This window comes from Hafnia alvei, from assembly GCF_900095695.1.
Lineage (GTDB): Bacteria > Pseudomonadota > Gammaproteobacteria > Enterobacterales > Enterobacteriaceae > Hafnia > Hafnia alvei_B.
The window spans coordinates 1-57,671 of record NZ_FMIQ01000004.1; the positions used below are offsets into that span (position 1 = coordinate 1).

General features: G+C 48.5%; 50 protein-coding genes and 4 pseudogenes (1 of these 54 running past the window's edge). 39 read left to right on the forward strand and 15 right to left on the reverse strand.

Annotated features, from left to right (window positions below; genetic code table 11):
• The 10 genes and pseudogenes from BN1044_RS00745 to BN1044_RS00785 form a co-directional block, all read left to right on the forward strand.
• Positions 1-181: type IV toxin-antitoxin system YeeU family antitoxin (locus tag BN1044_RS00745; protein ID WP_175421577.1), on the forward strand; the 181-nt coding region annotated here is incomplete at its 5' end.
• Between the two features lie 57 nt (positions 182-238).
• Positions 239-616 (forward strand): annotated as a pseudogene (locus BN1044_RS00750) (TA system toxin CbtA family protein).
• 50 nt (positions 617-666) lie between these two features.
• Positions 667-720: pseudogene (locus BN1044_RS24285) on the forward strand (hypothetical protein); the annotation flags it as partial.
• Between the two features lie 27 nt (positions 721-747).
• Positions 748-978: a hypothetical protein gene (locus BN1044_RS23695; RefSeq protein ID WP_211095717.1), complete on the forward strand. Its 231-nt coding sequence runs from the start codon at positions 748-750 to the stop codon at positions 976-978.
• A gap of 104 nt (positions 979-1,082) precedes the next feature.
• Positions 1,083-1,337, forward strand: coding sequence for a hypothetical protein (locus BN1044_RS00760; protein WP_072307141.1), 255 nt, complete (start codon positions 1,083-1,085; stop codon positions 1,335-1,337).
• Positions 1,334-1,642, forward strand: a complete 309-nt coding sequence (locus tag BN1044_RS00765) for a hypothetical protein (RefSeq protein ID WP_072307142.1) — start codon at positions 1,334-1,336, stop codon at positions 1,640-1,642. Before BN1044_RS00760 ends, BN1044_RS00765 begins: the two co-directional genes overlap by 4 nt.
• 238 nt (positions 1,643-1,880) lie before the next feature.
• Positions 1,881-2,723: a DUF4942 domain-containing protein gene (locus tag BN1044_RS00770; RefSeq protein ID WP_072307143.1), complete on the forward strand. Its 843-nt coding sequence runs from the start codon at positions 1,881-1,883 to the stop codon at positions 2,721-2,723.
• A gap of 553 nt (positions 2,724-3,276) precedes the next feature.
• Positions 3,277-4,584, forward strand: coding sequence for a coiled-coil domain-containing protein (locus tag BN1044_RS00775; RefSeq protein ID WP_072307144.1), 1,308 nt, complete (start codon positions 3,277-3,279; stop codon positions 4,582-4,584).
• A gap of 7 nt (positions 4,585-4,591) precedes the next feature.
• On the forward strand, positions 4,592-5,272 hold the full coding sequence (locus BN1044_RS00780; RefSeq protein WP_072307145.1) for an OmpA/MotB family protein: 681 nt from the start codon (positions 4,592-4,594) through the stop codon (positions 5,270-5,272).
• Positions 5,269-6,114, forward strand: coding sequence for an HNH endonuclease (locus BN1044_RS00785; RefSeq protein WP_072307146.1), 846 nt, complete (start codon positions 5,269-5,271; stop codon positions 6,112-6,114). Before BN1044_RS00780 ends, BN1044_RS00785 begins: the two co-directional genes overlap by 4 nt.
• Before the next feature lie 162 nt (positions 6,115-6,276).
• Here BN1044_RS00785 and BN1044_RS00790 read toward each other — a convergent pair whose 3' ends face one another.
• From BN1044_RS00790 to yihU, 8 genes and pseudogenes are all read right to left on the reverse strand, one after another.
• Positions 6,277-7,698 (reverse strand): MFS transporter, encoded by a 1,422-nt coding sequence (locus BN1044_RS00790; RefSeq protein WP_072307147.1) that lies wholly within the window; start codon positions 7,696-7,698, stop codon positions 6,277-6,279.
• A 21-nt stretch (positions 7,699-7,719) separates the two neighbouring features.
• Positions 7,720-9,101: pseudogene (locus BN1044_RS00795) on the reverse strand (MFS transporter).
• A 13-nt stretch (positions 9,102-9,114) separates the two neighbouring features.
• The gene (locus BN1044_RS00800; protein ID WP_072307148.1) at positions 9,115-9,987 is read right to left on the reverse strand and encodes a sulfite exporter TauE/SafE family protein; all 873 of its coding nucleotides are present in this window, start codon (positions 9,985-9,987) and stop codon (positions 9,115-9,117) included.
• Positions 9,988-9,989: 2 nt separating this feature from the next.
• On the reverse strand, positions 9,990-12,026 hold the full coding sequence (locus BN1044_RS00805) for an alpha-glucosidase (RefSeq protein WP_072307149.1): 2,037 nt from the start codon (positions 12,024-12,026) through the stop codon (positions 9,990-9,992).
• 37 nt (positions 12,027-12,063) lie between these two features.
• The gene (locus BN1044_RS00810; protein WP_072307150.1) at positions 12,064-12,936 is read right to left on the reverse strand and encodes an aldose-1-epimerase; all 873 of its coding nucleotides are present in this window, start codon (positions 12,934-12,936) and stop codon (positions 12,064-12,066) included.
• Between the two features lie 15 nt (positions 12,937-12,951).
• Positions 12,952-14,193 (reverse strand): sulfoquinovose isomerase, encoded by a 1,242-nt coding sequence (gene yihS / locus BN1044_RS00815; protein WP_072307151.1) that lies wholly within the window; start codon positions 14,191-14,193, stop codon positions 12,952-12,954.
• 15 nt (positions 14,194-14,208) lie between these two features.
• Positions 14,209-15,084, reverse strand: coding sequence for a sulfofructosephosphate aldolase (gene yihT / locus BN1044_RS00820; protein ID WP_072307152.1), 876 nt, complete (start codon positions 15,082-15,084; stop codon positions 14,209-14,211).
• A 27-nt stretch (positions 15,085-15,111) separates the two neighbouring features.
• Positions 15,112-15,996, reverse strand: coding sequence for a sulfolactaldehyde 3-reductase (gene yihU / locus BN1044_RS00825; protein WP_072307153.1), 885 nt, complete (start codon positions 15,994-15,996; stop codon positions 15,112-15,114).
• A gap of 164 nt (positions 15,997-16,160) precedes the next feature.
• Here yihU and BN1044_RS00830 point away from each other — a divergent pair, with 164 nt between their 5' ends.
• The 11 genes from BN1044_RS00830 (at position 16,161) to BN1044_RS00880 (ending at position 25,717) form a co-directional block, all read left to right on the forward strand.
• Positions 16,161-17,057 (forward strand): sugar kinase, encoded by an 897-nt coding sequence (locus BN1044_RS00830; protein WP_072307154.1) that lies wholly within the window; start codon positions 16,161-16,163, stop codon positions 17,055-17,057.
• 34 nt (positions 17,058-17,091) lie between these two features.
• Positions 17,092-17,895 (forward strand): DeoR/GlpR family DNA-binding transcription regulator, encoded by an 804-nt coding sequence (locus tag BN1044_RS00835; protein WP_072307155.1) that lies wholly within the window; start codon positions 17,092-17,094, stop codon positions 17,893-17,895.
• Positions 17,896-18,499: 604 nt separating this feature from the next.
• The gene (locus tag BN1044_RS00840; protein WP_072307156.1) at positions 18,500-18,823 is read left to right on the forward strand and encodes a PTS sugar transporter subunit IIB; all 324 of its coding nucleotides are present in this window, start codon (positions 18,500-18,502) and stop codon (positions 18,821-18,823) included.
• A gap of 123 nt (positions 18,824-18,946) precedes the next feature.
• Positions 18,947-20,305 (forward strand): PTS N,N'-diacetylchitobiose transporter subunit IIC, encoded by a 1,359-nt coding sequence (gene chbC / locus BN1044_RS00845; RefSeq protein ID WP_025799595.1) that lies wholly within the window; start codon positions 18,947-18,949, stop codon positions 20,303-20,305.
• Between the two features lie 62 nt (positions 20,306-20,367).
• Complete coding sequence (gene chbA, locus BN1044_RS00850) at positions 20,368-20,715, forward strand: PTS N,N'-diacetylchitobiose transporter subunit IIA (protein WP_072307157.1); 348 nt, start codon at positions 20,368-20,370, stop codon at positions 20,713-20,715.
• A gap of 14 nt (positions 20,716-20,729) precedes the next feature.
• On the forward strand, positions 20,730-21,566 hold the full coding sequence (gene chbR, locus BN1044_RS00855; RefSeq protein ID WP_139130864.1) for a transcriptional regulator ChbR: 837 nt from the start codon (positions 20,730-20,732) through the stop codon (positions 21,564-21,566).
• Positions 21,567-21,748: 182 nt separating this feature from the next.
• On the forward strand, positions 21,749-23,092 hold the full coding sequence (locus tag BN1044_RS00860; protein WP_072307159.1) for a 6-phospho-beta-glucosidase: 1,344 nt from the start codon (positions 21,749-21,751) through the stop codon (positions 23,090-23,092).
• A 45-nt stretch (positions 23,093-23,137) separates the two neighbouring features.
• Positions 23,138-23,899, forward strand: a complete 762-nt coding sequence (chbG, locus tag BN1044_RS00865) for a chitin disaccharide deacetylase (RefSeq protein WP_072307160.1) — start codon at positions 23,138-23,140, stop codon at positions 23,897-23,899.
• Between the two features lie 166 nt (positions 23,900-24,065).
• Entirely contained in the window at positions 24,066-25,136 is a 1,071-nt protein-coding gene (locus tag BN1044_RS00870; RefSeq protein ID WP_081329505.1) for a linear amide C-N hydrolase, read from the forward strand.
• A gap of 11 nt (positions 25,137-25,147) precedes the next feature.
• The gene (locus tag BN1044_RS00875) at positions 25,148-25,477 is read left to right on the forward strand and encodes a DUF1622 domain-containing protein (RefSeq protein ID WP_072307161.1); all 330 of its coding nucleotides are present in this window, start codon (positions 25,148-25,150) and stop codon (positions 25,475-25,477) included.
• A gap of 42 nt (positions 25,478-25,519) precedes the next feature.
• A complete protein-coding gene (locus BN1044_RS00880) occupies positions 25,520-25,717 on the forward strand; it encodes a hypothetical protein (protein WP_061553240.1) in 198 nt (65 codons plus the stop codon).
• Positions 25,718-25,779: 62 nt separating this feature from the next.
• Here BN1044_RS00880 and BN1044_RS00885 read toward each other — a convergent pair whose 3' ends face one another.
• Together BN1044_RS00885 and BN1044_RS00890 are read right to left on the reverse strand one after the other, a co-directional pair.
• Positions 25,780-26,748 carry a chemotaxis protein gene (locus BN1044_RS00885; protein WP_072307162.1) on the reverse strand — a complete coding sequence of 323 codons (969 nt, stop codon included), beginning with the start codon at positions 26,746-26,748 and terminating at the stop codon, positions 25,780-25,782.
• 161 nt (positions 26,749-26,909) lie between these two features.
• On the reverse strand, positions 26,910-27,254 hold the full coding sequence (locus BN1044_RS00890; protein WP_072307163.1) for a hypothetical protein: 345 nt from the start codon (positions 27,252-27,254) through the stop codon (positions 26,910-26,912).
• A 457-nt stretch (positions 27,255-27,711) separates the two neighbouring features.
• Here BN1044_RS00890 and tdcB point away from each other — a divergent pair, with 457 nt between their 5' ends.
• From tdcB to BN1044_RS00920, 6 genes are all read left to right on the forward strand, one after another.
• Positions 27,712-28,704: a bifunctional threonine ammonia-lyase/L-serine ammonia-lyase TdcB gene (gene tdcB, locus BN1044_RS00895; RefSeq protein ID WP_025799579.1), complete on the forward strand. Its 993-nt coding sequence runs from the start codon at positions 27,712-27,714 to the stop codon at positions 28,702-28,704.
• Positions 28,705-28,795: 91 nt separating this feature from the next.
• Positions 28,796-30,121, forward strand: coding sequence for a threonine/serine transporter TdcC (tdcC, locus tag BN1044_RS00900; RefSeq protein WP_072307164.1), 1,326 nt, complete (start codon positions 28,796-28,798; stop codon positions 30,119-30,121).
• Positions 30,122-30,181: 60 nt separating this feature from the next.
• Entirely contained in the window at positions 30,182-31,390 is a 1,209-nt protein-coding gene (gene tdcD, locus BN1044_RS00905) for a propionate kinase (protein ID WP_072307165.1), read from the forward strand.
• 93 nt (positions 31,391-31,483) lie between these two features.
• Complete coding sequence (gene pflB / locus BN1044_RS00910; RefSeq protein ID WP_072307166.1) at positions 31,484-33,778, forward strand: formate C-acetyltransferase; 2,295 nt, start codon at positions 31,484-31,486, stop codon at positions 33,776-33,778.
• Between the two features lie 123 nt (positions 33,779-33,901).
• On the forward strand, positions 33,902-34,663 hold the full coding sequence (locus BN1044_RS00915; RefSeq protein WP_072307167.1) for a hypothetical protein: 762 nt from the start codon (positions 33,902-33,904) through the stop codon (positions 34,661-34,663).
• Positions 34,664-34,757: 94 nt separating this feature from the next.
• Positions 34,758-35,186 (forward strand): universal stress protein, encoded by a 429-nt coding sequence (locus BN1044_RS00920; protein ID WP_072307168.1) that lies wholly within the window; start codon positions 34,758-34,760, stop codon positions 35,184-35,186.
• Positions 35,187-35,234: 48 nt separating this feature from the next.
• Here the strand turns inward: BN1044_RS00920 and BN1044_RS00925 are convergent, their stop codons facing one another.
• Positions 35,235-35,789: a class IV adenylate cyclase gene (locus BN1044_RS00925; protein ID WP_072307169.1), complete on the reverse strand. Its 555-nt coding sequence runs from the start codon at positions 35,787-35,789 to the stop codon at positions 35,235-35,237.
• A gap of 653 nt (positions 35,790-36,442) precedes the next feature.
• Here BN1044_RS00925 and adiA point away from each other — a divergent pair.
• From adiA to adiC, 3 genes are all read left to right on the forward strand, one after another.
• Entirely contained in the window at positions 36,443-38,713 is a 2,271-nt protein-coding gene (adiA, locus tag BN1044_RS00930) for an arginine decarboxylase (protein ID WP_072307191.1), read from the forward strand.
• A 323-nt stretch (positions 38,714-39,036) separates the two neighbouring features.
• On the forward strand, positions 39,037-39,798 hold the full coding sequence (locus tag BN1044_RS00935) for an AraC family transcriptional regulator (RefSeq protein ID WP_072307170.1): 762 nt from the start codon (positions 39,037-39,039) through the stop codon (positions 39,796-39,798).
• Between the two features lie 356 nt (positions 39,799-40,154).
• Entirely contained in the window at positions 40,155-41,516 is a 1,362-nt protein-coding gene (gene adiC / locus BN1044_RS00940) for an arginine/agmatine antiporter (RefSeq protein WP_072307171.1), read from the forward strand.
• 69 nt (positions 41,517-41,585) lie between these two features.
• Here the strand turns inward: adiC and BN1044_RS00945 are convergent, their stop codons facing one another.
• Positions 41,586-41,999 carry an ACT domain-containing protein gene (locus BN1044_RS00945; protein WP_072307172.1) on the reverse strand — a complete coding sequence of 138 codons (414 nt, stop codon included), beginning with the start codon at positions 41,997-41,999 and terminating at the stop codon, positions 41,586-41,588.
• A gap of 129 nt (positions 42,000-42,128) precedes the next feature.
• On the opposite strand from BN1044_RS00945, the gene idi reads away from it, so the two are divergent.
• From idi to BN1044_RS00970, 5 genes and pseudogenes are all read left to right on the forward strand, one after another.
• Complete coding sequence (gene idi / locus BN1044_RS00950) at positions 42,129-42,638, forward strand: isopentenyl-diphosphate Delta-isomerase (RefSeq protein WP_072307173.1); 510 nt, start codon at positions 42,129-42,131, stop codon at positions 42,636-42,638.
• Between the two features lie 333 nt (positions 42,639-42,971).
• On the forward strand, positions 42,972-43,229 hold the full coding sequence (gene bhsA, locus BN1044_RS00955) for a multiple stress resistance protein BhsA (protein ID WP_072307174.1): 258 nt from the start codon (positions 42,972-42,974) through the stop codon (positions 43,227-43,229).
• Between the two features lie 207 nt (positions 43,230-43,436).
• On the forward strand, positions 43,437-44,261 hold the full coding sequence (gene proC / locus BN1044_RS00960) for a pyrroline-5-carboxylate reductase (RefSeq protein ID WP_139130865.1): 825 nt from the start codon (positions 43,437-43,439) through the stop codon (positions 44,259-44,261).
• A 246-nt stretch (positions 44,262-44,507) separates the two neighbouring features.
• The gene (gene eptB, locus BN1044_RS00965; protein WP_072307175.1) at positions 44,508-46,175 is read left to right on the forward strand and encodes a kdo(2)-lipid A phosphoethanolamine 7''-transferase; all 1,668 of its coding nucleotides are present in this window, start codon (positions 44,508-44,510) and stop codon (positions 46,173-46,175) included.
• 251 nt (positions 46,176-46,426) lie between these two features.
• Positions 46,427-47,987 (forward strand): annotated as a pseudogene (locus BN1044_RS00970) (methyl-accepting chemotaxis protein).
• A 55-nt stretch (positions 47,988-48,042) separates the two neighbouring features.
• Here BN1044_RS00970 and BN1044_RS00975 read toward each other — a convergent pair.
• From BN1044_RS00975 to ygjJ, 3 genes are all read right to left on the reverse strand, one after another.
• Positions 48,043-48,531 carry a YbaK/prolyl-tRNA synthetase associated domain-containing protein gene (locus BN1044_RS00975; protein WP_072307176.1) on the reverse strand — a complete coding sequence of 163 codons (489 nt, stop codon included), beginning with the start codon at positions 48,529-48,531 and terminating at the stop codon, positions 48,043-48,045.
• Between the two features lie 81 nt (positions 48,532-48,612).
• Positions 48,613-50,982, reverse strand: a complete 2,370-nt coding sequence (gene ygjK, locus BN1044_RS00980; RefSeq protein ID WP_072307177.1) for an alpha-glucosidase — start codon at positions 50,980-50,982, stop codon at positions 48,613-48,615.
• 9 nt (positions 50,983-50,991) lie between these two features.
• On the reverse strand, positions 50,992-52,059 hold the full coding sequence (ygjJ, locus tag BN1044_RS00985; protein WP_139130866.1) for a protein YgjJ: 1,068 nt from the start codon (positions 52,057-52,059) through the stop codon (positions 50,992-50,994).
• A gap of 208 nt (positions 52,060-52,267) precedes the next feature.
• Between ygjJ and ebgR the strand changes: the two genes are divergently transcribed.
• From ebgR to BN1044_RS01005, 4 genes are all read left to right on the forward strand, one after another.
• Positions 52,268-53,245 carry a transcriptional regulator EbgR gene (gene ebgR / locus BN1044_RS00990; protein WP_072307179.1) on the forward strand — a complete coding sequence of 326 codons (978 nt, stop codon included), beginning with the start codon at positions 52,268-52,270 and terminating at the stop codon, positions 53,243-53,245.
• Positions 53,246-53,382: 137 nt separating this feature from the next.
• The gene (ebgA, locus tag BN1044_RS00995; protein WP_072307180.1) at positions 53,383-56,442 is read left to right on the forward strand and encodes a beta-galactosidase subunit alpha; all 3,060 of its coding nucleotides are present in this window, start codon (positions 53,383-53,385) and stop codon (positions 56,440-56,442) included.
• A 13-nt stretch (positions 56,443-56,455) separates the two neighbouring features.
• On the forward strand, positions 56,456-56,908 hold the full coding sequence (locus tag BN1044_RS01000; RefSeq protein WP_072307181.1) for a beta-galactosidase subunit beta: 453 nt from the start codon (positions 56,456-56,458) through the stop codon (positions 56,906-56,908).
• Between the two features lie 161 nt (positions 56,909-57,069).
• Positions 57,070-57,671, forward strand: the start of a protein-coding gene (locus BN1044_RS01005) for an amino acid permease (RefSeq protein WP_072307182.1). Its footprint extends 883 nt past the window's final position; the window shows 602 of its 1,485 coding nt (coding positions 1-602); the start codon lies at positions 57,070-57,072; its stop codon lies beyond the right edge, outside the window.

Sequence of the window (57,671 nt, forward strand, 5' to 3'; positions counted from 1 at the left end):
ATTCCCAGTGCTACTTAAACAACTGGAGCTCATGCTGGTTTCTGGTGAGCTCAATCCCCATCATCAGCACTGTGTCACGCTGTATGCCAAAGGGCTGACCTGCGAAGCAGATAGCTTAGGCAGTTGTGGTTACCTTTATATCGCGATTTATCCGACACCAGACAACAGACTGATCCGTTGATCCCATTCCCTGAACCATCAACCTTTTCAATCCCATTTAATTCAGGAACATTTCCATATGCAAACCTTATCCGCCATCCCGTTACGGAAGGCATCGTCACGCCAAAGTCCTGTTGAAATCTAGCAACAGTTACTCGAATACCTGTTTCATAAGCACTACGGCCTAACGATTAACGACACACCCTTTGGCAATGAGGGGATCATTCAGGAACATATTGACGCCAGTATCTCACTGTGTGATGCGGTCAACGTGATTGTCGAAAAGTACGATTTGGTTCGTACCGACCGTCAGGGCTTCAGTGCGCAGGAGCAATCGCCGCTTATCAGCAGCATCGATATTCTCCGTGCCCGCAAAGCCTGTGGTTTGATGACACGCAACGGTTACAAAGCCGTTACCGATATCACCCACGGCAAATACCGCGGGGTAATACGATGAAACTGTCTCTGACCCTAGAAGCCGATGCCGTCAATATACTGGCCCTCAACATGGGCCGAATCGCCGTAGATATTGATGGTATCGACCTGTCTGCCCTTATCGAGGCTATCAACAACAACGGTTGTAGGTTGCTGTTAATCAATGAACCAGCGTGTAAGACGCTAAACCATGAAAACCGCGGGGCATTAACGACTGAACAAGGGCTTGAGATAGTCATCCGTTGGCTTGAAGACAATATTGACGCCGATTCAACGATTATCTTCGACAACGATGATGCTCTCACAGACTCCGCCGCCCTTTTGCCTTGTATAAAACAGGCTTTAGGCGATATTCGCCAACGTCAAATCATGGATGGTCAATGACCATCGCACTCATGGTTAATGCTCAACCGTTTGCAAACCCGCCCACATCGCTAACCGTGATGTGGGTCTTCCTGATAACGCAAAAGAACGTAAGGTAAAAAATAATGGCCATTATTCGCACAGAAAAAGAAAACGGAGAGAACCATTTACCCGCAGGCTGGCTCAGCGGCTTCGCCACGCTGTGTGGGATGTCTGAAGCGTCCGATACCGCCATCAGCGACGCCCATAAGGGCACGGTCACCTGCGAAGTCTGCTGTGATATCGCCAACGCGATATTTCGCTCGGTACAACGTGAAGAGGTGGCGCATGCCCCAGTTTCTGGCATTAAAATCCCGCTACGGGGGGACAGTCACCGATGAATATCGTCAACCTATTACGCGCTCCGCATCCGTTGGGCGGAGTGCAACTGAGTTGCACCGTCACTGTTACTGCCGCAGCATTCGAAACGCTGACGACCTTGGGAACGGAAGGCATCTTTTACCCCGTCACCGCCAGCTCACCCGTGGCACAACATCTGATTGTCGATTTAGGCATGATACGAGATTGTGCACTGGATTTTGATAAGCCGCAGTTTACGACATGGTGCCGTGAGCATCTGCCGCTAACGTTTTCAGAGCTAGAGCCCATCGGCTATCTGTTTGTCGTCGGTTCGGATGACATATAGCCCGACACGACCTTAAACGTGGCGTCCAACGGCGAAGAAACTACCAACGCCAATCTCGTTTGATACGACATCAAATAATCATCGTTACCGGCAATCGTCTTCCGTTCTTTCTCCCTCCCTCCCCATCATCCCCTATCGTTCCATACCTGTCAGGTTGCTTTTCTCTCTCGCCATGATTGCAAGGGAAGGGCCGCTCGTCGGTATTGATTAGCAATGCATAAATAAAAGGAAACTTGATATGACCACAAACTCAACAGATAGCGTGGAATGCTTATCCGATCACACCGACGTGATTTGTTCCACCAGCATTGAACGTATTGTCACTGGACGTAATGCCGCGCTGGTACAAATTGAAGCGTTGATCCACCAGCTTAATGATATCTCGACACTGACCCGCAGTATCGGCGGCAAAACCGCCCTAGACTGGGCAATGAAGCAAGATTTTCGCTGCGGCTGCTGGCTGATGGAGAAAACAGAAACGGCGATGAAAGTTATCATCCGCAATCTCGATCGCAGTATATGGCGAGATCTGATGAAGCGCTCAGGGATGCTGTCGATTATGGACGCTCAGGCGCGTGAGCAGTGGTACAACAGTCTGGAGAAAGAGGATATTCCGGCGATTAGCGAGGAGAATATTCTTAGCACCTTTGAGCAACTTCATCAGAGCAAAGATGACGTATTTGAACGCGGTGTCATCAACGTGTTTAAGGGATTGTCATGGGATTATAAGACAAATAGTCCATGTCACTTTGGCAAGAAAATCATCGTGACAGGGTTGGTTAAATGTGACCGATGGGGATTTGGGCTTAACTGGGGCTGGCAGCGCGACCGCCTAGCAGATCTTGAGCATATGCTAATGTTACTCAACGGAAAGCCTATTCCCGATAATCGTGCCGACGTCACCCGACTCTTGGTCGATCACATTCATGAGAACAGACACAGCAAAAGTTATGAGGATGAGATGTTTGTAATCAAGTATTTTCAGAAGGGCATTGCGCATATTACTTTTAAGCGACCAGAACTGGTTGATAAATTAAATGATATCATCGCTAAGTATTATCCGGGGATGTTACCTTCATAATTGCGTGTTGAGGTTTGATTAACATGAACATTTTTGATTATTTTCCTCTGAGTGAAATCATTTGGGGGCACAATAGGGGGCATTAGCAAAAATAAATTAAGACAAAAGTATGTAAATTCAATGGGTTTTTCTACTTAGTACGACTCCTGTGATCTCCGCCAAATATCTCCCCTGAACCCCACAAAACTCAATAAAATTATTATAATACATGTGATTGTGGATATTTATGTTCCGCCGAATTCAACTCATGTCTTTCAGAATCAAGTACACTATGTTCCTTATGAAACTAACAGCACGACAAGTAAGTTTACATAGCCAAACCCAAAGATTAGACATATAGGCTCTTCAATGGGGGCATTAATGTCACAGTAAATTTGGTCATCTATTTATTGGTCTGCTCTTAAGCTTTCTGCGGCATATATTTAGATCGCTATTCGAATAAATGACACGATAAAATAAACCCTATAATAATTGTGGAGTATCATGAGCCGCAATTTACGGCCTGGACATGAAGTCAGGCATTTACACTTAGATCTCACTTCCTTTGACTATCATGAAAAAAAGAATTCTGCTTTCGCTGTTATTCATGCCCTGCGTTTCATATGCCGCAGCGACTATAACATTCAGCACAGTTACGTCTGACCCCATCACAAATGGCTTCGTATTAGTTAACTTGGTTTTGGCAATATTTTTCGCCTTCATACGCTTTGACAGATTCGCCATTGTTCATGGCCCCGAAATACTCACCACCGTGGGGATCCTCGGTTGTTTTGCTGGTATTGCAACTTCGCTACTGCATTTTGATTCAACTAATGTAGCTGAAAGCGTGCCACATCTACTCGAAGGGGTGAAAACTGCTTTTCTCGCTTCGTTAAGTGGTGTTTTCGGCTCTTTGGTTATCAGAGCAAGACACTATTTCCAGAAGAAACCCATTCCCCAGACGCCCGGCACCCCTAAGGCAGCAAGCCTGGATGACGTCGTAGCTGCTACTCAAGCGCTTCAGAAAAGTCTCGCTGGGAGCGAGGACAGTAGCCTCCTGACACAGCTTAAATTAATGCGTCAGGAACAAGCGGATGAATTACGAGCATTGCGCAGTGCCTTTGATACATTTTCTCAGAAAATGGCTGAAGATGGCTCCAAAGCGCTTATTGATGCACTAAAAGACGTCATCAATGATTTTAATGCACAGATTAATGAGCAGTTTGGCGAAAATTTCAAGCATCTGAACGCAAGCGTGGAAAAACTGGTCATCTGGCAGCAGCAGTACAAAGATGAACTTGACACATTGCAGACGGTACAAAAATCTACAGCTGAGGATCTCAGGGAAGCTTCTCTGGGTCTTGCGTCGTTCATCGAGCAGGCATCCAGTTTTGCTCAGACCGCAAATGCTCTGGAAGAGACACTTCAAAACTTAGCCCGGCAGCATCAGGACATCGATCAGTCTCAGCGCTCCATGAGTGAAGTGTTATCGCAAATGAAAGAGGTTACGCCTCAGTTCTCACGCAAAATTGATGAAATGACTGCATCAATGGCGCAGGGCGTTACAAAACTGCAGGGTGATGTAAGTAATATCGTTATGGATTTCGGCACTCAGGCGCAATCTTTCTCTTCAGAAATAAAACAGTTTTTGACTGAGACGCTCAGTCAATCCCAGTCGGAGGTCAATGCAGGGCTAACCCAGTCAGTGGATAAGATCCATCAGAGTGTTGTTGCTCTGGATACCGGCCTGCAGGAGGAACTGACGAAAAGCCTCGAAACCCTAGGCCGACAGCTTGCTTCTCTTTCCGAGAAGTTTGTCGCTGATTACACCCCTCTGACCGAACGCCTGAGAGAAGTAGTGCGTATTGCTTCCGCGACGTGAGAAGACTATGAATTTAGAACAGAGCAACCAATCTTACTGGATACCACTTGCGGATCTAATGACGGGCTTGATGATGGTCTTTATGCTGCTGACTGCCGCATTTATGCTTCGCGTGGAGCAGACGACGACACTTGTTGTAAAAGAGTATGAAGTCACGAAGCGTGACATGCAGCTGGCTTTGCAGAAAGAATTTGCGAAAGATCTGAAACAATGGAACGCAGAAATTCTGGGAGATATGACTATCCGCTTTAACGATCCCTCCGTTCTTTTTGCAACAGGATCTTCAGAATTACGTCCGCGTTTCAGAGAGGTCCTTGGCGAGTTTTTCCCCCGTTACATTGCTCTGCTGACATCCGATAAATACAGAAGTGCCGTTAAGGAAATACGTATAGAAGGGCATACCAGTACCTTCTGGAGTGGAGCTAAAGATGGAAAAGAGGCCTATTTCAGAAACATGGAACTCTCTCAGGCAAGAACCCGCAGCACGCTCGAATATCTGATGTCATTACCAAAAGTACAGGGTGACGAAAAATGGCTGGTTCAGCATGTGACAGCTAATGGATTGTCATCTTCTCATCCCCTTTCACATAAATCGTCGCAGGCGGCAAATCAGCGAGTGGAGTTTCGTATCGTCACAAACGCCAGCGAGAAGATGGATCTTATTGCAGGGAAATTATCCAAAAAATGAGCTTTAAGTTACCTAATTTTTTAAGCTGGCCCTCACTGGATATTTTGCGTCACAAGATGGCCGCTCCGCTTACAGATAACTTTATGCTGGTTCCTGTCTATTCTGAAATATCTATTGTCGATCAATTGAATACTGGTGGCGTCGAAATTGATCTCGATGAAATTAGCGTCCATGAAGATGGGACATTACTCTACCGTGGCTATCGTGGCCTGCTCCATATAAGGGATATAACTTCAATTTCTGGTGAAACAAGGATGCCCAGATATCATCTGGCTTATTGTCAGACTCTTGAGAAAATGAAGAAAAATTCTCGATTTGACCGATATGTTGTTGCACAAACAACGTCTGGTGAGTTTAAAGTCAATATAGTCGATCGAGAGGTAACATCCCAAAATGTAAGATTAAATGTGTGCCAAAATTGCCTGGATAGGATTCATTGGAAGGGTTTTAGTATCCAAGGGATGTCACGTGCGGAGCGACAGAATCGAGTGGACAGTTTTTCGCTGCCGGAATTTTTTAGAGAATATCCACGTGACCTGATCGGCGCTAAACCCCTACATACATCAGCTACCGCACCACTCAATGACTATTCACAAAACTGGACTAAGTTGTCAAAGGAGATCAGGCAACAACGTGGATATCAATGCGAATGTTGCGGAGAGTCTTTCAGACAGGATAAATCCCGATTCTTGCATGTCCACCATCGTAATGGCCTGAAAAACGATAACAGAAATGTAAATCTGGCAGTACTTTGCATTGCATGTCATGCGCAGCAACCTCAGCATGGACATCTCAAGGCTCATCCTGATTACAAACTATTCATGACACGTCATAAGGGCTAAATGCGCCAAGTAAGCCGCAATAGGCTTCACTACAGCCTGCCTGTTATTCTCGCCATGGGCGATCAATCTTTCATCTGAACGAAAAGCCTCTGACTTCAGAAGCTTTTCTGTTATCTGCTACAGGTCCGGCCCGTTTAAGCGATGTCCCGCTAGATAACCCTGTCACCTCGCGGCAGCCGGTTGTTCATTGTTTTGAGCGACGGGCAGAGGAGCGTTTAGCTGTGATTTCCGTTTCCCAATCTCTTCAATGATCAGCGCAAACCGCGTTTCGTTGAGCTTGTAAAAGAGTCCCATCGTGATTGCCGCGATAATCGCCAGCCCGCAGGGCCAGAGGAATATCAGCTGGCGCAGGCCCAGAAGCGTGCCTGCGCTCTGAATCGCGTTTGGCACATAGCCGATTTGCGTCAGCATGATGCCGGGCAGGAAACCCGCCAGCGCCGCCGAGATTTTGCGCGAGAAGGTATAGCCGGTATACACCGAGCCTTCTGCGCGGATCCCCGTTTTCCACTCGCCGTAATCCACGGTGTCCGGTACCAGCGCCCAGTTCAGGCTGTTGACAAATGCGGTGCCAAAAAAGGCCATGCAGGAAAACAGCACAAACAGCACCGAAGTACTGCCAAAGGTAAAATTCAGCATATCGCCAACGGCCCATAAGATTAGCCCGCCGAGATAAACCTGTTTCTTGCCGAAGCGTTTTACCGCAGTAGGTACCAGAAACACGCCAATCAAAATACAGCCCATACTGAAAAAGCCCATCCATGCGAGAAGATGAACATCATTGAGCACGTACTGGGTGTAATAAACCTGAATGGCGAGCTTGATGTTAAACGCCGCCAGCGAGCAAAGGTTGGCGATGCACAGCACCAGCAGCGGCGGATTGCGGAAGATAGCGCAGAACGATTTCATCATGCTGGGTTTGTGATAGCCGGGCGTGATCTCCACATAGCGTTCCTTGACGCCGCTGTAGCACCACCACATGCAAAATAATCCGCCGGTGGCGAATAACAGCGCCGCCACTAAATAGCCGAGCGACGGTTTTCCCACGAACATCGCCTGAACCGGCATAAACCCGACCGTACACAGCAGCAGCCCAAGCGTCGCGCCGCCCTGACGCCAAGCCGCCAGATGCGCCCGCTCCTGCGGATTTTTGGTGATCGCCGGCACCATCGCGCCGTAGGAGCAGTTCATCAGGCTGTAGAACAGGCCAAACAGCATAAACAGCACCGTGGCGAGGGCTGTTTTGACCGTCAGACTGAAGTCGTTCGCCATAAACTGCGCCGAGGCGACGATTGCCACGGGCAAGGCGGCATACAGAATAAACGGCCTGAATTTCCCTTTCGCATCAATATTGCGCCGTGAATCCAGCAGTACGCCGGTCAGCATATCGGTGAACGCCGTAAAGAACTTCGCCACCAGAAAGATAATGCCGCCGTAAAACGCGGGCATCCCCAGCTGGTCGGTATAGAACTTCAGCAGATACAACGTGCCGATGCTCAGCATCAGGTTAGAGCCTAAATCGCCGATGCCGTAGGCGCATTTCTCGCGCAGGCTCAGCGGCAGGGTTAGCGGATCGTGAGTGCTCATGGGCTTTATCTCGTTGTTATGTCAGGCCAGCCGTTTGCGGGTTTCTATCTCCTCAACGATGCGCACGTACATTTTTTCGTTGAGTTATAGAAGCAGCCCATGGCCACAATGGTGACCACCGCCAGCGCGCAGGGCCAGATGAAGATCAGCTCCCGCAATCCTTCGACGGTTCGGGCAGATTGAACCACGTTAGGCACATAGCCGATTTGCGTTAACATCAGGCCGGGGAAAAAGCCCGCCAGCGCCTGAGAGACTTTGCGAAAGAAGGTGAAACCGGTGTAAACCGTGCCTTCCGAACGCACGCCGGTGCGCCATTCGCCATATTCCACGGTGTCGGACACCAGCGCCCAGTTCAGGCTGTTGACGAACGCCGAACCGAAAAATGCCAAGCAGGAAAACGCGACAAAGCTCACCGAACTGCCGCCCAGCGTGTAGTTCAGCACATCGCCAGCCACCCAAATCAACAACCCGCCGATGTAGACCTTTTTCTTGCCGAAGCGACGAACCGCGCTGGGCATCAGGAATACGCCGATGAAAATACAGCCCATGCTGAAGAACCCCATCCACGAAAGGAGGATCGGGTCGTTGAGCACGTACTGGGTGTAATAAACCTGAATGGCAAGTTTGACGTTGAACGCCCCCAGCGTACACAGGTTGGCGATGCAGAGAATAAACAGCGGGCGGTTTCCGGCGATAGCGCGAAAAGAGGCGAGCAGCCCTGGTTTTTGCGCGCTATTCGCCGGTTGCGCTTCGACGTAGCGCTCTTTGACGCCGGAATAACAGCCCCACATGCACAGCAAACCGCACAATGAGAACAGCGTGGCCGCGAAGATATAGCCGCGCTGCGGATTGCCCTCCATCAGGTTCATCACCGGCACAAAGCCCACGGTACACAGCAGCAGGCCTAGCGTTGCCCCGCCCTGACGCCACGCCGCCAACGACGCACGCTCATGCGGGTTTTTGGTGATCGCAGGCACCATCGCACCGTAAGAGCAGTTCATCATGCTGAATACCAGCCCGTACAGCATGAACAGCAGCGTCGCCACCACGGTTTTTCCGCCGATCTCAAACGGCGTGCCGACAAAATTGGCGATCGCCAGCAGCGTGACCGGGAACGCGGCATACAGCACAAACGGGCGGAATTTGCCTTTCGGCCCAATGTTGCGGCGCGAATCGAGCATGATCCCGGTGCCCATATCGGTAAACGCGGTAAAGAATTTCGCCACCAGGAAGATGATCCCGCCGTAGGTGCCGGGCAGCCCCAGCACGTCGGTGTAGAATTTCAGCAGATAAAGCGTGCCGATATCCAGCAGGATATTGGAGCCTAAATCCCCCATCCCATAGGCAATTTTCTCTTTTAACGGCAGGCGTAATTTGGCCGGATCGCTGTGGTTCTCAGTCATTATCTGTTCCCCATTAAGCCTGATTTGCCGCGCGAATAGCCGCGACCTTTTTGCCAAACAGCAGATGCAGCACCAGCAGCAAACCAAAGGCAGGCAACAGCGCGCTCAATGCGGAAATCCCCGTCGCACCTTTGATAAGCATTGCGCCAGAGGCAATCAGCAGCAAAAAGACCATTACCCTGAAGATGTTCACCGGGATACGTTTATGTACGTACTGCCCAACCAGCGAGCCGAGGATCATCGTCGGTACGCAGAACAACACCAGTTTAAGAGTGGACACGGTCAGAATGCCGCTGGTGGCCAGACCGCCGATAATGGCGATATTGTTGGCGGTGAAGAAGGCATTGAGCGTGCCGCGAAAAGCGGCAGGGGCCAGATTTCGCAGCATGCCGTAAATCACCACCGGCGGCCCGTTGGTGGAAAACGCCGAGCCTAACGCCCCGGCAATCGCGCCAATCGGCATCGCAATCCAGTTTTTGTCATAAACCGGCAGGCGGGGAATAAACAGGCTGTAAAAGGAGTAGAGGATCAGGAACGCGCCGAGGCCAATTTTCATGATGTGATCGGGCAGATAAGAGAGCGCATAAAGGCCCACCGGAATACCGGCAAAGGAGAACAGGATCAGCACCAGCGCTGATTTCCAGTTGGTTTCCTTGCGCGACAGCCACGTGGCATACAGCGCCGTCGCCGTGCCGACAATCACCGACATCGGTGCGGCCATTTTTAGCGGCAGCAACAGCGTCACTAGCGGCATGGTGGTCAGCGCACCGCCAAACCCGGCGCAGATCCCGACAAAGGTGTACATGAACATGATGGCAATCACGATAGCCACAACGCCCGCATCCAGCTGAATACCGTCAGGCGTAAACAGAGTGAAGAAATCCATGGTTATTCTCCGTGTGGCAGGGCGCAAAGCTGGCTGAAAAGCGGCTGCCATTCGCTGTCTGCACGATAAAAGACCGGCGGCTGGCCGAGCGGCGCGGCAACCGTCACTTCACCGCCGTGATACGCTTTGCCCGTCCACGCGTGGATCCACTTATCCTCCGGCAGATACAGGGTCCAGTCGCTGCGCCCCTGTTCATGAACCGGGGCTACCAGTAAATCGCGGCCCAGCAGATACTGGTATTTCAGGTCATAGCTGCGGGCATCGTCTTCGTAATGCAGGAACAGCGGGCGCATCACCGGCAAACCGCTTTTCGCGTTTTGTGCCACGGCCTGTTTGAGATAAGGCTTCAGGGTGGTGAACACCGTGGTCATGCGGGCAAAATGGGCGATGGTTTCCGCGTCGCTGTCGAACTGCCAGTTATCGCCGGGGCGATTGCCTTCGTGGGTGCGCATCATCGGGGTGAAGGCGCTGAAATCACACCAGCGCAGCAGCAGTTCTTTACTGCGTTTCATGTCGAACAGCGTGGTGTAGCCGCCAATGTCGCTGTGATGCAGGCCGTGCCCGCTCATGGCGAGGGAAAGCGCCGCCGGGATCACCGAGGCCAGACCATCATCGAGGCTCCAGTCGACGTTCTGATCGCCCGCCCACATCATCAGCGAATGTTTCTGGCTGCCGGTGTAGCCCGCGCGCATAAAGAACAGAACGTCGCCGAGCTTGCCGGTTTCTTCCAGCGCGTCGTAGTTGCACTTCGCCCACAGCGCAGGCCAAGCGTTATGCATGATTTCCGCGCTCACGCCGTTATGCAGGAAGGTATCGGTCGGCAGATATTCGCCGAAATCGGCCATCCAGCCGCCGCAGCCCAGTTCGATCAGGTTCTTTTTAATGACGTCTTTGTACCAGCCGTAGGCTTCCGGGTTGGTGAGATCGATAACGCCGGCGTAAAACTCGCCGAACTCCACGTGATAGTCGTTGCCCGCCGCGTCTTTGGTCAGATAGCCGCGTTGCGCCGCCTCTTCGCACAAATCACGATCGCTGGCGACATAGGGGTTGATGTAGGTGAGATACTGCACGCCTTCTTGTTTCCATTGGCCGATCCGCTGATCCAGCTGCGGATAAAGCTCCCGGCTCCATTTCCAGTTCCACATCACGCGCTTGCCAAAGGAGGTCATGCGAATGCCGGACCAGTCCTGCGCCCAGATGCCGTTAACCTTCACGCCCCCGTCACGCATCGTATCGAGCTTTTGCTGGCAGATATCCGTGCCGCCCTGAATGCCGAGCGTCACGCCGTCGTAAACCCAGTCCGGTAGTTCCGGCTGACGGCCCAGCAAGGCGGTGAGTTTTTCCAGAATTTCGACGTAGGTTGCCGCACATTCGAAACGAATCGTGGCGTTATCCTCCCAGAATGCCAGTTCGTGAAAACCCGGATCGCTGAAATCGAAATTCATGTAGCCGCTGTTATCGACGTGGCAGTAGTACTTTTGCGTGCTGACAAACGTCGGCTGCGGGAAGAAGGTCCAGTAATAGTCGCCGCCCGTGTTCTCTTTGCAGTCGGCAAGCCAGGTCACGTGGGTTTTCTTGTTGCGCCCCACGCCCTGCTCGCTGGTCCACAGCGGGAAAGGTTTACCGCGCAGATCGAAATAGGAGAACTGTTCGCCGCAGCCGTAAACGTGATCGTCTGGGTTTGCCGCCAGACGCAGCCAGATGCGGTTATGGCTGGCGTTATCGTTATGCAGCTTCAGCGTCAGACGGCGGCTGTCGTCGAGGCCGACCGCTAGGGTGGCGTTGATTTCGCCACGGGAAAAATGAACCGCCCAGCCCGCGCCTTGTTTCATCACTGCGACGTCCGTCAGGGCAATTTTTTCGTTCAGCTTGTCCTGAATGCTGAAATTACCGCGGAACATCTCGATATCCGCCGTTCCGCTGCCAACCCACAGGCAGGGTGCCTGACGGGTATGACGCAAAATAAGACGCCCCTCAAACGACAGCGAGAAGCCATCGTCGAGCGTTACCAGTTTCACTTCAGGGTATTGCGAAGTCATTGTGACCTCCGTTGTAGGGTAAAGGATGATTGTTGTTTTAGTTATTTACGCCGATGTTAAAGCTCAGCGAGTGGGTGTCGTCCGGTGCGAGTTGCACCAGATCGAGACCTGAATTAAACGCATCCGGCGGGCAGCTCATCGGTTCGACGGCCAGCCCTTTTCTGGCGAGTTTTTCGCCCGAATAGACCTGAAGCCACGGTTGGTTGGAGCGCAGCCGGACGGACATCTCGGTGGGCGGATGAACCAGCCTGACTTCCCACGGTGCGTCATCCCGCCGTGCCTCAAAGCTGTGATCGATCTGCGTGGTGCCGATTCGCCGCTGCGTCTGAAAATCGAGTTTGGTGTTGGCAAAAAACGTTAAGGTCTGAATATCAAATAGGTTGCCGGTGGGTAACTGCAGTTCGCAGCCATCAACGCATTGCAGATTGCAGGTGAGATAGGGGTGAACGCCTGCGCCGTAAGGCGCAGTGACGTCCCCGATGTTTTTGCTGAGAATGCGGGCGCTCAGACCCGTATCCTCGTCAAGCTGATACGTCACTTCGCAAGCAAGCATAAAAGGGTAACCATAGGTTGGCGGTAAAAAGGCCGACAGCGTTACGTGGGTTGTGGAGCGTTCAACAACCTGCCAGTTGTGCCACGCCAGCAATCCGTGGATGGCGCTATTCCCAGCGCGATCGTTGATCGCGGGGGTAAACGTTTCGCCGTCGAATTGATAACGTCCACTGGTGATGCGATTTGGCCAAGGGATTAGCACCTTCCCCAAATGCGCCAACGGCATCTCTTCCGGTGGGTGAGGTATCACCACGTGGCGACCACGATGGGTTAACGCAGCGATCCCCGCGCCCACCGTGACAATTTTCGCCTGATACTCACCGGCAGCCAGCGCGATAGTCATCCCACTTTGATGCATGCTTTTTCCCTCGCTTTATTTTGCTAGGCTGTCCAGCAAGCCGGCAGCGACAGCGGGTGCCAGCCCGGGAGCCAGCGGCAGACGGGGGATCACCAGACAGTGCAGCAGATGATAAATATCCTGCTTACCGTCCCAGACTTTGGTGGTGACTTCGTTGTTGGTGTCGAGCTCCTGCCACCATGAACCGTTCTCGTAATCCATCAGGTACTTGATGCAGTACTCCCACCAAGTCTGATACCAAGTTTCGTATTGCTGATCGCCAGTGACGGTCCACAGCGCATAGGCGGTACCCATCGCTTCGACAATCGGCCAGCGCACGCGCTCGCGCACAATCGGCTTGCCGTCCCAGCCGACGGTGTACACGATGCCGTCTGCGCCATCCGGTGCCCAAGCGTCGCGAATGGTGGCGTGGAACAGCCCTTTCGCATCTTCCAGCAGCCATTCCGGCGGTGTTTCAAAGCGGGCTTCCAGTGCGGCGCGCAGGTGCAGCATCAGGCGGCCCCACTCGATCCAATGCCCTGGCGTGCCGCCATAGGCGCGGAAGCGGTGGGCCGGATTCTCTTTGTTGTAATCGCGGATAGGGTTCCAGTGGGTGTCGAAATGCTCGTTAACCCGGTACTCGCCTTTGCGGGCGACGTCGTGAATGATCACCGAGGCCACGCGCAGCGCGCGGTCGAGCCATTTACGGTCGTGGGTCACGTCATACACAATCAGGAAGGCTTCCACCGCGTGCATATTGGCGTTGCCGCCGCGATAGTCTTCGGTTTTGCTGAAGGCTTCGTCCCAGGATTCCAAGCACATCTGCTCTTCTTCACTCCAGAAGTACTTCTCAATAATTTCAATGGTTTCATCGAGAAGCTGGCGCGCGGCAGGGTGGCCGGTGGTGACAGCGCTCGCCGCCCCGAGCAGCACGAAGAAGTGCTGATAGCCTTGCTTGGACGCATCGATAACGCCTTCGTCGTTCACGCAGGCGTACCAGCCGCCATATTTTTTATCGCGCAGCGCACCGTTGAGCGCGTTGATGCCGTGATCGACCAGCGCATAAGCGCCCGGACGGCCCATTCCGGCGGCAACGGAATAGGTGTGCAGCATGCGGGCGGTGATCCACAGATGGGTGCCCTGATCGGTTTTAATCTGACCTTTATTACCGAGCCAGCCGAAGCCGGTCGGTACGGCGGCATTCTTGCCGAATTCAAAAATTCTGTCCGTTTCCTGCTCGAGCCAACGGTTATGACTCAGGGTATTAAACCATTTCATCGAAATATCCTTTTATTAGCGGCGGGCCATCATTTCGTCGACGATCTCGCCTAAACGTTGCAATTTCGGCGCTGAAACGTCGCTCAGCATCAGTTCGGTATCCGGCAGGCCCACCACGGAGGACCACACCGCCCGTCCGGCCAAGAAACCGGAAGCTCCGGCCTGCATGGCGACACGCACGGCGCGCGGGAACAGTTTTTCATCGACGCCGGAAGAGAGGATCACCCACGGCATGCTGATTTGTTCATTCAGCTTCTGCGCGGCCAGCAGCAGCTCGCTCTGCGCACCTTTGCCGAACAGGGGCATTTCCCCCTTGTAGAGATCGGCGCCGCAGTTCCCGAGTTCTTTAGCCGCATCGACAATCGCCTGTTCGCGGTCGAATTTGTCGCCACGGCGCGGCGGGCGAACCACCGGCTCGATAATGCTCAGCAGGCCGTGGCTGTGGCACAGCTGATTAAACTCACGCACCATGTGCAGGCGCTGCTGTGGATCTTCGTCGCTGCGCCATAGCACCAGCAGCTTCAGGGCTTTCGCGCCGTCGAGCCGGGCTTTTTGCGCGTCAACGTTTTTGTCGATGATCACGCTGTCGACGGGGATGCCGTTGCCGGGGATGAAAGCGTCGGCGGCGACGATCATTGCGCAGTTTTTGGCGACTGCCTGCTGCTCAACAATCTGGTGATAGCAAAATTGCTGATCGACCAGCACCGCCGAGGCAAACGGCGACAGCGTTTTGGCTGCGTTCACTTTGAAATCCGTGAGATGTTGATCGGTGACTGGCCCTTTTGCGCCTGCCGCCGCGAACATCATCCGCATGGCTTCGCGCTGATCCACGGCCAGCATCGCAAAACCGCCAGAAGGACGGGCAATCTCTTTCAGGGTGTACTGCGTCATGGTTAATTCCTTGTTGATACGTAAAAATCAGTGGTGAAGCCCCGCGCTGGCGCGGACCTGCTCCAGAATGGCGGACCAGTCTTCGCGCCCGCGTCCGGCGGCTCTGGCCTGGTTGTAAACCTCGCGGGAGGCCGCGCCGAGCGGCATCGGGACGTGCAGTTGATTGGCAACGTCGAGGGCGATACCCAAATCTTTGTGGGCCAAGTCGATCATGAAGGCTGGGGAGAGGTCGCCTTTGAGCACTTTGTTGGGCCAAGTGGTGGTGAAATGGCCTTTTCCGGCGGCGGTGCCGCTCATCACGCTGAGCGCGACGTTAAGATCAAGACCCAAAGCCTCGCAGAGCGTGGCGGCTTCGGCGGAAAGCGCATTCAGGGCAATGCTCATGTAGTTGTTGATAAGTTTCACGCGGATGCCCATCCCCGGCCCGCCGGCGTTGATAAGCTCGCTGCCCATCGCCATCAGCACCGGCGTGGCGCGTTTGACCTGCTGTTCGGTGCCGCCGGCCAGTAAAAGCAGCGTGCCGGAAATGGCGTTATCGGACGTGCGGCCTACCGGCACGTCCATCAGGCTGAAACCGCGCTCAGCCATCTCCGCAATCAGCTTGTCGGTTTGCAGCGGGTGAATGGTCGACATATCGATGACCAGCGCCTGTGGCGATAAGCCTTCGCAAACGCCGTTTTCACCGAACAGCACCGAGCGCACCAGATCGCCGTTTGGCAGCATGGTGATGACAAATTCGGCTCCCTGCGCCGCCTGTGCTGGCGATGCGCTGGGCCGCGCTCCTTTGGCTTCTAGTTTTTTGACGGTCAAGGGATCGACGTCATAAACCTGAAGCGAATGCCCCTTGCTGAGCAAATTGCTCGCCATCGGCGTGCCCATCTGCCCCAGTCCGATAAATGCGATGACCGACATACTGTTCTCCTGCTGGTGGTGTCATGTTTTGTCAAAAATTGCGCGTTTGTGTTGTCTGTTTTTGATCGTATTTGTAATTAATGGTCAAAAAATTGACAGCCGTCACTTTTTAAACAATTGGTCAAATTAAAATCACGGTAGGACTTAACGAGGAAGGAAAAACTATGATTCGCATTGCTTGTGTCGGAATTGCCGTGATGGATAGGATCTATTACGTTGGGAATTTGCCTACGGAAGGGGGAAAGTATGTGGCGAACAACTATCGGGAAGTGGGCGGCGGCCCAGCAGCCACAGCCGCTGTTGCTGCGGCAAAGTTGGGTGCGCAGGTGGATTTTGTCGGCCGCGTGGGCGACGATGATACGGGAACCAGCTTGTTACAGGAGCTGGAGTCTTTTGGCGTAAATACCCGTTACACAAAGCGTTTCCAGAACGCCCGATCATCACAATCTGCCATCGTAGTGGATGCTCAGGGAGAACGTATCATTGTGAATTACCCAAGCCCTGATTTGTTGATGGACGCCAGTTGGCTGGACGATATCGACTTCAGTCAGTGGGATGTCGTTTTGGCAGATGTACGCTGGCATGACGGAACGAAAAAAGCCTTTACCCTAGCAAAAGCGGCGGGGGTTATGACGGTGCTGGATGGCGACATCACCCCGCAGGATATCTCTGATTTGGTTCGTCTTAGCGACCATGCGGTTTTTTCCGCTCCAGGTTTACGTCGAATGAGCGGCGAACAGGATTTGATGATCGGCTTAAAACACTCAAAAACGATCACAAATGGACATGTGTATGTGACTAATGGAGCCGAAGGCTGTTTCTGGCTTGAGAATCAAGAAATTGCGCACCAGTCGGGCTTTTCTGTGGACGTGGTGGATACCACTGGTGCAGGAGATGTGTTCCACGGCGCGTTCGCTTTCAGTCTGGCTCAAGGCGTGGCGGGCGCAGAGGGTATTCGCTTTGCCAGTGCCGTTGCGGCGCTGAAATGTACGCGCCCAGGCGGTCGCGCAGGTATCCCTGACTGTGATCAAACCCGCTCTTTTTTGTCACTTTATGTATAGAATGCAGGATGAGATGGTTTTCAGAGGACAATCCATGAGTCTTACCGAACTGACCGGTAACCCGCGCCACGACCAGTTGCTGACGCTGATTGCCGATCGCGGGTACATGAACATTGATGAGCTGGCGCAATTGCTGGATGTATCCACGCAAACGGTGCGTCGCGATATTCGTAAGTTAAGCGATCAAGGATTGATCACGCGTCACCATGGTGGTGCCGGACGTGCTTCCAGCGTGGTGAATACCGCATTTGAACAGCGCGAAGTCTCATGGACGGAAGAGAAAAAGGCGATCGCAGAGGCGATTGCTGACTATATACCCGACGGCTCAACCATTTTTATCACCATTGGTACCACCGTTGAGCAGGTTGCCCGGGCGCTGCTAAACCATAATCACCTGCGCATCATCACTAACAGCCTGCGGGTGGCGCACATTCTTTATAAGAATCCGCGCTTTGAGGTGATGGTACCGGGCGGCACGCTGCGGGCGCACAACGGTGGAATTATCGGCCCGGCTGCCAATGCGTTTGTTGCAGGCTTTCGTGCAGATTATCTGGTGACCAGCGTAGGTGCCATTGAAAGTGATGGTACTTTGCTGGAGTTTGATGTGAACGAAGCTAGCGTGGCACAAGCGATGATGGCACATTCTCGGCACCTGCTTCTGGCCGCCGATCATACCAAATATCATGCTTCTGCGGCGGTTGAGATAGGGAACGTGGCGCAAATGACAGCGCTGTTTACGGATGAAACACCAGGCATTGCGCTACATAACCTGCTGAAAGCCAATCAGGTTGAGGTGGTGGAGGTGAGCGTAGGAAGCGACGAAATGGCTGAGGCCTGATCGTTTTTACGTGCCAGCCATTGTTATAAAAATTAAAGCCGCTGACATCAGCGGCTTTTTTGTCAGTGAGACATGAGAAGTTGTATTTCACGCTGAAGCGGTAACATGCGCAGTACGACTCAACACATTAGAACGTGATGTCTTATTTGCCGCTAACTTTACAAACCCTATTTTGTTTAGCGTTTTTCACTGCTTTGTTCCAGCCATCTTTTTTCTCTGCCAACAATAACGATGTTCTTACCTTCTGTTCTTGCCGCAGGTTTTGGCTTTCCTTCAGGGCATGATGGCTCGGATAGCGCTTGAAATAGGTCAATGAGGTAAGGTGGACGGGAGTGACTCCGTAGGATTATGCCTACCGTGCATCACCCCAATCTTATTTATTTCCGCGAATTATTTGCCCAGAATGTGAAAAGGGTCATAGGAAGTGGTCAAGGAGAGACGATTTTTGTTAGTTCTGAATTACCCCACTCTAAAGTGATGTCGTATACTCGATTCAAACAGGGACAACTCGTCATTTTTGTTGATTGGCAGTAGATGAGTTCTCACCGGTTAGAACGCAGACGTTGTCAGGTCCGCAATCTATATAGGATATGAGGGTTTCATAATGGAAAAGAAAGTCATCTATTTATTTTGTTCCGCCGGAATGTCCACCTCTCTGCTGGTTTCTAAAATGAAGGTACAAGCAGAGAAATATGAAGTACCGGTCATTATTGAAGCATTCCCTGAAACACTGGCTGGTGAGAAGGGCGGCGTGGCAGATCTGGTTCTGCTTGGCCCACAAATTGCGTACATGCAGCCAGAGATCCAAAAGTTATTACCGGGCAAACCCGTTGAAGTGATTGATTCTGTTCTGTACGGCAAAATCGATGGATTAGGTGTATTGAAAGCTGCGGTTGCAGCAATCAAGAAAGCAGCAGCAAGTCAGTAATTTTTTATTTTAGTCATTTATTATTTTAATTCTTATTAAGAATTTTTAAGTCAAAGAGAAATCCAGTCAAAGAGCGAATTTCATATTCTGGCCGCCGAATGGCGGCATTAAAGGAAAATACCAATGAGTAAAACCATTGATTCACTTGAAAAGATACTTCTTCCTTTTGCCGTCAAAATAGGTAAACAACCCCACATTAACGCCATTAAAAATGGCTTTATCAAGTTAATGCCGCTGACCCTTGCGGGGGCCATGTTCGTTTTAATTAATAACGTATTCCTAAGCTTTGGTGACGGTTCATTCTTTTATTCCCTCGGTATTCGTTTAGATGCTTCAACGATTGAAACACTCAACGGATTAAAAGTTATTGGCGGCAACGTTTATAACGGTACCCTAGGGATTATGTCGCTGATGGCGCCCTTCTTTATTGGGATGGCGTTAGCCGAAGAGCGTAAAGTTGATTCGCTTTCAGCCGGTTTATTATCCGTTGCGGCGTTTATGACCGTAACCCCTTACAGCGTGGGTGAGGCCTATGCAGTAGGCGCGAACTGGTTGGGTGGCTCGAATATTATTTCCGGTATGATTATCGGACTGGTAGTTGCCGAAATGTTTGCGTTTATTATTCGCAGAAATTGGGTTATCACCTTGCCAGATAGTGTGCCTTCTTCTGTTTCTCGCTCATTCTCTGCATTAATTCCTGGCTTTATTATCCTGTCTATCTTCGGGATTATTTCTTGGCTGCTGGGATTATACGGCAACAACTTCCACCAGATTATTATGGACTCCATCTCCAAGCCTCTGGCGTCGATGGGCAGCGTAGTAGGCTGGGCTTACGTTATTTTCAACTCCCTGCTGTGGTTCTTTGGTGTACATGGATCTCTGGCGCTGACCGCGTTAGACAACGGCATCATGACGCCTTGGGCACTGGAAAACATCGACCTGTACAAGCAATACGGCTCTGTCGAAGCGGCGATTGCAGCGGGTAAAACCTTCCACTTCTGGGCTAAACCAATGCTCGACTCCTACATTCTGTTAGGGGGTTCTGGGGCGACGTTGGGTCTGATTATCGCCATCTTCATCGGCTCACGCCGTGCAGACCACCGCCAAGTGGCTAAGCTGGCGTTGCCGTCAGGCATCTTCCAGATTAACGAACCGATCTTGTTTGGTTTGCCGATTATCATGAACCCAGTGATGTTTATTCCGTTCGTGCTGATTCAGCCGATTCTGGCAGCCATCACGCTGGCGGCGTACAGCATGGGCATTATTCCTCCGGTGACTAACCTTGCACCGTGGACCATGCCTACCGGACTGGGTGCATTCTTTAACAGTAACGGCAGCATCGCTGCGCTGTTGGTCGCTTTGTTCAACTTGGGTGTCTCAACGCTGGTCTACATGCCTTTCGTTATCCTGTCTAACAAGGCGCAGGCGATAATTGAAGAAGAAGAAAGCGAAGAAGATATTGCGAACGCATTGAAATTCTAATCTTACCGTTGGCGGGGAGAACATCCTCCCCGCAGTTAGCGGCCCCGTTATGGAGAGTTAAAATGTTTGATTTAGAAAGCATTGTTGATACCGAAGAGGAATTACAGGATCTGGAAGAAGTGGTGATGGGGCTCATTATCAATTCTGGACAGGCTCGCAGCTTGGCCTATGGCGCACTGAAAAAGGCCAAAGAAGGTGATTTCGAACAGGCTAAAGAGTTGATGAACCAGTCTCGTTTGTCGCTGAATGAAGCGCATCTGGTGCAAACCAAGCTGATTGAAGGCGATCAGGGTGAGGGTAAAACCAAAGTCAGCCTGATTCTGGTTCATGCGCAAGATCACCTGATGACATCGATGCTGGCTCGTGAACTGATTGCAGAACTGATTGAGGTTCATGAGAAAATAAAATAACGTAGAGAATTATTATGCAGCCATCGGTACTGAGCATGGAAATTAAGACTGCACGTGAAAATCAGCTCTTCGACGGTCAGAATTTTCACATGTTTATCTACAACAAAGTAGAAAGCATTTCAGGGCTGCATGAGCACGATTACTACGAGTTTACGGTGGTGCTGACAGGTCGATATTACCAAAATATCAATGGAAAAAAGGTGCTGTTGGAACGTGGTGACTTTGTCTTTATCCCATTAGGATCGAACCATCAAAGTTTTTATGAGTTCGGTGCTACGAGAATATTAAACGTCGGGATTAGCAAAGCGTTTTTCGAGCAGAACTATTTATTTTTATTGCCTAATCGATTTGTGGCATCACAGGTTTACCAGATAAAAACCGAGTTCCTAACGTATATAGAGTCTGTTATCTCTTCTCTCAACTTTAGGAACGGCGAATTTAATGAGTTTCTTGAAGTGGTGACGTTTTATATCGTAAACCGTTTACGTCATCACAGAGAAACTGAAGTTATCGCCGACGTGCCTGATTGGCTTAAGAATGCGGTAGAAAAAATGCATGACAAGGCGATGTTTGGTGATAAGGCCTTGGCAAATATGGTGGAGCTATCTGGAAAATCGCAGGAGTATCTGACCCGAGCAACCCAGCGGCACTACGGAAAAACGCCAATGCAGATCATTAATGAAATACGCATTGATTTTGCCAAGAAACAGCTGGAGATAACCAATTACTCGGTCGCGGATATTGCATTTGAATCCGGCTATAGCAGCCCGAGTATGTTTATTAAAAACTTTAAAAAACTAACGTCGTTTACACCGAAAAATTATAGAAAAAAATTGTGCAGTATTAATTAACCTATGTGTGAATTAATGTGGACTGATCCTTATAAGACAGCCTTCAATCATTCACATATACCCTAATAACAATAATGACAGAAAAAACGTTGGTTTTTAAACGCGCACCTGTGATTGGAAGTATGACGGGTATATCTCACTTAATTTTATATGAAGTGCAATGACATTGTACGGGAGTTCCTATGAGTAAAAAGCTGAAAGTCGTTACTATCGGTGGCGGAAGTAGTTATACCCCAGAATTACTTGAAGGTTTTATTAAACGTTACAATGAATTGCCGATTACCGAATTATGGCTGGTTGACGTTGAAGCCGGAAAAGAGAAACAGGATATTATTTTTGACCTCTGCCAGCGTATGGTCGAACGCGCAGGCGTGCCGATTGTGATGCATAAAACGCTGGATCGCCGTGAAGCATTGGTTGATGCCGATTTCGTTACCACGCAATTGCGCGTCGGCCAGCTTAAAGCGCGCGAATTGGATGAGCGTATTCCGCTGAGCCACGGCTATCTCGGCCAAGAAACCAACGGTGCAGGCGGTCTATTTAAAGGGCTGCGCACGATCCCGGTTATTTTTGACATCATCAAAGATGTGGAAGAGATCTGCCCGAACGCTTGGGTGATTAATTTTACTAACCCAGCGGGCATGGTCACAGAGGCCGTATTCCGTCATACCAAATTCAAAAAATTCATTGGCGTGTGTAACATCCCCGTTGGCATGAAAATGTTCATTCAGGATGTGCTGAAATTAACACCACAGGATGATTTGTCGATCGACCTCTTTGGCTTGAACCATATGGTCTTTATCAAAGACGTCATCGTTAACGGAGAATCCCGTTTTGCCGAGCTGCTTGACGGCGTAGCCTCTGGCACGTTAACCGCTGGTTCAGTGAAAAACATCTTTGATTTGCCGTTTAGCGAAGGCCTGATCCGTTCCCTTAAGCTGCTGCCATGTTCTTATCTGCTGTACTACTTCAAGCAGAAAGAAATGCTGGCGATCGAAATGGGCGAATTCTACAAAGGCGGCGCGCGTGCAAGCGTGGTGCAGAAAGTAGAGAAACAGCTTTTTGATCTGTATAAAAATCCAGAACTGGACGTAAAACCAAAAGAGCTGGAGCTGCGCGGCGGGGCTTATTATTCCGATGCAGCGTGTGAAGTGATCAGCGCGATTTACAACGACAAGCAGACTGAGCAATACGTTAACTTCCCGCACAATGGTCATATTGATAACATTCCGGCAGATTGGACCGTTGAAATGACCTGTACCATTGGACGCGATGGCGCCACGCCGCATCCGCGTTTGACGCACTTTGATGACAAAGTGTTGGGGTTGATTCATACCATCAAAGGCTTTGAAATCGCAGCCAGTGCTGCCGCAATAAGCGGCGAACTGAATGACGTGCTGTTAGCGATGAACCTGAGTCCGTTGATTCATTCGGATAAGGATGCGGAGGTTCTGGCACGTGAAATGCTGTTGGCACATGAAGCGTTACTGCCTAATTTTGCGCAAGCCATTGCTGCACTGAAATAACCCACCGCCTTCCCTGTAAAGGGAAGGCGTTTGGCTGAGGGGATTATGGAAAGATTATTGATAGTGAACGCCGATGATTTTGGCCTTTGCAAAGCCCAAAACTACGGCATTATCGAGGCGTTCAAAAACGGGGTAGTGACGTCTACCACGGCGTTGGTTAACTCAGCAGGCGTCGAGCATGCAGCAATTCTGAGCGCTGAAAATCCTGGGCTGGCGGTTGGAATGCACTTTGCCTTGACGCTGGGGCGCCCGCTGTCGCCGATGCCAAATTTGGCGCGCAACGGAGAGTTGGGTAAATGGATCTGGGAAATGGCGGATCAGGGAACCCTGCCGCTGGATGAAATTGAACAAGAGCTAAAGTGCCAATTTGAGCGCTTTATTGACGTTTTTGGCAGGCTGCCGACCCATATCGATAGCCATCATCATGTGCATATGTTCCCGCAGATTTTCCCTATAGTGGCTGCTTTTGCGAAAGAAAAGGGCGTTGGCTTGCGCATCGATCGCGATGAAGTTCGCAAAGGCGAACTGGAAGTGCACGGTGCACAAAGTACGCAGGGCTTTGACAGCCGTTTTTATGGTGAGTCTATTACCGAAGCGCTGTTTCTGAGCACGCTAGATAGCGCAATAGAACGCGGCGATAGCTCTTTGGAGATTATGTGTCATCCGGCGTTTATTGATAACACGCTGCTTACCAGTAAATATTGCTATCCACGCCTTGCCGAGCTGGAGGTGCTGACATCTGAAGCGCTTAAAAAAGCGATTGCAGCACGGGGATTCAAGTTGGGATCGTTTCAAGATTTAATCTAGCCATTCATAGCTTATTTAGTCTGCCGGCGGGAAGTTATTTCCCGCTATCTAATCTCTGCCCCCGAAATATAAATACTATCCAAACAAACAACGTTTTATGCAGGGCATTTTTTGCTTAATTATCCAGCACTACTTACACTGGTAAAAAATAACCAGGTGATAGCCAATGCATTTAAATATTTTGCTTTCAGCAGCGTCGTTGCTCATTTGTTCGGTTGGGATGTTATTTTCACCCCAGCTCGCTTTAGCATGCACCCGTGCGGTATATCAGGGTGAAGATAAGCTGGTCATGACTGGCCGCACAATGGATTGGAAAGAAGATCTGCATTCCGATCTGTGGATTTTCCCGCGTGGCATGGCGCGTAGCGGCAATGCTGGCCCTAATTCTGTGGAATGGGTGTCAAAGTATGGCAGCGTGACGACGGCGGCCTACAATATTGCCACGACCGACGGCATGAACGAAAAAGGGCTCGTTGCCAATATGCTATGGCTGGCAGAGTCGCAGTATCCTAAACCTTCTAAAGATAAGCCGAGTCTGTCGTTGGCTGCATGGGCTCAATATACGCTGGATAATTTTGCTACCGTAGATGAGGCGGTGAAAGAATTGCAGTCGGAGCCTTTTGTGGTGGTCACGGGTGATGTTCCCGGCCAGCCACGTTTGGCGACCATTCATTTAGCGCTGTCTGACGCCAGCGGTGATAGTGCTATCTTTGAATATATTGATGGGAAACTGGTTATCCACCATAGCCCTGAATATCAAATACTGACCAACTCGCCGACCTACGATCAGCAATTGGCCATTGATAAGTATTGGGAAGGGATTGGCGGTAATATTATGCTTCCTGGTACCAATCGTGCGGCAGATCGTTTTGTTCGTGCCAAATATTACATTAATGCGATTCCTAAGTTCCACGAGGCGCGTCTTGCCGTTTCTAGCGTATTGAGCGTTATGCGCTCAGTGTCGGTACCCTTTGGTATCACTTCGCAGGCAGAGCCCAATATTTCATCAACTCGCTGGCGTACAATTTCCGATCAAAAAAATAAGCTCTACTATTTTGAATCATCAGTTGGGATGAATACATTCTGGGTTGATTTAAAACGAGCCGATCTTTCTGCTGAGTCACCGGTGCGCAAATTATCGCTAGGAGTGAATCAAATGGCTGATTTCAATGGTGAGGTTTCTCATGCTTTTGAACCCGCTAAGCCCTTTGAATTTTTAGCCGCCGTTGTAGATTAGGGTTAGAAATAATGGAACATATAAAAGAGATTATCATTTATTTGTCTGAAACTTTGCAGACATTCTTAGAACTTATCTCTGTTTTATGTGTATTTATTGGGCTCGTGAGAACGTTGTGGACGGTTATTCCTAATTTTAATAACCAGTCAATTTTTCATATTATGAGAACGCGTTTTGGCAGCTGGTTGGCCTTAGCGTTAGAGTTTCAATTAGCTGCAGATATTCTGGCGACGACAATAAATCCTAGCCTTGATGAGTTGCTGAAGTTGGCGATTATTGCGGTTATTCGTACCTTCTTGAACTATTTTTTGTCGAAAGAGCTAACGGCAGAAAATAAGTAATGCGTATTTAGTGAGTTACTCGTAAATAAATAAGGATGGTTTATGTTAGAAAATTATTTCCCAGATCATGTTTCGAATGAGCAGAAACAGCGCACTATCGCAGTTAACGCGGCGCTTGAGCTGATTAAAGTCACTTTGGCGGATAGCAATGATGGAAACAGCGTTAGCCACCAACTGCAAGCGGCAGAGAAACATATTGAATCTTTAGCCGATGCTATCCAGAAAGCGTTGAAAATCTAGTTCAGGTTTACCTATGGGCGGCGCTAACAGCGCTGCCCATATTGCGTTCTGCGGCAAGCTGATTAGCTTTTCTCAACGTCTGCCAACGCTTTGTGAATCACTTCCGAAAGTTCAGCAACATCGAATTTCGCCACGTAGCCATTGGCGCCGACTTTACGTACGTGGTCTTCGTTTGCGCTCCCCGATAGCGATGAGTGGATAACCACGGGGATCTGTTTCAGCGTTGCTTCATTTTTAATATTCCGCGTGAGGGTGAACCCATCCATTTCAGGCATTTCTATATCGGTTAATACCAATCCAATTCGATCGGTGATTGACTGGCCTGCGGCTTTGGCTTCGGCGGCAATGGACTGAATTTTTTCCCAAGCCTCCAAACCGGTGGTATGCATCAGCGTTGGGATCCCCATGCCTTTTAGGCCCTGTTCTAGCATTGAGCGGGCGACCTTTGAGTCTTCAGCCACAATGGCAATAGCACCGGGTTTCAGGGCATAGCTTTTCTCTTTAATCGCCGCGATATCGACGTCGCGTCCTGAGGGAATGATGTCGTAAAGAATTTGCTCAACATCGAGCACCAGCGCCAGATCTTTGTTGCCATTTTCATCTTCCATACTGGCAATGCTGGTGATATTGCGGCTGCTTACGCCGGCTTCCGCAGTATGAACCTGACTCCAATCGAGACGAATAATGTTATCGACAGCTTCTACGGCAAAAGCCTGCGTGCTGCGCGCATATTCGGTGATGAGAAGCAGATTGAGACCCGTTTCAGGCGTGCAGCCGAGCGCTGCGGGAAGGTCGATCACGGGCATAATCTGGTCGCGGATATTGACCACTCCCAATAGTGGCGAAACCATGCCCGCTGCGCGATTGATTTTTTGCATTGGCACAATTTCACGCAGCTTGAAAACGTTGATCCCGTAAAGCTCTGATTTACTGTCGTGTTGGCTTGTTCCTAACCGAAACAGTAACAGTTCGAACTTGTTGGATAAGGCTAGGTTAGCCCTTTCATCGATATCTTTCTGAAAACTATCCATCTAAACCTCAAGTGTTAATCGGCAGGTGTTGGTGATAAATAATGCTGGTCACAACACGAAGTGAATGCGTTATAAACGTTATCGGCAAAGATGGAGAAAAATAGAGAGTGGGTAGGGAAAATACGCCTTTGAAGTTCACTGGAAACTGTAAATCTAGCTCTTCAGTTAGCTACAATAACAAGTGATTGATCCATTGAGTTAACGAGCTGCTGCAGTAGCTGGATTTCATTCGCAGACCACCATCCCATCACGTTGCCGATTAACAAAGCATCTCGTAAATCATTGGTCGTTTTGACCTCAAATTTGTAGTCATGCCTGAGAGCCCAGTGACTATCAAAGACTGTGCATGTCAGGTTGGCTGGTAAATCATAGGCATGTGCGATGACGTAGCGCTGGTCGTGCTTTGCTTTTAAGTAAACTTGCTCATTAAATGAACAGAATTCAAACGGAAAATGGATATCCGTGATCGAGCTTATTATATCTAGCGTGATATTAACTATTTGCATTTTTGGATACCTAAAAACCAAGGCAGTTCTTTTATATTTATAGGCACAGATATAAACAAAAGGGAACGATCTTGATCACAAATAAAATAAGCCATATTTGCTAAAAAAATGACATCTTTTGCTAATTAATATGCTGACTTATTTATTAAGAGGTGGAAATTAAATCTTCATTTAAATAATTAACAATTAATCTACCTATTATCATCTTGATAATCGGGCGTCGAACTACGCATCTGCAACATTGATAACAATCCATTAATATCACTTAAATTATCTTTGTAAGAATACAAAAATATTTTTTTCTTTAAATCTTCATATAATAATTAAAATGGAAATACTGTTCATAATTTGTGAATCAGAAAATAAATAATGAATTAAATTATCGCGACGCCAATCACATTCAAATCGGAAATATTTCATCATACTGCAGGCGTCAAATAATCTGTGGGATGAGAAAATGAAGATATATAATAATCTACCTGTGACGCTTAACGACATAATTGAGGCCCAACAAAGGATAAAAGGTCACGTCTATAAAACTGGCATGCCTAAGTCTAACTACCTCAGTGAACGTTGTAACGGCACCATCCATCTAAAATTTGAGAATATGCAACGCACCGGTTCTTTTAAAATTCGCGGTGCTTTTAATAAGTTAGCTTCATTATCCAGAGAAGAACGTGAGCAGGGCGTGATTGCCTGTTCCGCAGGTAACCACGCGCAGGGCGTTTCCCTGTCTTGCGCTATGCTGGGAATTGACAGCAAAGTTGTTATGCCTTGTACTGCACCGAGCTCTAAAGTTGCCGCAACGGCAGATTATTCTGCTGAGGTTATTCTTCACGGAAATAGCTTTAACGACACCATCTCAAAGGCTCATGAATTAATTGAGTTAGAAAATAGAATCTTTATTCCTCCTTACGACGACGCAAAAGTGATTGCAGGCCAAGGAACTATCGGTTTAGAAATCCTTGAAGATCTTTATGACGTGGATAACGTTATTGTCCCTATCGGCGGTGGGGGATTAATTTCCGGTATCGCCATCGCGTTAAAATCAATTAACCCAACAATCAATATCATAGGTGTGCAAGCGGTCAACGTTCACGGAATGGCGAAATCTTTCCATGAAGGGCAATTTTTATCTCACCGCACAACAGGTACAATTGCGGACGGTTGCGACGTGTCGACGCCAGGTAAGCTGACATATGAGATTGTCAAAGAGCTGGTAACCGACATTGTGGTAGTCACTGAAGAAGAAATTAAGCGCGGTATGATTGATCTTATCCAAAGAAACAAGATCGTGACTGAAGGTGCTGGCGCATTGGCATCTGCGGCCATATTAAGCGGTAAGCTCAAGGGCTATATCGAAAATAAAAAGACCGTTAGCCTTATTTCCGGTGGGAATATTGATTTATCCAGAATATCAGAGATAACGGGACTGAATCACGTTCACTAATAATTATGCAAACACCCGACAGGGTATAGACCCTAGCTGAGGTTACAGTGATGTAGCCTCAAAAAAGGGCAAATCCGTGAGGAATTACAGTATGACGACAGACAGCGTTACCTATACGAATCAGGGAACTATGTGGCGGAAATCGGACACCACGTGGACTCTTGGATTATTTGGCACCGCCATCGGCGCAGGGGTTCTGTTCTTCCCTATCCGTGCAGGCTTTGGCGGTTTGATCCCTATCCTGATCATGCTTGTGTTGGCCTACCCAATTGCTTTCTTATGCCATCGCGCATTAGCGCGCCTGTGTCTGTCTGGTAGCAATATTACAGGCAACATTACTGACACGGTTGAAGAGCACTTTGGTAAAACAGGTGGGGTCATTATTACCTTCCTGTACTTCTTCGCGATTTGCCCTCTGTTATGGATTTATGGTGTCACCATCACCAACACTTTCATGACATTCTGGGAAAACCAGCTGCAGTTAATGCCGTTGAACCGTGGCCTGGTGGCGCTGGTTCTATTGATGGCAATGGCTTTCATCATCTTCTTCGGTAAGAATTTGATGGTGAAGGTCATGAGCTTCTTGGTATTCCCATTCATCGCCAGCTTGGTTCTGATTTCCCTGTCTCTGATCCCTTACTGGAACGCGTCTGTATTCGAACAAGTTAGCACCAGCAGCATCTCTCTGCTTGGTCACGACGGCATTCTGGTCAACGTATGGCTGGGTATCGCCATCATGGTGTTCTCCTTTAACTTCTCGCCTATCGTTTCCTCTTTCGTTGAATCTAAACGTGAAGAGTACGAGCCTGAATTTGGTAAGCAGTTCACCGAAGATCGCTGCTCTAAAATCATCTCTCGCGCGAGTATGCTGATGGTTGCCGTGGTGATGTTCTTTGCCTTCAGCTGCCTGTTCACGCTGTCTCCAGCGATGATGGCTGATGCTAAAGCGCAAAACATTCCGGTTCTTTCTTATCTGGCAAACCACTTCTCAACCATGGCCGGTGGTAAGTCTACCTTCTCAACCGTGCTGGAATATGGTGCTTCACTGATTGCACTGGTCGCTATCTTCAAATCGTTCTTTGGTCACTATCTGGGAACGCTGGAAGGGATGAATGGCCTGATTGTTAAGTTCGCTTGTAAAGGTGACAAGAAGAAGTATTCAACCGGCAAACTGAACCTGATCAGTATGTTCTTCATCATGGGCTCTACTTGGGTAGTGGCTTATGTTAACCCGAACATTCTTGACCTGATTGAAGCCATGGGTGCGCCTATCATTGCCTCCCTGCTGTGTCTGCTGCCGATGTATGCGGTTCGCAAAGTGCCAGCGCTGGCGAAATATAAAGGCAAGCCAGAAAACTACTTTGTTACCATTGTTGGCCTGCTGACTATTCTGAATATTTTCTACAAACTTATTTAATCTAAATTTAAAAGAATAACAGCTAACTCCTCTCTGGGGAGTTAGCTGTGAGGTATATCTATGTCTTCAAAATCTGTAGTGCTAGTTATTAATTGTGGATCTTCATCAATTAAATTCTCCGTTATGCAAGGAAATAACTGCGATGTGATGATGTCCGGCATTGTTGATAACGTCGGTATTGAAAATACCTCAATGACCATTGATAAGACTATCAGTATTAATTTAAAAACCGGTAGTTATGAAGATGCATTGAACTCTATTGTTAGAGAATTAGAGAAAAGAAAACTCAGCGACTCTATTTCATGTGTAGGCCACCGTATTGCGCACGGTGGAGAAGCATTTAGCGATGCGACATTAATTAATGATGAAGTATTGAAAGAAATTACTAATGTTTCATCTCTGGCACCTTTACATAATTATGCCAATCTTGAGGGCATTATGGCTGCGCGCCATATATTCCCTGAATTACCGCATGTGGCCGTATTTGATACCGCGTTTCACCAGACCTTAAAACCTGAAGCCTATACCTATGCGCTTCCACAGCAATATTTCACACAATATGGCGTGAGAAGATATGGCTTCCACGGAACCTCTCATCGCTATGTCGCGCAGCAGGCGATTGAGCAATTAGGCTTAGATGAAAAGAACTCCGGGATTATTGTCGCTCACTTAGGTAACGGCGCATCCGTCTGTGCGGTACAAAATGGCCAAAGCGTTGATACGTCTATGGGTATGACTCCGCTGGAAGGCTTAGTGATGGGAACGCGTAGCGGTGACGTTGATTTTGGCGCACTGGCATATCTGGCGGATAAAACCGGCAAGACGTTAGAAGATTTAATGTTCATGGTGAACAAAGAGTCTGGCCTGTTAGGTATTTCTGGGCTTTCAAGCGATCTGCGCGTGTTGCAAAAAGCATATGAAGAAGGGCATGAAGGCGCACAGCTGGCGATCAATGTTTTCGTACACCGCTTAGCTCGCCATATCGGTGGCCACGCTGCCTCGTTGAATAAGCTTGATGCCATTGTTTTCACCGGCGGGATTGGTGAGAACTCTGAGCTGATTCGCCAGTTAACCCTACAGCATCTTGCGGTATTCGGTCTTGAACTTGATGAAGCAAAAAATCACCTGCGTCGCACCGGAGAAGCTGAAGTGATTACGTCCCCGGCTTCTAAAGTTATCGCCGCGGTGATCCCAACCAATGAAGAGAAGATGATTGCGCTGGATGCTATTCGCGTGAGTTCTTCCGCAGAACATATTGTGTTCGCATAACGTAATTCAAATTTTTCTAAATAAATACTGCCTAAATACTCTTTTCGCCCCTAATTAAATAGGGGCGATACCTATGTTACATGGAGCTTGATAATGAATATCGATCTGGACGTGACTGAGAATATATTTACCGAAGCTTGGCATGGTTTTGCAGGAACAGAATGGAAAGGTAGCATTAATGTAAGAGACTTTATTCAGAATAACTATACGCCTTATGAAGGTGATGAGTCTTTCCTTTCGACTGCAACCGAAGCAACCACCAAGCTGTGGGAAAAAGTAATGGAAGGCGTGCGGATTGAAAACTCCACTCACGCTCCGGTCGATTTTGATAATGATATTGCGACAACCATTACTGCCCATGCGCCGGGATATATTCATCAAGATCTGGAAAAAATTGTTGGCTTACAAACAGAAAAACCACTGAAGCGTGCGTTATTCCCGTTTGGCGGCATCAATATGATTGAGAGCTCGTTTGAAGCCTACAATCGCAAGCTGGATCCTAATTTTAAATATCTTTTCACTGATATTCGTAAAACACACAACCAAGGCGTGTTTGACGTTTATTCACCTGAAATGATGCGCTGCCGTAAATCCGGTGTTTTAACCGGCTTGCCAGACGGCTATGGCCGTGGGCGTATCATCGGTGACTACCGCCGTGTGGCTCTGTATGGCATCCGTTATCTGATTCGTGAACGCGAATTGCAGTTTGCCGATCTGCAGGGCAAGCTGGAAAAAGGCATTCAGCTTGAGCAAGTGATTCGCCAGCGCGAAGAATTGGCCGAACAGCGCCGTGCGCTGAAACAGATTCAGGAAATGGCGGCGAAATACGGGTTTGATATTTCTCGTCCGGCACAGAACGCGCAAGAAGCTATCCAGTGGCTCTATTTTGGCTATTTGGCGGCGGTGAAATCTCAGAACGGTGGCGCGATGTCGCTGGGCCGTACTTCGACGTTCTTAGACGTTTATATCGAACGCGATCTGAAAAATGGGGTGATCAATGAGCAGGAAGCACAGCAGCTGATTGACCATTTCATTATGAAAATCCGCATGGTGCGTTTCTTACGTACGCCTGAGTTTGATACGTTATTCTCTGGTGACCCGATCTGGGCAACCGAAGTTATCGGTGGGATGGGCTTAGACGGCAGAACGCTGGTCACCAAAAACTCCTACCGTTATCTGAATACGCTGGAAACCATGGGGCCATCACCAGAGCCTAACTTGACGATCCTGTGGTCTGAACGCTTGCCAAAATCTTTCAAAGCCTATGCTGCGAATCTGTCTATTGCGACCTCGTCGTTACAGTATGAAAACGATGATTTAATGCGCCCTGATTTTGACAGTGACGACTATGCGATTGCCTGCTGTGTTAGCCCGATGGTGGTTGGCAAGCAGATGCAGTTCTTTGGTGCACGCGCCAACTTGGCGAAAACGTTGCTGTATTGCATCAACGGCGGCGTGGATGAAAAGCTGAAAATTCAGGTTGGTCCGAAAGTGCCAGCCATGACAGATGAAGTCTTGGATTACGACAAAGTCATGGCGAGCCTGGATTCGTTTATGGATTGGTTGGCTGTTCAGTACATCACTGCGTTGAACGTTATCCACTACATGCATGATAAATACAGCTATGAAGCTGCTCTCATGGCGCTGCATGATCGCGACGTGGTTCGCACCATGGCGTGTGGTATCGCTGGGCTATCGGTTGCCGCCGACTCATTGGCTGCTATCAAGTATGCCAAAGTGCGCCCAATTCGTGATGAAAATGGGTTGGCTATCGACTTCGCTATCGACGGTGAATATCCGCAGTTCGGTAACAACGACCAGCGTGTCGATGATATCGCCTGTGATTTGGTTGAGCGCTTCATGAAGAAGATCCAGAAGCTGCCAACCTACCGAGATGCTGAGCCAACACAGTCTATTCTGACCATTACCTCGAACGTGGTTTACGGGCAGAAAACTGGCAATACGCCGGACGGACGCCGCGCAGGCATGCCATTTGGCCCGGGTGCTAACCCGATGCACGGCCGCGATCGTAAAGGTGCGGTCGCGTCGTTAACCTCGGTGGCTAAACTGCCGTTCAAGTATGCTAAAGATGGTATTTCCTATACCTTCTCTATCGTCCCAGGGGCGTTAGGTAAAGACGAATTTATTCGTAAAAACAACCTGGTTGGTCTGATTGATGGTTATTTCCACCATGAAGAAGACGTCGAAGGCGGGCAGCATCTAAACGTGAACGTTATGAACCGTGAAATGCTGCTGGATGCGATTGAAAACCCAGATAAATATCCGAGTTTAACTATCAGGGTATCAGGCTATGCAGTGCGTTTTAACGCGCTGACGCGTGAACAGCAGCAAGATGTGATCTCAAGGACGTTCACTAGCTCGCTGTAACGCTGTCGAAAATCATCTTACGAAAAGCCCCGCATAAATTGCGGGGCTTTTTTATTGCAACAAGGTTCAGAACACAACGAGTTGTGTCGCTTAATACTGTTTCAATATGGTGAGGGGGAAAAGATGGAAGACCTGATATTTAACTATAAACCTGATACTCAAATTCATTATCGATTCAAAAAATCAACATACGATTGCGAGCATCTATTAATTGTCATGTCAGGATTCAACTTGCCCGATCCGACTGTTTATGATTTTACGATGCTAGGGCATTGCCGCTCTTCCATATTATGGATTAAAGATGATTTTGATTCCTTGCCTGCATATTATTTATGTAAAAATATGAAGTTTGACATTGAGCAAGGTGTTAGTGCGCTGATTTCAGGCGTTATTAAGTTTGCTAAGCCAAAATATACGTCAATACTAGGCGCCTCGAAAGGTGGGTCTATGTCATTGTATTATGGGGTTAAACATAATATAAAAAATATTATAACCTGTGTGCCACAGTTTAGTATTGGGCGTTATGTTGCGGAGGGTGCTTGGCAGCATGTCGGACAAGCTATGATGGGGAATATCCATCCATTAAATATTAAAATACTCGACAACTATATTTCTAAACAAATAAAAACAGATAAAGATACAAACAAAAATATTTACCTTTTTACGTCACCTCAGGACATCCAGTTCAATAGTGAGATAAAACCTCATTTAGATTTGCTCTCTAAATATAGAAATTTTAATCTTATTGAAAGTTCGTCATCTTATGTAACACAACACACTGAAGTGACGAGATATAATATTAATCTTATCCTATCGCTTATATATCAGTTTGAAGACGGAATTTTCCCTTGCTGGGGCAACATAAAGAATGGTTCTCAGTGGTAATGGGTTAGTTCACAGTTCCACCCTAAACTGGTTCCACCGTCAATTAGGTAAGGTTATTCTATTCATAAGTTTTCTACATGGAGAGGTCATAAATATGTATAAAAGCATTTTGGTGCCGGTAGATATTGAAGAGGATATTCTGACTCAAAACGCCCTGCGTCACGTTGAGTATTTGGCAAAAATGTCAGACGCTGATGTGCATTTTTTGTATGTTTTGCCCGATGCACAGGCCTTCGTTACCGCATACTCTTTTGGTATCAAAGAGTTTGAAAACAAAGCGGTGACCTATGCTGAAGAAAGAATTAGGGAGATCATGCAGGGGGTAGATTTGCCTGCAGAACGTATGTCTTACACCATTCGTTTCGGCACACCACGGGATGAGGCACTGCAACAGGCTGATGAAATGGGGGCTGACCTCATCATTGTTGGCTCACACCGCCCAAGCGTAAAAACTTATCTGTTGGGCTCGAATGCGGCAGGCATTGTACGCCATGCCAAAGTGAATGTGATGGTGATCCGTTAAAACGCCTATGTTCTCATCCTCTCTTTAGTGGGAGGATGAGAAAACACATCATGCCATCATTTCCCGATAACTGCGCTTTTCCCTATGTGAATCTTCCAGCCCTAACGCGAATGCTTGACGGCGTAAATCGCTGAGCAATTCTGGCACTGCCTGCTCATCATCGGTCATGATGGCGATTTCGGCAAAATAGCCCAGATTAGGAAGATGATCGAGGGTGATGTGGTAACGACCTAAAAAATAGATGCTGCGGTTTTTCTCCATGCGCAAACTGGGTTGAAAACCGAGTTTCTGCACCATGCTGGCCACTTTTTCGCAATCCTCAATATTAATTGCTTCGCATTCCGACGCGTCCGGCCCTTTAACGATCCATAGCTTAATACCAGACGGCTGCATTTCACGAATGCACATGCTAATGCCGCTCTTTTCTAGCGTTGAGCCTGAGTGCTCAGACGCTGGGCGATCATAGTAGCAATCGATCTCTCGATTATTGAGGTGAAAAGGCTCAGCGCCTGCCAAAGTGATGCGCTCGAGAAAGGCATCGGGATCGCTGAGGTGAAATTTCAGTTCAGCCTCATACTTCCCCGCAAAATGTTCGCTCGTCATGGGATATCTTATGTTGATAACACGATGTGCTGAAGGATAACACGGTAGCCAACTGCACTGCCGTTGGTGAGCGTTATTTGTGAAGTGCTTCTCTTATAAAATAAATAATTGAGGTGGCTGAATATCTATTATCGTAAAGATTTGTGGATGAACAATAGCGTTTGTTTTTTATGTAAATATAACCGTTGGATAGGTTATAAATAAATATCACTATAAGGTAAAAAAATAAAATTGTTGTGCATAACATTTCTCTAAATGTGCCTTTTGGTAGTCATTTTTTTATTTATGTTATTGATTTTATTTTATTTATTAATTTTATTTTGTATTTACTTACTGGCTTTACAACGCGGATAATTAAGGGCAATACTAATTCCAAGGAAAGAGCGGGTAAAACCCTAATGCGTTATATAAGGTTTAACAATAACACTCATTCTATTTTGTATGGCGGTTTAGTGCTCTGAGAATATATACCCCTCATACTTCAAAATGCATTTTTGTTGGCCGTGTTCACTCACCCGAATCACTTACTTGAGTAAGCTCATCGGGCTTCGTTCACTTGCCGCCTCAATGCAACTAGAATTATTTTGGGTATAGATAAATATCCTCAGCGCGACTAAACGTTATGTTTATTTATCTGTAAGGATAAACACATGATGAAAGTATTAATTGTTGAAAGTGAATTTCTCCATCAAGACACCTATGTGGGTGCCGCCGTTGAACGTTTGGCCGATGAGCTGAGCCGTCAAAATGTTGAGGTAATTAAAGCGGCCTCATTTGACGATGGTTATGCCATTTTGTCTGCCAATGAAGCTATCGATTGTCTGATGTTTAGCCGTGGGATGGATGATTCCGCTGAGCACGTGCTTGCTCAGCAAATGCTTAATAAACTGCATGAGCGGCAGGAGAATGTTCCGGTCTTTCTGCTGAGTGACAGAGAGAAAGCAACTCAGCAGCTTAGCCGCGAGATGATGGAGCAAATTGATGAATTTGCTTGGATCCTTGAAGACACCGCTGATTTTATTGCCGGGCGCGCCGTTGCTGCCATGAACCGTTATCATCAGCAGCTGCTGCCACCGTTGATGACGGCGCTGATGAAATATAGCGACGTTCATGAATATTCATGGGCGGCGCCGGGCCATCAGGGCGGCGTTGGTTTTACTAAAACGCCTGCCGGTCGTTTTTACCACGACTATTACGGTGAAAACCTGTTCCGCACCGATATGGGGATTGAACGTACCTCGTTAGGCTCTTTACTCGATCACACCGGCGCATTCGGTGAAAGCGAAAAGAACGCGGCGCGCGTATTTGGTGCCGATCACTCGTATTCTGTGGTGGTGGGGACTTCTGGTTCGAACCGCACCATTATGCAAGCGTGCATGACCGAAGATGACGTGGTGGTTATTGACCGCAACTGCCATAAATCCATCGAGCAGGGGCTAATATTAACCGGCGCCAAACCGGTTTACATGCTGCCAAGCCGCAACCGTTATGGGATCATCGGGCCAATCTATCCGCAGCAGATGCAGCCGGAAGTGATTAAAGAAAAAATCGCCAACAGCCCACTGAGTAAAAACAAGCAGGGCCAGCAGCCTTCTTATAGCGTGGTGACCAACTGTACTTATGATGGTGTGTGCTACAACGCCAAAAATGCGCAGGATTTATTGGAAAAAACCACTGACCGCATTCATTTCGATGAAGCTTGGTATGGCTATGCACGCTTTAACCCAATGTATCGCGATCATCACGCCATGCGTGGAGAACCTGGCGATCATGAAGGCCCAACGCTGTTTGCGACCCACTCAACGCACAAACTGCTCAATGCGTTATCTCAGGCATCTTATATTCATGTGCGCGATGGCCGTGGTGCCGTTGATTTTTCACGCTTTAACCAAGCATACATGATGCACGCTACCACTTCGCCACTGTATGCGATCTGCGCTTCTAATGACGTAGCGGTGTCGATGATGGACGGTAACAGCGGTCTCTCGCTGACGCAGGAAGTGATTAATGAGGCGGTCGACTTCCGTCAGGCGATGGCGCGTTTGTATAAAGAGTTTACTCAGGATGGTGATTGGTTCTTCAAACCGTGGAACCAAGAAATTGTCACCGATCCGGCTACCGGTAAGCAGATGGCGTTTGAAGATGCGCCGGCTCAGCTTCTGGCAACCGAACAAAGCTGCTGGGTGATGAATCCTGAAGATAACTGGCACGGCTTTAAAGATCTGCCTGAAAACTGGAGCATGTTGGACCCTATCAAGGTCAGCATTTTGGCTCCAGGCATGGGCGCTGACGGTGAGCTGCAAGAGAAGGGCGTACCAGCGGCTTTGGTAACCGCATGGCTGAGCCGCCACGGCATTGTGCCGACGCGTACCACCGATTTCCAAGTGATGTTCCTGTTCTCCATGGGGGTCACCAAAGGGAAGTGGGGCACGCTTATCAACACGTTGCTCTCGTTTAAACGCCATTATGATGCCAATACCGCGCTATCTTCAGTATTGCCCGATCTGGTTGCGCAGCAGCCTGAAATCTACGGCAAGCTAGGTTTGCGTGATTTAGGCGACAAAATGTTTGCCTATCTGCGCAAAAACAACCCAGGAGCTAAACTAAATGCGGCTTATTCTGGCCTGCCAGAAGCGGTAATAACACCGCGTGCGGCTTATCAGGCTATTGTTGCGAATAAGGTGGAGATGGTTGCGATTGACGGTCTGGTCAACCGTGTTGCAGCCAACTCCATCATCCCTTACCCACCGGGAATCCCAATGCTATTATCCGGTGAAAGTTTCGGCGGTGAAGAGAGTCCACAGATCGGTTATCTGCGAGCTCTACAAGCGTGGGACCACGAATTCCCCGGTTTTGAACATGAAACCGAAGGGACAGAAATTATCAACGGTGTTTATCACGTGATGTGCGTACGCACGGAATAACCCTCGTTGGTGATGAAGCAAAGACACCACAGCAAAAAAAGATAAAGCAGTTTCTCTTGTAGTATTTGCGCGGGTATATCCCGCGCTTTTTCATACCTGTATGTTTATTTTTTATTCTGTAATTGTACGATTACTATGCGTAAAAAAAATGATACGGCAGTATTTATCCTCGTTATATTGAATAATTAGAAAAGCTCTGTATTTTAGTGTCGGGTCGTAGAATTGTCATATGTATTACTTTTTCTTTTATGTCTTATTACTTTAGCCGATAAGCCTCGTGTAATAACGGCATTTTATTCTTTACGTCTGTAGGATGTCTTAATATGAAACTCAGTAACAACGAAGGTTGCGTTGTCGTTTTAACGCGCAAAGATGTCACTGTTAATTTTAACTCTGAGAATGAAGTTACATTCAAAGCTAATCACATGATGCTAATTTCATGTAAAAATAACGTAATAGATTTTTCAGAGTTGGATGACTCAGCAGTATTATATTTGAATAAAGATGTTGTTAAGGACTATATCCATTTCTTAAAAAAAGACATCAGCGCGCTGTCTCCTAATCTGCGTTCTACACCGTGCTATATGATTGAACGCTGCCAAACACCACATATTTTCCAGGAGGCGGTGCGACTATCGCAAGATGCGCTAAATAGTGAAGTTGACCGTGAGCGTAGCCGTTGTCTTTCGTTCACCGTTTTATCTATTTTCCTAAACAATAACAATCTAATACCGTTTCTTATTCGTGAGATTAGAAGCAATCTTAGCGCGAATGTTTACAGCATCATTCAGAGCAATATGCATAAAGAATGGAGCCTGACGTCCGTCGCCAGCTGCCTGTGCTTAAGTCCTAGCTCATTGAAAAAGAAACTAAAAAATGAAGATACCACCTACAGTAAAATTATCACTGACTGTAGAATGCGCTATGCCGTTGAGCAACTAATTGTTTTTAATAAAAATATTTCCCAGGTTTCTTCTCTGTGTGGCTATAGCAGCACCTCCTACTTTATCTCGGTATTTAAAGAATACTACGGTATGACACCGCTAAACTACGTACACCAATATAGAGATAAAATGATTGCATAGAATCTCACTATAAATGAATATATTTTTAATATCTAAAGTTGCCTCTGTATTGGCCGAGCGCACTTACTAAATTGTTTGCTTTAGTAATATTTAGCTGCTGCCGAAATGCAACTTGAACTACCTTAGGGTAAAGGTCGTAATATATTTATCTTGGGACGATTGAGTATATATTTATGAAGTTTGAAAAGTTATGTAATCTTTTAATTATTTATCTTTATAAATATTATTTTTAACTAAATTGTCATTGGCTAAAAATATGCCGGAAATGGCGACGTTAGCTGTTTGCTACTGTCATGATTTAACTCTGAGAGTAATATAATTTCTACCAAAAATTCTATTTAACTTAAGGTTAGATTATGTCTTCGGATTCTGAATCTCATAAAGTAGGCCTTATTCCCGTTACCTTAATGGTATCAGGGAACATTATGGGCTCCGGCGTATTTTTATTACCGGCAAACTTAGCCTCCACCGGCGGAATTGCAATCTACGGATGGTTGGTGACAATCATTGGCGCATTAGCGCTTTCAATGGTGTACGCCAAGATGTCGTCTTTAGATCCCAGTCCCGGCGGTTCTTATGCTTATGCCCGTCGTTCTTTTGGCCCATTCCTCGGTTATCAAACCAACGTGCTGTATTGGTTAGCCTGTTGGGTGGGGAATATCGCGATGGTGGTAATTGGCGTTGGCTACCTCAGTTATTTCTTCCCTATATTGAAAGATCCGATGGTGTTGACCATTGCCTGCGTTGTCGTGCTGTGGATCTTCGTGTTGCTCAATATTGTTGGGCCACAGATGATCACCCGTGTTCAAGCGGTGGCGACGGTATTGGCGCTGATCCCAATCGTGGGGATTGCGGTGTTCGGCTGGTTTTGGTTTCGCGGTGAAACCTATATGGCAGCGTGGAACGTCAGTGGTCAAGGCACATTTGGCGCCATCCAGAGCACCTTGAGCGTAACCTTATGGTCATTTATCGGGGTAGAGAGTGCCTCAGTGGCGGCTGGCGTGGTTAAAAATCCGAAGCGCAACGTTCCGATTGCAACCATTGGCGGGGTGCTGATTGCCGCCGTGTGTTATGTGTTATCTACCACCGCGATTATGGGGATGATCCCGAATGCGGCACTGCGTGTTTCTGCTTCACCTTTCGGTGATGCGGCGCGTATGGCGCTTGGTAATACAGCAGGCGCGGTAGTTTCATTCTGTGCAGCAGCGGGCTGTTTGGGCTCATTAGGTGGCTGGACGCTGCTGGCAGGCCAAACGGCGAAGGCCGCGGCTGATGATGGCTTATTCCCACCCATTTTCGCCAAAGTTAACAAGGCGGGTACACCGGTTGCAGGTTTGCTGATAGTTGGTGTACTCATGACTATTTGTCAGTTCGGCAGTATTTCACCGAATGCGGCGAAAGAGTTTGGTTTGGTTTCGTCGGTGAGTGTGATCTTTACGTTGGTGCCTTACCTTTATACCTGTGCGGCATTGTTGCTGCTAGGCCACGGCCACTTCGGTAAAGCTCGCCCAGTTTATTTGGCGATTGTCAGTATCGCGTTTATCTACTGTATCTGGGCCGTTATCGGTTCTGGTGCGCAGGAAGTGATGTGGTCGTTCGTGGTACTCATGGTTATCACGGCGCTTTATGCCTTGAACTATAACCGCCAACATAAAAATCCTTATCCGCTGGATAATACGAATCCCGATGGTTCGCTAAAAGCATCGGCAAAAAACTGAGTTAAAAATTTTATCACTTGATTTTCGCCCGCATCGGCTACGCCTCTGCGGGTTTTTTTATTGGTCTATTTAGGCCAGAGCGCAGCGCTGCTGCAGCTGGGTCAGGACTGTTAGAGCGCGCTGTGCGTCGGCGGCAGGAATGAAAATGTGGTCATGATAATAAGCGGCCACAACGTTGGCGCTGATACCCGCCTGAGCGAGTTCAGTGGCAATTGCGGCGGTTAGCCCAACGGCCTCAAGGCTAGAATGAACCGTGAGCGTGATTTGACGGAAGTCTGCACTGGTATCGAGGCCAGCCGTCTGTGCGCCTTCGCGAGTTAAAATCAGCGTGATCCCTTCGGCTTCTAAAAAAAGCCCCAGCGGGTTTAGCGCGGCGGCTTGTTCCAACGTAAGTGATTGGCTGGTACAAAAAACGAAAGCTTGGGTGTTGAGTGTCGGCTCCATCGAGGCCAGAAGCTGAGTAATATCTTTAATGCCGCTCATGTGGGTATCTCCTTAATATTTTTGCGCTAGATTAGCGGGCGATCGATGTGGCGTTAAATTAAAAAAAGTTTGCAACAATTAGGTATGCTAATAGGAGTACGTCGTAACACTATGAGAGAGGGGAAGGTCATGATTGAAGTGATTCTGGTTGATGAAAACGATATGCCGATTGGCAGAATGGAAAAGCTCGCGGTTCATCAGCAGGGACTCTTGCATCGAGCCATCTCCGTGTACATTTTTAACGATCATAATGAGCTATTGATCCAGCGGCGTGCGGCGGAAAAATATCATGCAGGCGGCCAGTGGAGTAATACCTGCTGCGGTCACCCGCTCCCCGGTGAAGATACCCAAGAAGCGGCGATGCGGCGGCTCTATCAAGAAATGGGGATGGCGTGTGCGCTGCACGAATCTTTTGAACTAAGTTACTGCCTCGACGTTGGGGGAGGGCTCACTGAACACGAGCTGGCACATGTTTTTATTGGTCACAGCAACGTGGTTCCGCAGCTTAACGCAGAAGAGGCCGATGCTTTTGCTTATCATCCAGTGGATGAAATTTTAGAGCAAATGCGGCTCGAGCCTGAGCGTTTTACGCCGTGGTTTAGGCTGTGTCTGCCGAAAGTCATCGCACATCTCGGCTGATACATCTCGGTTGATGTTATGCGCGGCGCTGACGAATATTTCCTGACACTACCGTCTGTAATGAAATGTCGGCTATGTGATTTTATGTCGATTGGTTCAAAAGTTAGCTTATTGATTGTTTTTAAAGTCTTTTATCTGAAAAAGTTGGTATTTGGCTTGTCTCGTTATCCTCTGACTAAAACTCATACGTAAAGTTGTTTAAATCGCATTCAAAAAAATTGAACAAGAGGCTCAAAACTATCCGATTTTAACTCTCCGTTAACCGATCTATTCTTTAGTCATCGGAAGGCGGGCGCCTTTCAAAACGACAAAATTTCAAGAAAGGTAAACGTTATGAAAATCATCAAAAATTTAGCTGTAGTTTTCGCACTCTCTGCAACCGCATTTGCTGCTACTGCCGCAGACCTCTCTTCTCAGCCAGCGTCTGACATGCAGAAAATGGGCGTAGTGTCGGTCAGTGGCGCAACCAATCTTGACGGTTTGGAAGCTCGCGTAGCGGCTAAAGCTGAACAGGCTGGCGCATCTTCTTACCGCATTATTTCCACCTCTGGGAATAACAAAATGCACGCGACCGCTGAACTGTATAAATAATCGATACTCGCCATACTTGGCGCAGTCTCTGTAGTTCAGAAGCCGTACAGAAAAGGCCTTTCCCAATCAATGGGAAAGGCCTTTTTGTTTTTTATATTCAGGGGAGTGGTTGTGCCTTTCTCGCGGTTTTGGTGGTAGCCTAAGAAATCGCATCTGAAGATGTAAATTTTATTCGGTACAACGGGCGTTATCGCGGAGGACTGCACTGTGGGGATTAACATCGTGGATAAGAAAATCGGTTTTATTGGCTGTGGCAATATGGGCAAGGCGATTTTAGGCGGTCTGGTGGCGAGTAAACTGATCTCACCGGAAAATATCACGGTGTATAACCGTAGTGCGCAAAGCGTTGAGGCGATTAGCCAGGAGTTTGGCAGCCAAGGTGCCAGCAGCGCCGATGAGGTTGCTAAGCAGGCTGATATTCTGATCGTAGGCGTTAAGCCAAATATGATGACGAATGTTTTGGGTGAAATCAGAGAATCGCTCAAGCCAAACGCGATTGTGGTTTCCATTGCCGCAGGTGTCACGCTAGAAACGCTGGAGTTTGCGCTGAAAGATGGGCAAAAAGTGGTGCGCGTGATGCCAAATACGCCGGCGTTGGTGAATGCAGGAATGTCGTCAATTACGCCGAATAAGCAAATGACCGAGGATGAAAGCGCGCTGATTGTGGAAATTTTTAGCAGTTTTGGTAAGGCTGCTATTGTTCCCGAATATCTGATTCATTCCGTGGTGGGCGTCAGTGGCTCAGCACCTGCCTATGTATTTATGTTTATTGAAGCGATGGCTGATGCTGCGGTGTTGGGTGGAATGCCACGCGCTCAGGCCTATCAGTTTGCCGCGCAGGCGGTGATGGGAGCGGCCAAAATGGTGCTGGAAACCGGTAAACACCCCGGTGAGCTCAAAGATATGGTGTGTTCTCCAGGGGGAACCACCATTGAAGCCGTGAAAGTGCTTGAGCAAAAAGGTCTGCGTGCGGCCGTGATGGATGCGATGCAAAGCTGTATGGCGAAGTCAGAAGAGATGAGCCGCCGTTAATTATTACCCGTTTTTACCCCACTATTTGATGCCCCATTTTATGGGGCATTTTCTCAGACAATTCCCCCATATGATTCTTTGCCTAAGTCCGTCACCATAGCCGCGAGGCTGGTGCCGACATTTTTCTGCTGAATAGTCTCTCGCCGATTAAGAACTTTCTTGGTAAATTCCGTCGCCGCATCTGAACGATTTAGAATGCGGTGTGTCTCATGTTTTCTAGGGTTAGCAACAAGGTTTCAGAAAGTAATGCAAAAAATAAAATTGCTATCACAACCAATGCAGGCGCTGCTGTTAGCGATTTATATTGGTATTTTTCTTAATATTCCGGTGTTTTTACGCCGTTTTGACGAAGTCAAAGAGGGTCTCCATTTTTCTAAATGGTTAACGGGAAGTTTAGAGGTGATGGTTGTTCTCCTCTTTACCTTCTTTATTTTGAGAGTGTGTTCGCTGGGAGGACGCTGGTTCTTCAAAATTACGGCGACGCTCATCACGTTGATCTCTGTGGCTGCAAGCTACTACATGACGGCATTTAACGTCGTGATTGGCTACGGCATTATCATTTCCGTATTTTCTCCAGGCGATTTGGGGCTATTCTCTGAGGTTGTCGGCTGGAAGTTTGTGTTGTGGTTTGTCGCCGCCAGTATCATTCCTTTGGCGATCATCTGGCTGGGTTCAGCGCATAACACCTTGCTTGAACAGCTGAAAACACCGGGTAAAAGAATCATATCTTTAGTCGGGATGGCGCTGATCGTTGCCGTGGTCTGGGTACCATTAAACTTAATGGGAACCGCGCAGAAAGAAATAGACCAGAAGAATAACGTTGATATGCCAAGCTATGGTGGCGTGGTGGCTCACTCTTACTTGCCATCAAACTGGCTGGCGGCGTTCGGATTATATGGCTACACCGCGCTGGATGAGCGACAGGATGAAGCCGACTTATTTGATCCAGCGGATCATTTTTCTTACGTTGCGCCTGAAGGGATTGATGATACCTATGTGGTGTTCATCATCGGTGAAACAGCGCGTTGGGATCATATGGGGATTCTAGGCTATGAGCGTGACACCACGCCACAGTTGGCCAAGGAACCTAATCTAGCCGCGTTCCGCGGTGAGTCCTGCGATACATCAACCAAACTTTCCCTGCGCTGCATGTTTGTGCGTGAAGGCGGAACGGAAAACAACGCCCAGCGGACGCTGAAAGAGCAGAATATTTTCTCTGTATTACATCAGCTCGGATTCAGCTCTGAGCTCTTTGCGATGCAGAGTGAGATTTGGTTCTACAACAATACCGATTCAGATAACTTTTCGTTCCGAGAGCTTATCGCGGCAGAACATCGTAACGATGGGAAACCGGTTGACGATATGCTGTTGGTGGAAGAGTTGCAGAACTCATTACAAAAGTATCCGAAGGGTAAACATTTAGTGGTGCTGCATACGTCGGGTTCCCACTATTTGTATACGCAGCGTTACCCGCGTAGCTATGCGAAGTTCAAGCCAGAGTGTATGGGCGTGGATGACTCTTGTACCAAAGAGCAGCTGATGAACTCCTATGACAACAGCATTTTGTACACTGACAACATGATTAAAAGCGTGATTGATCAGGTGCGTGATAAAAAAGCCTTGGTGTTTTATGCCTCTGATCACGGCGAGTCGATCAGTGATAATGAGCATTTCCACGGTACTCCGCGTGAAATGGCTCCGCCAGAGCAGTTCCGTGTGCCGTTGATGGTATGGGCATCGGATAAGTTCTTAGCTTCAGGTGACAATGCCAAAATGTTTAAGCAGGTGCAAAAGCAGGCAAAGCAGGGGCAGACTCATAGGCATGTTGAGCTGTATGACTCGATTCTGGGTTGCTTAGGCTATACCTCGCCAAACGGCGGAATTAATCAAAACAACAACTGGTGTCGTTTTTAATTCAATAAGTTAGTCTTCATGAGCCGAGAGGAACCACTCCTCTCGGCTTTTTTATTCCTAAAAGCCGTTTTCTTCGCATTAAGTTTCTCTCAAGTTCCCTTCTGGCATGCCGATAGACTGATCAATCTTCAGTCAGTTTCCTCTGTTCATAATTTACTCTCCGTAGAGAGGGGCATTTTGTACTGGCTGAGAGAGATACCACATCTGATGTCTTCTTTTGCAGGCTCTTTCATTCCTAGGGATACAACTATATGAGTAAACACCTGACAGTTCGTGGTGGGCTGGCACTCATCATGCTGGTTTATACGCTATTGCTGCTGATGATCAGCATTATCGGCATTCAATCGGTTCGCCAAATTAATCAAAGACTGGCCGTTGTGAATCAGGTGCAGGCCGAAGAGCTGAGCCCACTAGCAGCCAGCTTTAATGCCACGCTACGGGCACGTACGGCGGGTGCATTATCCGTTAATGGAGATGGGTAAATTAGCGGCGGCAGACGATAGCCGCCTACGGGCGGAGAAATTGATCGGTGAGGCTGATGCATCTATGCAGAAATTTACCGATCTGAAAAAACTGACGCCGCGCGGTGCGCAACTGAGCGCCGAGCTGGAAAATACCTACCAAATCTACGTCAATCAGGCGTTGCGCCCTATGCTGCAGGCGCTTAAAGCCAATGATAGCGCGGCTTATTACGCATTATTAGAAGATCAGTTGCGCAATTTATCTGCCAATTTTGATCAGGACCTGCGTGATTTCCGTGGTTTTGCCGATGAAGTTGGCCAAAAGGCACTGTCAGACGCGCAACATGACTATCAACGCGACCTGATTATTATCAGCGTATCTTTCGCATTTTCGTTGCTGATTGGCGCGCTATGTTGGGTTGCGTTGCGCAAAATCATCCTGAATCCATTGGAAAGTTTAGACGGGCATGTTTCCCTGATTGCCAGTGGTGATTTGTCTCAAGATCTTGAGAGCGAAGGAAAATCAGAAATTGCCAAGCTGGGACGCCGCGTGCTCACAATGCAGACTTCGCTGGCAGATACGGTCAGTCAGGTGCGTGATGCCAGTATGCAGGTCGACGTTGGGGCAAAAGAGCTGACCGTTGGCAACAGGAACCTGTCGCAACATACAGAAGAGCTGGCCGCCTCGCTGGAGGAGACCGCCGCGAGCATGGAGCAGTTGACCGCAACGGTGAAACAGAATGCGGACAATGCCGAACAGGCTAATCAGCTGGCAGGGAATGTTTCTCATACCGCCGATAAAGGGGCGGAGATCGTCAGTGAAGCCATTGCCCGTATGCAGGGGATCTCGAACAGTTCACAGAAAATTGCCGACATTATCAGCGTGATTGACGGGATCGCCTTCCAAACTAATATTCTCGCTTTAAACGCCGCCGTTGAAGCTGCTCGCGCGGGTGAACAAGGGCGTGGGTTTGCGGTGGTTGCTGGTGAAGTGCGTAACTTGGCGCAGCGCAGCGCTCAATCAGCCAAAGAGATCAAAACGCTGATTGAAGATTCTGCTCGTCGGGTGAAAGAGGGCTCATCGATGGTGACCAACGCGGGTGATACCATGGCCGATATCGCCAAGGAGATTCGTCAGGTTACGGCGCTGATGAGTGAAATTTCTGAGGCTTCTCACGAGCAAAGTCGCGGTATTGAGCAGGTGAATCAGGCGATTTCACAGATGGATCAGGTGGCGCAACAAAATGCGGCGCTGGTGGAAGAGTCTGCCGCAGCGACCGGTTCTTTAGAGGAGCAAAGCGGAAATCTGATGCAAAGCATGAGCGTGTTTAGGCTCACGGCGAACGGATAATCAACACCAACCTCCCCTTGTTTCTTAAGCTGCAAAGGGGAGGTTTTCGCGCGACCTATTCGGCGCGAATAAACGTGACCAACTTAGGTTGAGCGATGCGCTGATAGTCCTGCGTGTTGAGGATCAGTGAACGCTCAAGCGTACCGGCGTTAAATGCTAATTCATCGAAGCGTTGAAATAACAGCGGATCGGCCACCAATAACAAGTCTGGGTGGAAGCTAAAAGGCGGAATTGCACCAAATACGCAGTCGGTTAATGCATCGACTTCCACCGGGCTGGCTAATGACGCTCGGGTGCCGCCGATGCCGTGCGCTAACGCGCTGAGATCGGCCTGTTGGTCGGCGGGCAGTATGGCTAAAACATGTTGCTTAATCCCGTTTCCCTTCACATGGCAGACTAGCGCCTTGGCTCCCTGTCCAAGCTGGGTGCCGCGAATTTTTGCCACTTCTTCAGATTTTCCCGCCATAGGGTGTTCTACAACGCGGTAACGAGCCTGATGCTCATCAAGCAGAGCCGTTAAACGCGCAAATGTTGCTATCGACATGCTATCTCTCCTGAGTCGCTGTTCACTCCACATCTTTCTCGAAGTTACTTGGCGACATTTCTGGTGTTATTTCATGTTGCACTATTTTTGCGTGAAAAAATCGTTGTACAACATATAAAGATGAGCGGCGCTCCAAGAGAAATTCGGTGCGCCTTGCTGCTCGCCGTTAAGCGGATTGTAGTTTTCGCGAATTGGACCATCAGCGATCAGGCCATTGGCATGAGCAAAGAAGCGATTTGCCATTTCCACCGCGTCAGTACGATATCCATAGCGTTCCATGCCTTTTAGCCCGAAGTAGAGCTGATCCACCCACACGCGTCCGCGCCAGTAAATATCCGCGCCAAATGCCGGGTTGGTGAGGGCGGCGGTGCCGAGCGGCACATAGGTATTAAACTCTTTCGGGTCTTTCATGATTTTCACCACGGCATCGGCATGTGCCTGAGTTGCCGCGCCGTTAAACAGCGGTGACCAGCCTTCGGGCCCTTTGCCACGTGCGACTATCGGTTTACCCGCACAGCCATTTGCCAACGATTTAGCTTCGATGCGAATGTCGTAATAGAAGCCGGTCGCGTCATCGAACATGCAGGTGTTGATGTAATCGGCCAGTTTTTTAGCGTGCTCGCGGTATTTCTGCGCGTCATCCTTTTTACCCAGAATATCGGCCATTTCAGCCAGATAGCTGCTATCGCTGTACATATAGCTGGCCTGATCCACCGACTCTTGCAAAAGCGAATAACCCAACAGCGTGCCATCAGAAGCGCGATTTTCGGCGAAAAGCACCTGCCAGTCTTCGCGTTTACCGCCTTTATCCACATAACGCTGCAACTGATCGGGCTCGATAAAACCGAATACCGCTGCGCCATCGCGTCCAGATTCCCATGCGGCTGCAACCTGTGCGGGAATATCAATGCTGTCATACTTTCCGCTGCGCAATACGCGGTTGTAATTGTCCAGACCCACCATTTTTTGTTCTTTGTTGCCGCGTTTAACGGTAAAGATCATTTCACCTTTGGCTGTGTTATGCGCTTTGTCGCGCGTTGCGCCATATTCAGGTACGCCATTTTGGTTGTGGTCACGGTTGCGCAACCACCAGTCGTGGTAGGCCACCAGATGCGGGTACATTTCTTCAAGCCAGCCTTTATCGCCGGTCGTTTTGTACACTTCCATGACAGACCAAGCCGCAAGGCTCGGTTTGGTGTTGCGTTCATTCCAGTTACTGCCATCGCCGCCGCGTTCCGGACTGGTGTTATAGGCGAGCAGATCGGGCACAAAACCCGCATCCCACGGGCGAACAGGATCGTCAGCCGCAATCTGCCAAGCGAACACGGCGCGAATGTTATCTTTGGCGACGTCAGGGTTGAAATGCGCCATGGCATAAGCTTGTTTCCAAGTGTCCCACGGCCAAGTTTGGTTGCCGGAGAACCAGCGTCCGGTCACAGACGGAGTCACCGAATCAAATTTCATCGCCCCGGCAACACTACGCCAGTTACCGTTTAGCGTCTCGATAGCTTTAACGGCGACTCTGGTTTGCGCAGGTGTCGCATCAGGATTGTTCAACCCTGTTTTCAAATAGCCCTCCCAGCGTTGCTCCGATGCTGCGAGGTACGCCTGAGGATGCTTGAGAATATCGGCAATTTTGCTCTGTTCTTTTTGGACTTCGGCAGCGGTCAGTAAATGAGAGTAGGTGGTGTAAACCGTGGTTGATCGCTCAATGTTCGCTTTAGCGACAAAACTGTGTCCGTTGATTTGCGTGTTCATCGGTAACGTTTTATGGATTTGGTATTGGGAGTCACCGGAAGTCATTAGATTTGCGTCGGCGCGCACTTTACCAAAGGTAACATTCAGGCCGTCTGTCGTGGCATGCAACGTTCGAGTGTAGCTAGGAAACGCCTGCTCAATGGTTTTATCCGACTGCGGTTTCTGTTCTTGAAGATGATATTTTTCCAGCAGCTCGCCATCCCAAACCAGCTCGAGTGGTGCGTCGGTGGTGATTTCGGTCGCCAACAAAGAAGTGCGGGAAGTGACAAAACGCAGCGTCATTTTTACGTGAACGTCAGGTGCGGTCAGTGTCTGAACAAGCGCACCAGGAATGCTGTACGCCTGCAGGGTAAACGCCACTTTCTGGCCGTTTTTAATCACGCTCAGACGGTCGAAATTGTCGGCCATAAAGTTGATATATTCTTCGGTAAGCAGCGCAGGACCGGGGAATCCGCCCATGCCTTCACTGCTTGCCGGTAATAAATGACCATGCCATGCGCCGTCATCAAATAATGGATTGAAGCGCTGATGCTCGTCAAAGTCGTAATCGAGCATGGCATGTGGCGCGCCGGTATGGTTAATCACATTTTTATAGTCGTTGGCTTGTAATGGCGTGGTGTCTTGGTGAGTCGTTTTACATCCAGCCAGTATCAGCACGGCTGCGAGGGGAGCAAGATGGAATAATGTTTTCATGTTGTATCCTTACCAATAGAAATATTGCATCAGAAATACTGAGTTGCTGGCATCCGTGCTGTCGTTACGCAGATAAAAACGGCTGTCGAGAGCGGTGGCAAATTTACCGTCAAAGTATTCGTACCAGATACCAAACTGCGCATAAGAAGTGGTTTGGTCCTCAGCATTATCTAGCCAATGCTTGGCATAACTCCACGCGGTGGAAAGGTAAAGCCCTTTGCTTGGTTCAACCATGCCGCTAATCATCATCCCGCTTTCGGAGCCTGGGTTATGACCATCGCCTTTGCCGGTATGATGCCAAACGCGTCCAGCGAGATGCTTACTCTGCAAACCCAGCAGATAGAGTTGCCCTGTGCCATCGGTGATTTCCAGCCCGTTAAGCAGGGTTAAATCTGGCCGAATATCGTATTGAAGATAACCGTTGATCATCGCCTGATACGTGTATTTATCTGAATAACGGTCATATTTACCGAAATGGAGCCACGCTTTGCTTTCGTCAACACGGCTTTCTGGGGCCGCGGTGATGCTGTAGCGTAAATCTCCGGTGAGATTTTGTACTTTAGCGGCATAGGTTAAATCGCGAGTATTGGGGATCACATAGCCATATTCCGGCGTGAAGTCACCCCACCATTGCAAGTCGTCCAGTGATGAATCGTTGCGCCCACTTAATATCCACTCGGTGCCTTTATCGGTGCGGTAGCCACCGTAAAAACGGTTTATGCCGCCTTCGAAGCCGCCCCAGCTGTGGTCTGGTACCCACGCGTTGCCCTGATGGTCAGCCTGAACTGTCCAGCCTTCGCCATAGAGCAAACCAAACCAGTTGCCGTGTTTGACCTCCAGTCCTCCTTCTATGTAGGTGCCGTCACTGTATTTGTGCTTATCATCTCCGTTTAGATAAACACTGCCGCCTAACCCCATTTCGCCATAAAAGCGGAATGCGGTTTCGGCATTGCTGGCAGAGATATCCGGTGGGGTGGGCATTTGTCGCTCTGCGGGTTCAATAGTTTCAGCCGCCTGCAACATTCCTATCGGTATGAACAATAAAGCCAGTGGAGTCCGTAATAAATTTTTAACCATGAAATCCATTCCTTGTCGTAATCACTGCATTCATGCGGTGCAATGGAAATCATCTTAGTTAAAATTTTACTAAAAAATACACTAAAATTAGTAAAGCGATAGCTTGATCACAACTTCAAATGGCGGGTGAATGGGTTAAATACAGCGGTATACATGCTACTATTGTGCCATTGAGCTATTGTTTTCATCTGATGATTATTGGGATTTTATGGCTACATTGAAGGAAATCGCGAAGGCGGCTCAGGTCTCGGTGGCGACGGTTTCACGGGTGCTAAATGACGATCCCACGTTGAGTGTGAAAAGTCAGACACGCCAGAAAATCCTCGAAGCTGCAGAACGCCTAGAATACAAAGTCCCCAGCGCCAAGCGTCAGGCCAATCAATACCTGACTTTTGCCGCACTTTATACTCATGGTAAAGAGCTGGAAATTAACGATCCTTATTACCTAGCGATGCGTTATGGTATTGAAACTCAATGTGAAAAATTGGGAGTTACTCTGGTTTCTTGCTACGACTTTAAAGGTGACGGCTCCTTGCCAGTTGCCGATGGTTTACTGATTATTGGTAAACCCCAGCCCGCAGCCCAAGAGATTCTTGAACAGCAAGAATTACCGTTGGTGTATCTTGATGGTGTGACTGACGATCCTCGTTTTGACTGTATCAGCGTCGACTTAACTCGAATCAGCCAGAAAGTGATCGACTATTTTATTTCGCGTGGCTATCGACGTATCGGATTTATTGGTGGTCGTGATGATGAAGAGTATGCCGACCCGCGTGAACTGGCGTTTGTTGAGTACGGGCGCAGCAAAAATGTTGTTCAGCCGCAAGATGTCTACTATGGCGATTTCAGCAGCCAAGCGGGTTATCAGTGTGCGATGAAAATGCTTTCTACATCAGATAATTACCCGCCTGCCTTGTTTGTCGCGACGGACTCCATCGCTATCGGTGTGTTGCGTGCACTGCATGAACATGAAATTAAAGTGCCACAGCAAATCGCGTTGATTAGCGTGAACGATATTCCTACCGCTCGCTTTGTGTTCCCGGCGCTTTCTACGGTGCGCATTCATTCTGAAACCATCGGCGCACAGGCCGTAAACCTACTGATGGAGCGCATTCGAGACGATCGTACCATTCCACTTTCGGTCTTTGTTCCAAGCTCTTTGCAGCTACGTGATACGACAATTTAACCGTATTTGACCCAGTGATGCGTTCTGGATCACAGGACGATTTATTGTGATCGTTGCGACATTTAGTAAACCATAGCTTTTTATTTTACTAAATATTTACTATTGTTTTCCCAACCCCACGTAAAGAGGATGTTGGCGTGAACAATTGGGAAAACATAGAAAAACAATCTGAGAATCGGCTGCCAGCACGAGCTTGGTTCCATAGCTACGATAGCGAAGAGCAGGCGAAAGGACTGGACCGTTCCGCAAGCCAAGGCTTTATGCTGCTAAGCGGAAAATGGGCGTTTAACTACTTCGACCATCCGGAAAAGGTGCCGGCTGAATTTTACCATCAGCCGATGGCTGAATGGGGTGACATCACCGTTCCGGGCATGTGGCAGATGGAAGGCCACGGCAAACTGCAATATACCGACGAAGGTTATCCGTTCCCGATTGATGTGCCATTTGTTCCCACCAACAACCCTACGGGTGCCTATCAGCGCCAGTTCTCTCTCCCTGCTGAGTGGCTACAGCGTCAAATCATTATTAAGTTCGATGGTGTTGAAACCTACTTTGAAGTCTACCTCAATGGTCACTATGTCGGATTCAGCAAAGGCAGCCGCCTGAGCGCCGAATTTGATCTCAGCCCTTATGCGCAAGCCGGCGAGAACCTACTTGCGGTGCGGGTAATGCAATGGGCGGATTCTACCTATATTGAAGATCAGGATATGTGGTGGATGGCGGGAATTTTCCGCGACGTTTACCTGATTGGTCAGCCGCAAGTTCATCTGCATGACTTAACGGTCGTGACTGAATTTGATGAAAACTACTGCGATGCGGAACTCCAGATCTGCTGCGTGCTTAATAATAACTCCACCGCACCAGCCGCTGGTTTACAGCTCCACGCACAGTTGTTTGATGGCGATAAATGTGTCGCTGAGCAGCATCAAAGTGCAGATGCTTTAAGTTGCCGGTTTTCGATGCGGGTCACACAGCCTAAGCAATGGAATGCCGAACAACCTAACCTCTATTTGCTGCTGTTAACCCTGCGTGATAGCCACGGCGACATTGTCGAAGTTGTACCCCAGCAAGTTGGATTCCGTGACATCAAAGTGCGCAATGGTCTGTTCTATGTGAATGGCCGCTATCTGAAACTGCATGGTGTAAATCGCCACGATCATGATCATAAAAAAGGCCGAGCGGTCGATATGGCGCGCGTTGAGCGCGACATTATTTTGATGAAGCAACACAACATCAACTCCGTTCGTACAGCTCATTACCCAAACGACCCGCGCTTTTACGCGTTGTGCGATCGATACGGCCTGTTTGTGATGGCTGAAACGGATTTAGAAAGCCACGGCTTTGCAAATATTGGCGATATAAGCCGTATTACTAATGACCCCGTGTGGGAGCAGGCCTACGTAGAGCGCATTGAGCGCCACGTTATGGCGCAGAAAAATCATCCTTCTATCATTATTTGGTCGCTCGGCAATGAGTCGGGTTACGGCTGCAATATTCGAGCGATGGCGGCTCGCTGTAAGCAACTCGACCCAACGCGGTTAGTTCATTATGAAGAAGACCGCGACGCAGAAGTTGTCGACGTTATCAGCACCATGTATTCGCGCGTCTCGATGATGAATGCATTTGGTGAGTACCCGCATCCGAAACCTCGCATCCTGTGCGAGTACGCTCATGCAATGGGCAACGGACCCGGCGGGTTGGCGCAATATCAGGCGGTTTTCAATCAGCATGAAAGCCTACAGGGCCATTACATTTGGGAATGGTCTGACCACGGTTTGCTGGTACATGACGAGCAAGGGCGTGAGCGTTATCAGTACGGCGGCGATTACGGCGACTTCCCGAATAATTATAACTTCTGCATGGATGGCCTGATTTATCCCGATCAGCGTCCAGGACCGGGGCTGCGGGAATACAAACAGGTGCTGTGCCCGGTCAATATTAGCTCGACAGACCAACCTGATGTGTTGCTGGTGGAAAACCGCTACTGGTTCAGCGCGATAAACGATATTGAATTACAGGTCAGTTATCAGATTGATGGTGAACTTATCGCGCAGCAAACGTTGGCTGCACCTTGTATACAACCAGGGGAAAAAGAAGAACTGCAGCTGGCTACACCCTCTCTGCCTGCGGGCGAAGTGTTTATCAATGTGGCAATCGTTAAGCGTAGTGCGACGTGCTACAGCGAAGCGCTGCATACCCTCGGTCACTTTCAAATTTTGCGTCAGCCAGCGGAGTCTCGCGAACCGTTGCCGCTTCGCAAACTGGGTGCATTACGTAATGAAACGCATGGACATCAGCAGGTTATCAGCGGGAATGGTTTTTCACTGACGTTCTGCCGTTTGAGCGGTGAACTGGTTTCATGGTTAGCAGACGGTGAGGAAATTGTTGGGCGAGCACCGCATCTGACTTTCTTTAAACCGACGATTGATAATCATAAACAGGAATTCGAAGGGCTGTGGCAGCCGTACCATATACATCTGATGCAGCATCATTTCCGTGCCATGCGGTGTTTCTCGCAAGGCGAAGATCAGGTTATTGAAATTGACAGCGTCGTTGCACCGCCGGTATTTGATTTTGGTATGCGCTGCACTTATCGCTGGCGAGTCACTCCAGCAGGGCATGTCACGCTGGATTTGTCCGGTACGCCATACGGAAATTATCAGGCCATTATCCCAAAAATCGGCCTCGATTTTGGCATCAACAAGCGCTTTAAACAGGTGGAATATTACGGGCGCGGGCCGGGTGAAAACTACGGTGATAGCTGCCAAAACAACCTGATTGGTCACTATCGCCAGCCGGTCGAAAGCCTGTTTGAAAACTACCCATTCCCGCAGGATAACGGCAACCGGCAAGAAGTGCGCTGGCTTAGCGTTGAGGATGAAAGGGGCAATGGTATTTTCATTCAACCGCGTAAGCCAATTAACTTCAGCCTCTGGCCTTATAGCGCTGAAATGTTGCAGCAGGCGCAGCACATCAACGAGCTGGAAGCGTGTGACTACCTGACGCTAAACCTCGATGACCAAATCCTCGGCCTCGGTTCTAACTCATGGGGTTCCGAAGTGCTCGATTCGTTCCGGGTTTACTTCAAACCGTTCCAATACGGTTTCACGATGGTGCCGTTCCGTAAAGTTGAAACCGCAACGAGCGAACTTGCGAAATATGATTTCCAACCGCAAACCGTACGCACACTTTCTTGATGAGGTAAGGCTAATGATTATTTTTAATACCTTAGACGAGTTCCAGCGTATTTATCGAGAGGGGAAAAAATGGCAGCGTTGTATGGAGGCTATCAATAACCTTAAAAATATTGCTCCTAATATTTTTTATTCGATAGGCGATTCGCTGGTATATCGCCTCGCTGATGGTTCTGTAGAGCCGGTAGAGTTATTTGAAGGAAATCGGCGTTATTTTGATGTGCATTATTATTTAGCCGGACAGGAAACGGTTGAGATTGCGAATAAAAACACGTTAACTCCAGAAATTGCCTATCGCGATGAGAGTGATAGGGAGTTTTATCGTGGCCGAGGCGAGGCTTATTCCCTCAAAGCGGGCAACGTTGTTATTTTCGAAAACCATCAGGCACGCCGCTTTGGGCAAGCGCAAGGCGTGAGGAAGGTTATTCTTCAGGTGACCGTTGAGGAGACGTATTTCCTTAATAAGTAAGCATGGGCTTTGTCGGGTGGGTAAGCGGAGCGCCATCCACTGCATATAGACTCTCGTGGGTGATGCTTCGCTTACCCACCCTACGTTTCTGCGCGGGACATTATTGTCCACGTAGAAAAATCACAATAATAATATCCTGTATTATGTGGAGTGCTACGTCCATGACCTCAACAAACAGAAATACAATTGGGAAGTTCGGGCTATTAGCCATGACATTTGCGGCAGTATTTAGCTTCAATAATGTCATTAATAACAATATTGAATTAGGTATTGCATCGGCACCGGTTTTTTTAGTGGCAACGCTTATTTATTTCATTCCATTTTGTTTGGTTATTGCCGAGTTTGTTTCGCTTAATAAAAACTCTGAAGCGGGCGTTTATGCGTGGGTAAAAAGTGCGTTAGGAGGTCGTTGGGCATTTATTACTGCATACACATATTGGTTCGTTAATTTGTTTTTCTTCACATCGCTACTGCCTAGTGTTATTGCGTATGCATCGTATGCATTCCTTGGCTATGATTATATTTTTACGCCATTGACCACTGCCATCATTAGCATCTGCTTGTTTGCATTTTCGACGTGGATTTCTAACCACGGCGCGAAATTATTGGGACCCATGACGTCTCTCACTTCCACGCTCATGCTGTTGCTGACGTTTTCCTACATTATTCTGGCGGGCGCTACGGTGATTGGCGGTGTAGAACCTGCGGACCCTCTCAACGTAGAGGCGATTACCCCTCATTTTAGCTGGGCGTTTCTTGGGAT

Bases quoted from the DNA above. Each gene is read 5' to 3' on its own strand.
- BN1044_RS00840 (WP_072307156.1), top strand. From the start codon at position 18,500: ATGGAAAAGAAAGTCATCTATTTATTTTGTTCCGCCGGAATGTCCACC.
- bhsA (WP_072307174.1), top strand. From the start codon at position 42,972: ATGAAAATCATCAAAAATTTAGCTGTAGTTTTCGCACTCTCTGCAACC.
- tdcC (WP_072307164.1), top strand. From the start codon at position 28,796: ATGACGACAGACAGCGTTACCTATACGAATCAGGGAACTATGTGGCGG.
- chbC (WP_025799595.1), top strand. From the start codon at position 18,947: ATGAGTAAAACCATTGATTCACTTGAAAAGATACTTCTTCCTTTTGCC.
- BN1044_RS00780 (WP_072307145.1), top strand. From the start codon at position 4,592: ATGAATTTAGAACAGAGCAACCAATCTTACTGGATACCACTTGCGGAT.
- BN1044_RS00775 (WP_072307144.1), top strand. From the start codon at position 3,277: ATGAAAAAAAGAATTCTGCTTTCGCTGTTATTCATGCCCTGCGTTTCA.
- BN1044_RS00800 (WP_072307148.1), bottom strand. From the start codon at position 9,987: ATGGATTTCTTCACTCTGTTTACGCCTGACGGTATTCAGCTGGATGCG.
- idi (WP_072307173.1), top strand. From the start codon at position 42,129: ATGATTGAAGTGATTCTGGTTGATGAAAACGATATGCCGATTGGCAGA.
- chbR (WP_139130864.1), top strand. From the start codon at position 20,730: ATGCAGCCATCGGTACTGAGCATGGAAATTAAGACTGCACGTGAAAAT.
- adiC (WP_072307171.1), top strand. From the start codon at position 40,155: ATGTCTTCGGATTCTGAATCTCATAAAGTAGGCCTTATTCCCGTTACC.
- BN1044_RS01000 (WP_072307181.1), top strand. From the start codon at position 56,456: ATGATTATTTTTAATACCTTAGACGAGTTCCAGCGTATTTATCGAGAG.
- adiA (WP_072307191.1), top strand. From the start codon at position 36,443: ATGAAAGTATTAATTGTTGAAAGTGAATTTCTCCATCAAGACACCTAT.
- yihS (WP_072307151.1), bottom strand. From the start codon at position 14,193: ATGAAATGGTTTAATACCCTGAGTCATAACCGTTGGCTCGAGCAGGAA.
- BN1044_RS00945 (WP_072307172.1), bottom strand. From the start codon at position 41,999: ATGAGCGGCATTAAAGATATTACTCAGCTTCTGGCCTCGATGGAGCCG.
- BN1044_RS00770 (WP_072307143.1), top strand. From the start codon at position 1,881: ATGACCACAAACTCAACAGATAGCGTGGAATGCTTATCCGATCACACC.
- ebgR (WP_072307179.1), top strand. From the start codon at position 52,268: ATGGCTACATTGAAGGAAATCGCGAAGGCGGCTCAGGTCTCGGTGGCG.
- BN1044_RS00790 (WP_072307147.1), bottom strand. From the start codon at position 7,698: ATGAGCACTCACGATCCGCTAACCCTGCCGCTGAGCCTGCGCGAGAAA.
- BN1044_RS00890 (WP_072307163.1), bottom strand. From the start codon at position 27,254: ATGCAAATAGTTAATATCACGCTAGATATAATAAGCTCGATCACGGAT.
- BN1044_RS00925 (WP_072307169.1), bottom strand. From the start codon at position 35,789: ATGACGAGCGAACATTTTGCGGGGAAGTATGAGGCTGAACTGAAATTT.
- eptB (WP_072307175.1), top strand. From the start codon at position 44,508: ATGCAAAAAATAAAATTGCTATCACAACCAATGCAGGCGCTGCTGTTA.
- ygjK (WP_072307177.1), bottom strand. From the start codon at position 50,982: ATGAAAACATTATTCCATCTTGCTCCCCTCGCAGCCGTGCTGATACTG.
- BN1044_RS00870 (WP_081329505.1), top strand. From the start codon at position 24,066: ATGCATTTAAATATTTTGCTTTCAGCAGCGTCGTTGCTCATTTGTTCG.
- chbA (WP_072307157.1), top strand. From the start codon at position 20,368: ATGTTTGATTTAGAAAGCATTGTTGATACCGAAGAGGAATTACAGGAT.
- BN1044_RS00835 (WP_072307155.1), top strand. From the start codon at position 17,092: ATGAGTCTTACCGAACTGACCGGTAACCCGCGCCACGACCAGTTGCTG.
- yihU (WP_072307153.1), bottom strand. From the start codon at position 15,996: ATGTCGGTCATCGCATTTATCGGACTGGGGCAGATGGGCACGCCGATG.
- BN1044_RS00915 (WP_072307167.1), top strand. From the start codon at position 33,902: ATGGAAGACCTGATATTTAACTATAAACCTGATACTCAAATTCATTAT.
- tdcB (WP_025799579.1), top strand. From the start codon at position 27,712: ATGAAGATATATAATAATCTACCTGTGACGCTTAACGACATAATTGAG.
- BN1044_RS00810 (WP_072307150.1), bottom strand. From the start codon at position 12,936: ATGCATCAAAGTGGGATGACTATCGCGCTGGCTGCCGGTGAGTATCAG.
- BN1044_RS00975 (WP_072307176.1), bottom strand. From the start codon at position 48,531: ATGTCGATAGCAACATTTGCGCGTTTAACGGCTCTGCTTGATGAGCAT.
- BN1044_RS00830 (WP_072307154.1), top strand. From the start codon at position 16,161: ATGATTCGCATTGCTTGTGTCGGAATTGCCGTGATGGATAGGATCTAT.
- BN1044_RS00935 (WP_072307170.1), top strand. From the start codon at position 39,037: ATGAAACTCAGTAACAACGAAGGTTGCGTTGTCGTTTTAACGCGCAAA.
- BN1044_RS00805 (WP_072307149.1), bottom strand. From the start codon at position 12,026: ATGACTTCGCAATACCCTGAAGTGAAACTGGTAACGCTCGACGATGGC.
- BN1044_RS00880 (WP_061553240.1), top strand. From the start codon at position 25,520: ATGTTAGAAAATTATTTCCCAGATCATGTTTCGAATGAGCAGAAACAG.
- BN1044_RS00860 (WP_072307159.1), top strand. From the start codon at position 21,749: ATGAGTAAAAAGCTGAAAGTCGTTACTATCGGTGGCGGAAGTAGTTAT.
- BN1044_RS00920 (WP_072307168.1), top strand. From the start codon at position 34,758: ATGTATAAAAGCATTTTGGTGCCGGTAGATATTGAAGAGGATATTCTG.
- BN1044_RS00875 (WP_072307161.1), top strand. From the start codon at position 25,148: ATGGAACATATAAAAGAGATTATCATTTATTTGTCTGAAACTTTGCAG.
- chbG (WP_072307160.1), top strand. From the start codon at position 23,138: ATGGAAAGATTATTGATAGTGAACGCCGATGATTTTGGCCTTTGCAAA.
- tdcD (WP_072307165.1), top strand. From the start codon at position 30,182: ATGTCTTCAAAATCTGTAGTGCTAGTTATTAATTGTGGATCTTCATCA.
- BN1044_RS00885 (WP_072307162.1), bottom strand. From the start codon at position 26,748: ATGGATAGTTTTCAGAAAGATATCGATGAAAGGGCTAACCTAGCCTTA.
- BN1044_RS00765 (WP_072307142.1), top strand. From the start codon at position 1,334: ATGAATATCGTCAACCTATTACGCGCTCCGCATCCGTTGGGCGGAGTG.
- BN1044_RS00785 (WP_072307146.1), top strand. From the start codon at position 5,269: ATGAGCTTTAAGTTACCTAATTTTTTAAGCTGGCCCTCACTGGATATT.
- yihT (WP_072307152.1), bottom strand. From the start codon at position 15,084: ATGACGCAGTACACCCTGAAAGAGATTGCCCGTCCTTCTGGCGGTTTT.
- ygjJ (WP_139130866.1), bottom strand. From the start codon at position 52,059: ATGGTTAAAAATTTATTACGGACTCCACTGGCTTTATTGTTCATACCG.
- pflB (WP_072307166.1), top strand. From the start codon at position 31,484: ATGAATATCGATCTGGACGTGACTGAGAATATATTTACCGAAGCTTGG.
- BN1044_RS00760 (WP_072307141.1), top strand. From the start codon at position 1,083: ATGGCCATTATTCGCACAGAAAAAGAAAACGGAGAGAACCATTTACCC.